At 70.1% G+C, this 45,867-nt stretch carries 46 protein-coding genes (1 of these 46 cut by a window edge); 27 read left to right on the top strand and 19 right to left on the bottom strand.

Annotation, left to right across the window (positions count from 1 at the left end; all coding sequences use genetic code 11):
• Window positions 1-54 precede the first annotated feature (54 nt).
• Window positions 55-588: an ROK family protein gene (locus tag ACT4N7_RS13520; RefSeq protein WP_444829041.1), complete on the top strand. Its 534-nt coding sequence runs from the start codon at window positions 55-57 to the stop codon at window positions 586-588.
• Window positions 589-804: 216 nt separating this feature from the next.
• Here ACT4N7_RS13520 and ACT4N7_RS13515 read toward each other — a convergent pair whose 3' ends face one another.
• Entirely contained in the window at window positions 805-1,383 is a 579-nt protein-coding gene (locus ACT4N7_RS13515) for a peroxidase-related enzyme (RefSeq protein WP_444829040.1), read from the bottom strand.
• 283 nt (window positions 1,384-1,666) lie between these two features.
• Here ACT4N7_RS13515 and ACT4N7_RS13510 point away from each other — a divergent pair, with 283 nt between their 5' ends.
• Window positions 1,667-1,987: a hypothetical protein gene (locus ACT4N7_RS13510; protein WP_444829039.1), complete on the top strand. Its 321-nt coding sequence runs from the start codon at window positions 1,667-1,669 to the stop codon at window positions 1,985-1,987.
• Window positions 1,988-2,026: 39 nt separating this feature from the next.
• Here ACT4N7_RS13510 and mctP read toward each other — a convergent pair whose 3' ends face one another.
• From mctP to ACT4N7_RS13470, 8 genes are all read right to left on the bottom strand, one after another.
• Window positions 2,027-3,670, bottom strand: a complete 1,644-nt coding sequence (gene mctP, locus ACT4N7_RS13505; RefSeq protein WP_444829038.1) for a monocarboxylate uptake permease MctP — start codon at window positions 3,668-3,670, stop codon at window positions 2,027-2,029.
• Window positions 3,667-3,915 (bottom strand): DUF3311 domain-containing protein, encoded by a 249-nt coding sequence (locus tag ACT4N7_RS13500; RefSeq protein ID WP_444829037.1) that lies wholly within the window; start codon window positions 3,913-3,915, stop codon window positions 3,667-3,669. The genes mctP and ACT4N7_RS13500 overlap by 4 nt, the downstream gene beginning before the upstream one ends.
• 220 nt (window positions 3,916-4,135) lie before the next feature.
• Window positions 4,136-4,354, bottom strand: a complete 219-nt coding sequence (locus ACT4N7_RS13495; protein WP_444829036.1) for a hypothetical protein — start codon at window positions 4,352-4,354, stop codon at window positions 4,136-4,138.
• Window positions 4,355-4,451: 97 nt separating this feature from the next.
• The gene (locus ACT4N7_RS13490) at window positions 4,452-6,275 is read right to left on the bottom strand and encodes a phosphoenolpyruvate carboxykinase (GTP) (RefSeq protein WP_444829035.1); all 1,824 of its coding nucleotides are present in this window, start codon (window positions 6,273-6,275) and stop codon (window positions 4,452-4,454) included.
• 365 nt (window positions 6,276-6,640) lie between these two features.
• Window positions 6,641-7,390, bottom strand: a complete 750-nt coding sequence (locus ACT4N7_RS13485) for a hypothetical protein (protein WP_444829034.1) — start codon at window positions 7,388-7,390, stop codon at window positions 6,641-6,643.
• A 115-nt stretch (window positions 7,391-7,505) separates the two neighbouring features.
• The gene (locus ACT4N7_RS13480) at window positions 7,506-9,335 is read right to left on the bottom strand and encodes a dynamin family protein (protein WP_444829033.1); all 1,830 of its coding nucleotides are present in this window, start codon (window positions 9,333-9,335) and stop codon (window positions 7,506-7,508) included.
• Window positions 9,332-9,823: a nucleotide exchange factor GrpE gene (gene grpE / locus ACT4N7_RS13475; protein ID WP_444829032.1), complete on the bottom strand. Its 492-nt coding sequence runs from the start codon at window positions 9,821-9,823 to the stop codon at window positions 9,332-9,334. The genes ACT4N7_RS13480 and grpE overlap by 4 nt, the downstream gene beginning before the upstream one ends.
• Window positions 9,824-9,868: 45 nt before the next feature.
• A complete protein-coding gene (locus tag ACT4N7_RS13470; RefSeq protein WP_444829030.1) occupies window positions 9,869-11,437 on the bottom strand; it encodes a dynamin family protein in 1,569 nt (522 codons plus the stop codon).
• Between the two features lie 168 nt (window positions 11,438-11,605).
• Here ACT4N7_RS13470 and ACT4N7_RS13465 point away from each other — a divergent pair, with 168 nt between their 5' ends.
• Both ACT4N7_RS13465 and ACT4N7_RS13460 read left to right on the top strand, forming a co-directional pair.
• Window positions 11,606-12,751 carry a sensor histidine kinase gene (locus ACT4N7_RS13465; protein ID WP_444829048.1) on the top strand — a complete coding sequence of 382 codons (1,146 nt, stop codon included), beginning with the start codon at window positions 11,606-11,608 and terminating at the stop codon, window positions 12,749-12,751.
• 19 nt (window positions 12,752-12,770) lie between these two features.
• Window positions 12,771-13,427: a response regulator gene (locus tag ACT4N7_RS13460; RefSeq protein WP_444829029.1), complete on the top strand. Its 657-nt coding sequence runs from the start codon at window positions 12,771-12,773 to the stop codon at window positions 13,425-13,427.
• Here ACT4N7_RS13460 and ACT4N7_RS13455 read toward each other — a convergent pair.
• Window positions 13,391-13,696: a hypothetical protein gene (locus ACT4N7_RS13455; RefSeq protein WP_444829028.1), complete on the bottom strand. Its 306-nt coding sequence runs from the start codon at window positions 13,694-13,696 to the stop codon at window positions 13,391-13,393. The two genes, ACT4N7_RS13460 and ACT4N7_RS13455, sit on opposite strands and share 37 nt — an antisense overlap.
• Before the next feature lie 122 nt (window positions 13,697-13,818).
• Here ACT4N7_RS13455 and ACT4N7_RS13450 point away from each other — a divergent pair, with 122 nt between their 5' ends.
• The 3 genes from ACT4N7_RS13450 to ACT4N7_RS13440 all read left to right on the top strand — a co-directional run bounded on the left by ACT4N7_RS13450 (window position 13,819) and on the right by ACT4N7_RS13440 (window position 15,507).
• A complete protein-coding gene (locus ACT4N7_RS13450; protein WP_444829027.1) occupies window positions 13,819-14,676 on the top strand; it encodes a helix-turn-helix domain-containing protein in 858 nt (285 codons plus the stop codon).
• 12 nt (window positions 14,677-14,688) lie between these two features.
• Window positions 14,689-15,012 (top strand): DUF397 domain-containing protein, encoded by a 324-nt coding sequence (locus ACT4N7_RS13445; protein ID WP_444829026.1) that lies wholly within the window; start codon window positions 14,689-14,691, stop codon window positions 15,010-15,012.
• Between the two features lie 117 nt (window positions 15,013-15,129).
• A complete protein-coding gene (locus ACT4N7_RS13440; protein ID WP_444829025.1) occupies window positions 15,130-15,507 on the top strand; it encodes a hypothetical protein in 378 nt (125 codons plus the stop codon).
• Window positions 15,508-15,593: 86 nt separating this feature from the next.
• Here ACT4N7_RS13440 and ACT4N7_RS13435 read toward each other — a convergent pair whose 3' ends face one another.
• Both ACT4N7_RS13435 and ACT4N7_RS13430 read right to left on the bottom strand, forming a co-directional pair.
• Window positions 15,594-16,496, bottom strand: a complete 903-nt coding sequence (locus ACT4N7_RS13435) for an SDR family oxidoreductase (RefSeq protein WP_444829047.1) — start codon at window positions 16,494-16,496, stop codon at window positions 15,594-15,596.
• 13 nt (window positions 16,497-16,509) lie between these two features.
• Window positions 16,510-17,085, bottom strand: a complete 576-nt coding sequence (locus tag ACT4N7_RS13430; protein WP_444829024.1) for a TetR/AcrR family transcriptional regulator — start codon at window positions 17,083-17,085, stop codon at window positions 16,510-16,512.
• A gap of 173 nt (window positions 17,086-17,258) precedes the next feature.
• Here ACT4N7_RS13430 and ACT4N7_RS13425 point away from each other — a divergent pair, with 173 nt between their 5' ends.
• From ACT4N7_RS13425 to ACT4N7_RS13395, 7 genes are all read left to right on the top strand, one after another.
• Window positions 17,259-18,200, top strand: a complete 942-nt coding sequence (locus ACT4N7_RS13425) for an ATP-binding cassette domain-containing protein (protein ID WP_444829023.1) — start codon at window positions 17,259-17,261, stop codon at window positions 18,198-18,200.
• A 4-nt stretch (window positions 18,201-18,204) separates the two neighbouring features.
• Entirely contained in the window at window positions 18,205-18,969 is a 765-nt protein-coding gene (locus ACT4N7_RS13420) for a hypothetical protein (protein WP_444829022.1), read from the top strand.
• The gene (locus ACT4N7_RS13415) at window positions 18,969-19,694 is read left to right on the top strand and encodes a hypothetical protein (protein ID WP_444829021.1); all 726 of its coding nucleotides are present in this window, start codon (window positions 18,969-18,971) and stop codon (window positions 19,692-19,694) included. Before ACT4N7_RS13420 ends, ACT4N7_RS13415 begins: the two co-directional genes overlap by 1 nt.
• 232 nt (window positions 19,695-19,926) lie before the next feature.
• Window positions 19,927-20,490: a hypothetical protein gene (locus ACT4N7_RS13410; RefSeq protein WP_444829020.1), complete on the top strand. Its 564-nt coding sequence runs from the start codon at window positions 19,927-19,929 to the stop codon at window positions 20,488-20,490.
• Window positions 20,491-20,573: 83 nt separating this feature from the next.
• Window positions 20,574-21,224: a tRNA (guanosine(46)-N7)-methyltransferase TrmB gene (trmB, locus tag ACT4N7_RS13405; protein WP_444829046.1), complete on the top strand. Its 651-nt coding sequence runs from the start codon at window positions 20,574-20,576 to the stop codon at window positions 21,222-21,224.
• A gap of 78 nt (window positions 21,225-21,302) precedes the next feature.
• The gene (locus tag ACT4N7_RS13400; protein WP_444829019.1) at window positions 21,303-22,349 is read left to right on the top strand and encodes a nitric oxide synthase oxygenase; all 1,047 of its coding nucleotides are present in this window, start codon (window positions 21,303-21,305) and stop codon (window positions 22,347-22,349) included.
• Between the two features lie 99 nt (window positions 22,350-22,448).
• Window positions 22,449-23,762 (top strand): amidohydrolase family protein, encoded by a 1,314-nt coding sequence (locus tag ACT4N7_RS13395; RefSeq protein WP_444829018.1) that lies wholly within the window; start codon window positions 22,449-22,451, stop codon window positions 23,760-23,762.
• Here the strand turns inward: ACT4N7_RS13395 and ACT4N7_RS13390 are convergent.
• The 4 genes from ACT4N7_RS13390 to ACT4N7_RS13375 form a co-directional block, all read right to left on the bottom strand.
• A complete protein-coding gene (locus ACT4N7_RS13390) occupies window positions 23,759-24,448 on the bottom strand; it encodes an SDR family oxidoreductase (protein ID WP_444829017.1) in 690 nt (229 codons plus the stop codon). The two genes, ACT4N7_RS13395 and ACT4N7_RS13390, sit on opposite strands and share 4 nt — an antisense overlap.
• A gap of 55 nt (window positions 24,449-24,503) precedes the next feature.
• Window positions 24,504-26,576 carry a PhoX family protein gene (locus ACT4N7_RS13385; RefSeq protein WP_444829016.1) on the bottom strand — a complete coding sequence of 691 codons (2,073 nt, stop codon included), beginning with the start codon at window positions 26,574-26,576 and terminating at the stop codon, window positions 24,504-24,506.
• Between the two features lie 203 nt (window positions 26,577-26,779).
• The gene (locus ACT4N7_RS13380; RefSeq protein ID WP_444829015.1) at window positions 26,780-27,871 is read right to left on the bottom strand and encodes an inositol-3-phosphate synthase; all 1,092 of its coding nucleotides are present in this window, start codon (window positions 27,869-27,871) and stop codon (window positions 26,780-26,782) included.
• Window positions 27,872-27,943: 72 nt separating this feature from the next.
• Entirely contained in the window at window positions 27,944-28,489 is a 546-nt protein-coding gene (locus ACT4N7_RS13375) for a PadR family transcriptional regulator (RefSeq protein ID WP_444829045.1), read from the bottom strand.
• Between the two features lie 275 nt (window positions 28,490-28,764).
• Here ACT4N7_RS13375 and ACT4N7_RS13370 point away from each other — a divergent pair, with 275 nt between their 5' ends.
• The 5 genes from ACT4N7_RS13370 (at window position 28,765) to ACT4N7_RS13350 (ending at window position 35,464) form a co-directional block, all read left to right on the top strand.
• Window positions 28,765-29,172 carry a DUF5318 domain-containing protein gene (locus ACT4N7_RS13370; protein WP_444829014.1) on the top strand — a complete coding sequence of 136 codons (408 nt, stop codon included), beginning with the start codon at window positions 28,765-28,767 and terminating at the stop codon, window positions 29,170-29,172.
• A gap of 688 nt (window positions 29,173-29,860) precedes the next feature.
• The gene (locus ACT4N7_RS13365) at window positions 29,861-32,275 is read left to right on the top strand and encodes a transglycosylase domain-containing protein (RefSeq protein WP_444829013.1); all 2,415 of its coding nucleotides are present in this window, start codon (window positions 29,861-29,863) and stop codon (window positions 32,273-32,275) included.
• A 142-nt stretch (window positions 32,276-32,417) separates the two neighbouring features.
• Complete coding sequence (locus tag ACT4N7_RS13360) at window positions 32,418-33,959, top strand: glycosyltransferase family 87 protein (protein ID WP_444829044.1); 1,542 nt, start codon at window positions 32,418-32,420, stop codon at window positions 33,957-33,959.
• A 72-nt stretch (window positions 33,960-34,031) separates the two neighbouring features.
• Window positions 34,032-34,949 (top strand): EamA family transporter RarD, encoded by a 918-nt coding sequence (gene rarD, locus ACT4N7_RS13355; RefSeq protein ID WP_444829012.1) that lies wholly within the window; start codon window positions 34,032-34,034, stop codon window positions 34,947-34,949.
• A gap of 11 nt (window positions 34,950-34,960) precedes the next feature.
• Window positions 34,961-35,464 carry a GNAT family N-acetyltransferase gene (locus ACT4N7_RS13350; RefSeq protein ID WP_444829011.1) on the top strand — a complete coding sequence of 168 codons (504 nt, stop codon included), beginning with the start codon at window positions 34,961-34,963 and terminating at the stop codon, window positions 35,462-35,464.
• A gap of 23 nt (window positions 35,465-35,487) precedes the next feature.
• Here the strand turns inward: ACT4N7_RS13350 and ACT4N7_RS13345 are convergent, their stop codons facing one another.
• Together ACT4N7_RS13345 and ACT4N7_RS13340 are read right to left on the bottom strand one after the other, a co-directional pair.
• Window positions 35,488-36,936: a glycosyltransferase family 87 protein gene (locus tag ACT4N7_RS13345; RefSeq protein ID WP_444829010.1), complete on the bottom strand. Its 1,449-nt coding sequence runs from the start codon at window positions 36,934-36,936 to the stop codon at window positions 35,488-35,490.
• Window positions 36,933-37,703, bottom strand: coding sequence for a deoxyribonuclease IV (locus tag ACT4N7_RS13340; RefSeq protein ID WP_444829009.1), 771 nt, complete (start codon window positions 37,701-37,703; stop codon window positions 36,933-36,935). The genes ACT4N7_RS13345 and ACT4N7_RS13340 overlap by 4 nt, the downstream gene beginning before the upstream one ends.
• Window positions 37,704-37,946: 243 nt before the next feature.
• Here ACT4N7_RS13340 and ACT4N7_RS13335 point away from each other — a divergent pair, with 243 nt between their 5' ends.
• The 7 genes from ACT4N7_RS13335 (at window position 37,947) to dnaB (ending at window position 44,129) form a co-directional block, all read left to right on the top strand.
• Entirely contained in the window at window positions 37,947-38,906 is a 960-nt protein-coding gene (locus ACT4N7_RS13335) for a hypothetical protein (RefSeq protein WP_444829008.1), read from the top strand.
• Window positions 38,907-38,969: 63 nt separating this feature from the next.
• On the top strand, window positions 38,970-39,827 hold the full coding sequence (locus ACT4N7_RS13330) for a hypothetical protein (RefSeq protein ID WP_444829007.1): 858 nt from the start codon (window positions 38,970-38,972) through the stop codon (window positions 39,825-39,827).
• Between the two features lie 85 nt (window positions 39,828-39,912).
• Window positions 39,913-40,203, top strand: coding sequence for a 30S ribosomal protein S6 (rpsF, locus tag ACT4N7_RS13325; protein ID WP_444829043.1), 291 nt, complete (start codon window positions 39,913-39,915; stop codon window positions 40,201-40,203).
• Between the two features lie 16 nt (window positions 40,204-40,219).
• A complete protein-coding gene (locus ACT4N7_RS13320) occupies window positions 40,220-40,723 on the top strand; it encodes a single-stranded DNA-binding protein (protein ID WP_444829006.1) in 504 nt (167 codons plus the stop codon).
• A gap of 59 nt (window positions 40,724-40,782) precedes the next feature.
• Window positions 40,783-41,031, top strand: coding sequence for a 30S ribosomal protein S18 (rpsR, locus tag ACT4N7_RS13315; RefSeq protein ID WP_054053205.1), 249 nt, complete (start codon window positions 40,783-40,785; stop codon window positions 41,029-41,031).
• A 17-nt stretch (window positions 41,032-41,048) separates the two neighbouring features.
• Window positions 41,049-41,504, top strand: a complete 456-nt coding sequence (gene rplI / locus ACT4N7_RS13310) for a 50S ribosomal protein L9 (RefSeq protein ID WP_444829005.1) — start codon at window positions 41,049-41,051, stop codon at window positions 41,502-41,504.
• A 363-nt stretch (window positions 41,505-41,867) separates the two neighbouring features.
• The gene (gene dnaB / locus ACT4N7_RS13305; RefSeq protein ID WP_444829004.1) at window positions 41,868-44,129 is read left to right on the top strand and encodes a replicative DNA helicase; all 2,262 of its coding nucleotides are present in this window, start codon (window positions 41,868-41,870) and stop codon (window positions 44,127-44,129) included.
• A gap of 140 nt (window positions 44,130-44,269) precedes the next feature.
• Here dnaB and ACT4N7_RS13300 read toward each other — a convergent pair whose 3' ends face one another.
• Window positions 44,270-45,421 carry an FAD-dependent monooxygenase gene (locus ACT4N7_RS13300; protein WP_444829003.1) on the bottom strand — a complete coding sequence of 384 codons (1,152 nt, stop codon included), beginning with the start codon at window positions 45,419-45,421 and terminating at the stop codon, window positions 44,270-44,272.
• Between the two features lie 48 nt (window positions 45,422-45,469).
• Between ACT4N7_RS13300 and ACT4N7_RS13295 the strand changes: the two genes are divergently transcribed.
• Window positions 45,470-45,867, top strand: the 5' portion of a protein-coding gene (locus tag ACT4N7_RS13295; protein ID WP_444829002.1) for a TetR/AcrR family transcriptional regulator. 247 nt of this gene lie beyond the right edge of the window; 398 of the gene's 645 nt are visible here — the first part of the coding sequence; the start codon lies at window positions 45,470-45,472; its stop codon lies beyond the right edge, outside the window.

The raw sequence follows: 45,867 nt of genomic DNA, 5'->3' as shown, positions 1-45,867 counted from the left end.
GGGGGGCCTGCGGGGGGGGGCGGGGGCCCGGGGGCGTGGGCGCGGGGGGGGGGGGTGGGGCCTCCGGGCGGTGGGGGGGGGCTGGTGCTCGCCGGTCGGGGATATGGGGGGCGCACGGGCAACGCCGGGCATATCGGGCATGTGGTGGCCGACGCGGATGGGGATCCGTGCGTGTGTGGTGGGCGCGGGTGTGTGGAGACAGTGGCCAGTGGGCCGAACATGGTGCGGTGGGCCCGGTCGCGAGGGTGGCAGGCGCCGGAGCATGCGGACGCGGCGCAGCTCGCGGCAGCCGCGATGGCGGGCGACGAGATCGCCAAAGCCGCGTTCGAGCGGGGTGGGCGGGCGGTTGGGCGGGCCATTGTGGGGGTGGCCGCGGTGACCGATCTGGATCTGGCCGTGGTGGGCGGCGGGGTGGCGAACGCGGGTGAGCTGCTGTTCGCGCCGATCAGGGCGGCGGTCGCCGAGCATGCGCGGCTGTCGTACGTGGGCGATCTCCGGGTTGTACCTGCGGCGCTGGGCAAGGACGCGGGAGTGGTGGGAGCCGCGGCCCTGGTCGCCCGTCGAGACCACGGGGTGCGCACCGGATAGGTGCTCGCCTGCCATAGGTGCGCATTCGGACAGATCCTCGCGAACCCTCCAGACCACGACCCCAACCGCGCACCAACCAATCCCCGGGCGAACCCTCCAGACCACGACCCCAGCTGCGCATCAACCAATCCCCAGCCAACCCTCCAGGCCACGACCCCAGATCCACACCCGGGAAGGTCTCCGCCGCGAGGTCCACATCGGACAGGTCGCCGCAGGTCAGGGGCGGGGGGTGCGGCCCATCAGGTAGAACTCGTTGTTGGGGCGTAGGGACATCAGGTGGGCCAGGCGGTTGGACATGGCGAAGAACGCCGTGATCGCGCCGATGTCCCAAATCTCCTGGTCGGCCAAGCCGGCCTCGTGGGCCAGGGCTATGTCGTGGTCGCCGAAGGAGGCCGAGTCCACTGAGAGTGCGAGGGCCAGATCGACTATGGCGCGCTGGCGGTCGGTGAGGGGCGCGGACCACGGGTTCGCGGCGACGTGGTCGGCGATGTGCGGGTCCTTGGTGCGGATGCGCAGGATCGCGCCGTGGGCCACCACGCAGTAGGTGCAGTGGTTGGCGCCCGAGGTGGCGACGACGACCAGTTCGCGTTCGGCCTTGCTCAGTCCGTCGTCCGAATCCATGAGGGCGTCGTGGTAGTCGAGGAAGGCGCGCAGCTCGGCCGGGCGGTGGCCAAGGCCGAGGAACACGTTGGGCACGAAGCCGGACTTCTCGGCTATCGCACCGATCCGCGCGCGCAGGTCTTCGGGCAGGTCGGGCAACTCGACGGTGCCGAAGCGGCTCACAGTGTCGGTCATGTCGGTGAAACTAGTCGCGGCTGGAGGGGCTGACCCTGCGGAGTCAACAGGATCGGCGTTACTCCACCCGTTCAGCGCAATGATCGGCAGATGGCGGCGGTGGTAGCCCATCCGATGTAGCGGCCAGTCGTCGATTCACCCGATAGGTGAGGCACATCACAGTCCACCGCTCATCGCTGAACACGCTCCGCTCATCGTCTACTTCTGAGTAGCAACAAGATCGAACCGGGGCGAGGAGGACACTTCAGGGTGAACAAGAGATCTCAAAAGGAGCTCGAAAACCTTGACCGTGACAGGACCGGAGTCCACCCGAACGGACGACCGCCGCACCCTGCACCTGACCTTCGGACCCGACCGCCGCCCGGCGCGCGCGTCGAGTCCCGCCGCCGGGTCTGACCGACAGTCGCGCCGGACGACCGGTGACCGGCTCATGCTCGCCGCCGAACGCGCGTTCGGCGGCTGGGCGCCGACGCTGCGCCTCGCCCTGCTGATGGTGTCGCTCATCGTCGCCGGGCTGGCGGTGACCGTGGTACTCGCGGGCGTCGTCCCGGCGGTGATCAGCGCACTCGTGCTGGTCGCGATACGCGCGACGCGCAGCAGATAGCGGGTGCAGGCCCCGGGGTCCGGGGCCTGCACCGCTCACTCAGTGGGCGCCCACCTTGCGCAACCGCTTGCTGTCCTCGTCGACGTGGTAGTCCTCGGGGTTGGTCTGGTCGGTGCCGTTGAACTTGTGCATCCGCCGGGCGATGACCGTCACCACCACGGCGACCAGCAGGTTCGCCGCGAGCGCCAGGATGCCCACGTAGATCTGCACGGTCGAGCCCGCGAACGGGTGCCAGCCGAACACGTCCAGCTCGCCCAGCTTGAGCGCGGACCCGCCGAAGTGCGCGCGCTTCCCGTCGGCGCTGGGGATGTTGTAGAGCTGCACCATGCCCCAGGTCATGCCGACGACCCAACCCGCGACCAGGCCCCACACGTGGAACCAGCGGGTGTAGAGCGCGATGGCGACCGCGGGCAGCGTCTGCAAGATCATCACACCGCCGATGAGCTGCAGGTCGATGGAGAACTGCGGGTCGATGAACAGGATGAACGCGACCGCGCCGAACTTCACCACCAGCGAGGCGTACTTGGCCTGCTGCGCCTCCTGCTTCGGGTTGGCGTCCTTGCGGATGTACTCCTTGTAGACGTTGCGCGTCCACAGGTTCGCGGCGGCGATCGACATGATCGCGGCGGGCACGAGCGCGCCGATCCCGATGGCGGCGAACGCGATGCCCGCGAACCACGACGGGAACTGCTGCTCGAACAGGTTCGGCACGATCGTGTTCGTGTCCGGGTTGCCCGTCGCCTGGTTGACCAGCGGTTTCGTGCCCGCGGCGATGGCCATGAAGCCGAGCAGCGCGAGCAGGCCGAGCAGCAGTGAATACGCGGGCAGCGCGGACATGTTGCGCTTGATCACCGTACGCCCGCGCGAGGCGAGCACCCCGGTGATCGAGTGCGGGTAGAGGAACAGCGCGAGCGCCGAGCCGAGCGCGAGGGTGGCGTACTGGAGCTGGTTGTTGCCGTTGAGCAGGATGCCGTCGCCGGGGGCGGGCGACGCGGCGAACTTCTCGTTCGCCGAGCCGAATATCTCGGCCCAGCCGCCCAGTTTGATCGGCAGGTAGATCACCGCGACGATGATGACCACGTAGATCAGGATGTCCTTGACGAACGCGATCAGCGCGGGCGCGCGCAGCCCCGACTTGTAGGTGTAGACCGCGAGGATGATGAACGCGATCAGCAGCGGCAGGTGCCCGACGATGCCCGAGCCGTTGAAGCCCAGCGTGCGCAGCACCGCCTCCAGGCCGACGAGCTGCAACGCGATGTAGGGCATGGTGGCCACGATCCCGGTGATCGCGACGAGCAGCGCCAGCACGGGCGAGCCGTAGCGGCCGCGAACGAAGTCGGCCGGGGTGACGTAGCCGTGCACGCGCGACACCGACCACATGCGCAGCAGCGGCATGAAGACGATCGGGTACACGATCACGGTGTAGGGCAGCGCGAAGAAGCCCGCCGCGCCCGCGCTGAACATCAGCGCCGGGACCGCGACAAAGGTGTACGCGGTGTAGAGGTCGCCGCCGATGAGGAACCAGGTGATCCAGGAGCCGAACTTGCGCCCGCCCAGACCCCACTCGTCGAGGTGGTCGAGGGTGTCGCCCGCCTGCCATTTCGCCGCGACGAACCCCATGATCGTCACCACGCCGAACAGCACGGTGAAGATGATCAGCTCGGGCCACTGCAGGTCGCTCATCGCGCCACCCCCTCGTCGTCGCCGGGCTCGGCGGGCACGTCTCTGGTCTTGACGAACACGATCGACGTGCAGGTGACGCCGACCAGGATGCCGAGGAACTGGAACCAGTAGAAGAACGGCATCCCGAACAGCTCGGGGCCGGTGCGGTTGAACAGGGGGGTGATCAGCCAGATCATCGGAACCAGCAGCAGCAGGTTCCAGGGGCTCCAGCGCAGACCGGAACCCGCCTTTCCGGGCGGTGCCATGGCTACCTCGCTCACGTCGGTGTGTGCCGGGCAACACTAGAGCCCCGGCGAAGGCACGTCACTGATTCACCACACCAGAATCGCCGCCGGGATTCGTCCACTCTTTCCTCCCTCTTTCCACAGGCTGTGCACAAGTGTGTCCACAGCCTGTGGACAACTTGGCCCGCAGCCCACAGCGACACCGGGGACGTTCGGCGCCGATCTACCCACAGCGCCATCCTCAGCTGAGGCAGCCGTACCGGTCGGCCAGGAGGTCACCGATGATGAGCAGACACGGCAGGCAGCGGACGCCCTGGTGCGTGCGGGTGATCTGGCCGAACGGCACGGTGTGCGCGCACGCGGCGTGCACGAAGCTCGCGGGCCGCTCGTCACCGGGGAAGGCGTGCACCCGGTCGTCGGCGCCCGACAGCCGCCACTGCCACCTCGCCGCCTCGCGCACTCGACCTCCGCATGTCTCGTCAGGCACCCCTGATTGTCCAGACGCCGAGAAGGCCACCGCGCGCGCGGTGGCCTTCTCGGTGACTCTCGGTCGGTGCTCAGCCCAGGCGCTGCCGCAGCGAGTCCAGCTCGTCGCGCAGGGAGGTGGGCAGCTTGTCGCCGATCTTGGTGAACCACTCCTCGATCAGCGGCAGCTCGGCGCGCCACTCGTCGGCGTCGACCTTGAGGGATGCCTCGATGTCGGCGCGGTCGTCGTCCAGGCCGGTGAGGTCCAGGTCGTCGGCGGTGGGCACCCAGCCGATCGGGGTCTCGGCGGCCACGGCCTTGCCCTCGATGCGCTCGATGGCCCACTTCAGCACGCGCGAGTTCTCGCCGAACCCGGGCCACAGGAAGCGCTTGTCGTCGCCGCGACGGAACCAGTTGACGTAGAAGATCTTCGGCAGCTTGGTCGCGTCGGCGCTCTTGCCGGTGTCGATCCAGTGCTGGAAGTAGTCGCCCGCGTGGTAGCCGATGAACGGCAGCATCGCCATCGGGTCGCGCCGCACGACGCCGACCTTGCCGACGGCGGCGGCGGTGGTCTCACTCGACAGCGTGGCGCCCATGAAGGTGCCGTGCTGCCAGTCGCGCGACTCGGTGATCAGCGGGATCGTGGTGGCGCGGCGGCCGCCGAAGAAGATCGCCGAGATCGGCACGCCGTTCGGGTCGTCCCACTCGGCGGCCTTGGTGTCGCACTGGTCGATCGGCGTGCAGTAGCGCGAGTTCGGGTGCGCGCTCTTCTCCTCCGACGCCGGGGTCCAGTCCTGCTTCTTCCACGAGGTGAGGTGCGCGGGCGGCTCGCCCATGCCCTCCCACCAGATGTCGCCCTCGTCGGTCAGCGCCACGTTGGTGAACAGCGAGTTGCCCTTGGCGATGGTGCGCATCGCGTTCGGGTTGGTGTGGAAGTCGGTGCCGGGGGCGACGCCGAAGAAGCCGTTCTCCGGGTTGACCGCGTAGATGCGGCCGTCCGCGCCGAAACGCATCCAGGCGATGTCGTCGCCGATGGTCTCGACCTTCCAGCCCGGGATGGTCGGCTCCAGCATCGCCAGGTTGGTCTTGCCGCACGCGCTCGGGAACGCCGCCGCGATGAAGTAGACCTTCTTCTCGGGCGAGGTGAGCTTGAGGATCAGCATGTGCTCGGCGAGCCAGCCCTCGTCGTGGCCGATCACCGAGGCGATGCGCAGCGAGTAGCACTTCTTGCCGAGCAGGGCGTTGCCGCCGTAGCCGGAGCCGTAGCTCCAGATCAGCCGCTCCTCCGGGAAGTGCACGATGTACTTGGTGTCGCTGCACGGCCACGCGACGTCGGCCTGGCCGGGCTCCAGCGGCGCGCCGATCGAGTGCAGCGCGGGCACGAAGTCGCGCTCGGCGCCGTGCTCGTCGACGAACTTCGCCAGCGCCTTGGTGCCCATCCGGGTCATGATCTTCATCGAGACCACGACGTACTCGGAGTCGGTGATCTCCACGCCGAGCATCGGGCTGTCGGCCTCCAGCGGGCCCATGCAGAACGGGATCACGTACATGGTGCGACCACGCATGCAGCCCCGGTACAGCTCGGTCATGATGGCCTTCATCTCGGCCGGGTCCATCCAGTTGTTGGTGGGACCAGACTGCGCCGCGTCGTGCGAGCAGATGAAGGTGCGCTCCTCGACGCGCGCCACGTCGTTGGGGTCCGACGCCGCGTGGAACGAGTTCGGCTTCTTCTTCAAGCGGGTGAACGTGCCCGCGTCGACCAGCTTGTCGGTGAGTCGGGTCCACTCCTCGTCGGAGCCGTCGACCCAGACCACCTCGTCGGGGGCGGTCAGCTCGGCCACCTCGCGTACCCATGCCAGGAGTCGCTTGTGTGTCGTCGGTGCCTGGTCAACGCCAGGGATTGTCACTGCCGTCATCTCGCCTCGTCTCCTGACTGAACGCCGAAATGCCGATCAGGACGCCGCTGTCCCGACCGGGACCTCGGCGTCCTCATCGAATGGCGGAGCCCCCGCCCGTGGTGGGAGCGGGTGGCGTGCCATGAAGGAATACATCGAGGTTAGCGAAGTGACGGGCAGGTAACCGATACCTGTCCTGTCGGTTCTCTCACAAGAACGATAAGGGAATCGATTCAGTACACGGATGCGGTCTCGTTGGGGTGTCCGGTTACCGAACGGTCACCACGGAGAGTGAGTCTGCCCACGTCACACGCCCTATCCGAGGAAAGATCCCGGCACGCGGAGCGCGTGCCGGGACCGGGTTTTCCGCCTCGATCGGCGTCGGTTCAGCCCTGCCAGGCGGAGTCGGCGGCGGTGGTGGCGTTCGCGCCCTCGGACTCGTAGGTGCCGTCGGCGTTGATGTGGCCGGTCTCGACGGTGGTCCACTCGTCCTCGCCGGAGTGCTGCGCCACGGTCACGTCGCCATCGGCCTCGATGACGATCGCCTCGTCGGCCTCGCCGTCGCCGTCCGAGTCGGTGAAGGCGTAGGTGTTGCCCTGCTCGTCGGTGACCACGGCGGTGTCGTTGGTGCCGTCGCCATCGGCGTCGTACTCGGCCGGACCGGCCTCGACGTCACCCTGCTTGGTGTCGACGGTGATCGACTCGCCGCCGGTGGCGTCCTTCGGCTCGCCCGCGTCGTCCGAGCCGGTGGCCACGGGGACGCTGTCGCTGCCACCGGAGTCCGAAGAGGAACCCCGGCCGTCCGCGCCGTCGCCGGAGGGGGCCGCCACGGTGTCGGCGTCGGCCTCGGTCCACTCGCCGGAGGACTCGTCGTACTCGGCGGCGGCGGTCACGTTGCCGTCCTCGTCGAGCTCGACCATGGTGTCGGCGGTGCCGTCGCCGTCGGTGTCGTGGAAGGCCATGTAGCCGTCCTCGGTCTGCACGACGGCGGTGTCGTTGGCACCGTCCTTGTCGTAGTCGTAGTTCTCCTCGACCTCGTACTCCTCGCCGCCGACCTCGACGGTGAGTTCGTCCTGGGCGGCGTCGTCCGCCGTGGCGTCGGTGGTGTCGTCGGCGCCGGTCTCGTCCACGTACACGGGTGCCCCCTAACTGGTCCCTTGCGGGATTTTCTCGTCCTGGTTGCGGGTATGACTTACCTGTCGCCGAGCCGGTTCCAGGCGTTGCCGATGTTCTTCGTCGGCGCCGATCAGGTCAGGATTTGTCGCGCACGGAGCGGATGCTCGCCAGCAGCTTCTCCGCGCGGTCGCGCCCGGCAACCACGTCGGTCAGCCGCTTGTTTACCACGGTCACCAGCTTCTGGCGCTCGCTCACGTCAAGTCGTAATGCCTTGTCGACCTCGCGGAGCTGTTCCTCGATGCCCACGATGCGCTTGCCCAGCGCCTCGTCCAGCGCGAGGGACAGTTGCGACTCGGCGTCGATGAGCTGCTCGGAGACCAGTTGATCCAATGTGGACCGTGAGTCGGCGATCGATTCGTTGAGCCACAGCTTCATGTGCTGCTTGTCGGCGGTGTGCTTGCGGGTGCGGGCGATCCACCAGCCCGCGCCGAGGCCGATGATGATCGTGGGCACCAGCAGGATCGGCGCGGCGATGGCACCCGCGAGCGGGATGACGGCCATCTTGCCCGCGCCGATGCCGCCGGAGACGCCCATGAACACCAGCAGTTTGTCCTCGGCCGTCGGCATCCGCTTGTCCGCGGCGCGCAGGATCACCTGGGACTGGCCGGAGCGGGCGAACTGGGCGCGGATGACGGCGAGTTCGTCGGCGCTGAACAGTTCGGACAGGACGGTGTCGGCGACCTGGTTGAGCCGCACGCTCACCGAGTGGCTGATCCGGCCGGACACCATCTGCATGGCGGCGTCTACCTGGCCGGGCAGATCCTTGAGCCGGTCGCGGTCGGCCGCATCGATGGCCTGGCGGAACCACGATTGCAGGTCGCGCATCTGGCGGCTGACCTCGTGCGCGTTCTCCAGCCGGGCGCGCTGGATCTCGCTGCGCAGCCGGACCTGCCAGCCGCGCGTGGACGAGCGGCGCTCGGCGGTCAGTTCGTCCTTGCGCCCGCGCAGCGCCTCGGCCTCGGCCTCGCCGGTGGTGAGCGCGCGGCGTTCGTTGTCCAGCTTGACGTTCAGCTCACCGAGCGCGGATGACAAGGCACGCAACGTGTTCGCCTCGGACAGCATCGCCGAGCGGCCGACGAGCAGCGACTCCAGCGCGGCCTGGAGCTCGGTGACGCCCGAGCGCTCCCTGAGCATGCCCGCCGCGTCCGGGTTCGGCGCCTTGCCCGCCAGTTCGAACATGCGCGCCGACACCGGGTGGAAGGTGGCCCCGGCGAAGCGCGGCGCGTACTCGGCGAGCAGCGCCTGGTTTGCCGCGAGCACCTCCCGCCAACCCCGGTATTGGTCCACTTTGGACAGTGCGAAGACCACCGTCTCGACCCGTTCGCCCACGCCGGCGAGGAAGTTCAGCTCGCCCAGGGTGAACGGCGCGGACGCGTCGACAACGAACAGCAGCGCGGTGGCCGACGCGGCGGCCTCCACGGCCAGCTCGCCGTGCACCGAGTCGAGGCCGCCGACGCCGGGGGTGTCCACGATGACCAGCTTCTCCAGCAGCGGCACCGGGCCGTCGACCTCGACGTAGCGCGGCGGCAGTTCGCCGTCGGGCAGCTCGTGGGAGGCCGACACCCAGTTGATCAGTTTGCCGAGGTCGACCGGGACCGGCGCGAGCTGGCCGGGGTAGCAGGCGCGCGCCTCCCAATTCGGCGCGTGGCCGAACACCAGGTAGGTCGCCGTCGCCACGTCGGCGTCCACAGGGGACAGTCCCGGCGTCTCGATCAAGGCGTTGACCAGCGAACTCTTGCCCCGGTTCGTCTCGCCGACCACGACGACCGAGGGCTTCTTCTTCCGCCGCGACCGGATCTCCTCGACCCACTGCGCCGCCGCGGGCTCGGCCTCCTTGAGCAGCGCGAGCAGCTTCTCCCTGGCCTGCGCGACCTGCTTGGGCAGCGACAGCGGCGGCTGGGTCATCCGGTGGTCGCCCTGCTGGTGTAGACGGTGACGATCGGCGGCCGCAGCACCTGCCCGCGATCGCTGAAGCCGACGACCTCGGTCTCGGCGACCCGGCCGTCGAGCGCGTCGTCGGCGGTGTCGGCGGTGCCGCCCGCCTCGTGGAACGCCGGGTCGAAGCGGTCGCCGTCCGGCCGCAGCGCGGTGACCCCGACCGCGGCGAGCCCCTCCTCGATCCGCTCGGCGACCCCGGAGCTGCGGGCCCGGTCGTGCGCGTAGAGGCACAGCGTCACCAGCGACCGGCGTTCGTCGAGCGCCTGGTCGTAGAGCTCCGGCGCGATGCTCACCAGCGCGGGCTCCACCCGGAAGTCGTCCACCAGCTCGATCTCGTCGGCTCGCTGCTCGGGTTCGCCCGCACGGACGGCGTCCGCGATCACCTGCGCCCGCACCTCGATGGTGGAGTCCTCGACCTCGTCGTCCTTGCGCTTGGCCTTGAACCAGGAAGCCACTTGGTGATCACCCAGCCTGTTCGCGGAGTTGCCGATCCTCGACGGTCATGACGACCCGTCGCTGCGGAGTTGTTGCCAGATAAGGAAATACGAGCGGTGCACGACGTGCGCGACCCGGCTCTGCGCCGGGGTGGCGCCGAAGGAGGCGAACGACCGCCACCAGCCGGCGCGCTCCAGCGCGTAGGCCGACAACTCCTTGTGCGGTCGGCCTTTCATGCCCAACTGCGTGCCGATGTCGGCGCTGCCGCCGACCCGCAGTACCTCCTCGGCGAGGTCTTCTGGCATGTTGACCGCGCCGGAGGTGACCAGGGTCAGCGCCTCCAGCAGGCGCAGTTGGTGCGCCTCGGGCTTGGCCAGCAGCACCTCGATCGCGTCGTGCACGCGCTGGCGCTCACCCGGATCGCCCGACGCGTGCGCCAGCGCGGTGATCGAGGCCAGCGCGGCGGCGGCCTTGATGCCGTCGGCCCGCACCCGGAACACCGCGTCGAGCCTGCCGCGCACGCCGGCGAGCCCGGAGGCGTCGAGCAGCCTGCGGCGCAGCGCGCCCGCGGTCAGGTCGGGGTCGGCCTTGAGCGCGTCGACCGCGACGCGGATGCCGTAGAGGTCGAGCGTCGCCAGCAGCCGGGCGCGGGTGCCCGCGGGAACCTCGCAGTCCCAGGTGGTGAAGATGTCGGCCGAGAGCAGCATGGTGTCCCAGGTGCCATCGTCCAAGTGGGACAGTGCGCGCAGCGCGTCGGCGTCGGCGGAGGTGAAGCCGCCGGACTCGGCCGACTCGGCGAGCAGCCCGATCACCGGGATCACGTCGGCCACCCGCGGCTTGAGCGTCGCGGCCTGCTTCTTGGCGAGCAGACACGCGGCCTTCCACACGTCGCCGTCGCTGCCGGTGACCGACTCCGGGGTGATCGTGTCGGCCTTGTTCAGCACGGCGAACGCGTTGACCGGGCCCGCCTCGCGGCTCGCGGTGGCGGCGGTGAACGCGGCCAGCGCCTGCTGGTCGTCGGCCCGGACGCCCTGGGTGACGACGTAGAGCACGGCCTCCGCGCCCGCGACCGCGTTGCGGGAGGTGTCGTCCAGCTCGTCGGACTCCGCCGCGTCCTCCTCGGTGCGGTGCTTGGCCGCGCCGAGGAGCTGTTCGGTGCGCTTGACCGAGGCGGCGTCGAGCGAGCCGAGGCCGGGGGTGTCGATGACGGTCAGGTCGCGCAGGACGGCGTTGGTCAGGTACGCCTCAAGGTGGGAGACCTGGTCGAAGTCGACTTCGAGGTCCTTGGGGATCATGCCGCCGACGTCGAAGGGCAGCACCTGCTTGCGGCCGTCGAAGAAGACCAGCTCCACCCGGTCGACGGTGCCGTACTGGAAGCGGGTGACCAGCCGGGTGCACTCGCCGACGTCGGTGGGCGCCACCCGCCGCCCGATGAGCGCGTTGACCAGGGTGGACTTGCCCGACTTGATCCGCCCGGCCACCGCGACCTGCAACGGCGCGGAGAGCCTGCGCAGCACCTCGCGGAACCCGGCGGCGGTGCGCGCGGACACCTGCGGCTGCAGGCGCTCGCACAGATTGGCGACGGCGGCGGACAGCGGCCCGGCGAGATGCTGCTGTTCGGTGGCGGTGGTCAAGCCGATCCTCCTCGGTCCGACCCGAATCGTGCCATGACCGGCCCGTCCCGGTGTCGACTCCCGCCCGGTCGCTCAACCTTGGGGCGGATCGTCAAGTGCGACGGTGGGTGGACGCGCGCGGAGCGGGTGACTGCCTACGCTCATGCGGTGCGGCGGTTGAGCTTGTGGATGAAGGCGCATCCGATGGCCGGGGACTCGGCCATCGCGGCGCTGCTTGCCGCCGTGGAGCTGCTGGCGTTGCTCGCGATGCCCGCGGGCGTGCATCCCGTGGCGTACTGGCTCGTGGACGCCGTGCTGCTGGTGCCGCTGGTGGTGCGCAGGCACAGTCCGCTGCTCTGCGCGTACCTCATCCTGGCGGGCGGGTTCGGCCAGCTCTTCACCCACACCGGCGCCTCGATCCTCAAGCTGGCCGACGTCGCGCTGGGCATCGCGCTCTACACGCTGGTCACCTACGTGGGCAGGCGGCAGGCCGCGCTGTACGCGGTGTGGCTGGCGGTCGGCACGACCGCGTGGGCGCTGTGGCGGGTCGGGATGGCCGATGCGATCCTGATCTCGCTGGTCATCGTGGTGGTCTTCGCGTTCTGCTGGGTGCTGGGCGAGTTCTCCGGCGCCCGCCGGGCCTACCACGGCGAGGTCGAGCGGCGGCTCGCGCTGCTGGAGACCGAGCGCGACCAGCAGGCCAGGATCGCCGTGGGCGAGGAGCGGGCGCGGATCGCGCGCGAGCTGCACGACGTGGTGGCGCACGCGGTGAGCGTGATCGTGGTGCAGGCGGACGGCGCGGCGTACGCGGTGCGGTCGCAGCCGGAGCTGGCCGAACGCGCGATCAACACCATCTCCGCCACCGGCCGCGAGGCGCTGACCGAGCTGCGGCGACTGCTGGGCGTGCTGCGCAGTGACAACGTCGAGTCCGACCGCACGCCGCAGCCGGGCGCGCAGTCGATCTCCGACCTGGCCGAGCGGGTGCGCGCGATCGGGGTGCCGGTGCGCCTGGACCTCGCGGGCGAGCTGGACGACCTGCCTGCGGGCGTCGGGCTGGGCATCTACCGGATCGTGCAGGAAGCGCTCACCAACACCATCAAGCACGCCGGGCCGGGCGCGCACGCGGCCGTGCAGGTCAAGCGGGTCGGGGACCGGGTGGAGCTGGACATTTCCGACAACGGGCCGGGCACGTCACGGGGGCTGTCGACGGTGGGCGGCAACGGGCTGATCGGCATGCGCGAGCGGGCGAACGTGTTCGGCGGGACGCTCCAGGCGGGCCCGAACATCGGCGGCGGCTGGCTGGTCCGGGCCGTACTGCCGGTGACCACCGCGTAGAGGGGCTACCTTGGGCCGCGTGATCAGGATTGTGCTGGTGGACGACCAGGAACTGATGCGCGTCGGGTTCCGCATGGTGCTCGGCGCGCAGGAGGACATGGAGGTCGTCGGCGAGGCGGGCGACGGGCGCGCGGCCATCGAGCTGGCCGAGCGGCTGCGCCCGGACGTGGTGCTGATGGACGTGCGCATGCCGGTGCTCGACGGCGTCGAGGCGACCAAGGTGATCACCGAGAACGGCACGTCGAAGGTGCTCGTGATGACCACCTTCGACCTGGACGAATACGCGTTGTCGGCCCTGCGCTGCGGGGCGAGCGGCTTCCTGCTCAAGGACACCCCGCCGAGTCACCTGGTGTCCGCGTTGCGCTCGGTGGCCAGCGGCGACGCCGTGGTCTCACCGAGCGTGACGCGGCGGCTGCTCGACCGGTTCCTCGGCCCGGGCGGCGGCGAACTGCGCGACGCGGCCGTGCTCGACGTGCTGACCGAGCGCGAGCGGGAGGTGCTCGTGCTGATGGCGCAGGGGCTGTCGAACACCGAGGTCGCGCGCAAGCTGTTCCTGTCCGAGGCCACGGTGAAGACCCATGTCGGGCGGGTGCTGTCCAAGTTGGAGCTGCGGGACCGGGTGCAGGCCGTCGTGCTCGCCTACGAGACCGGGCTCGTCCGGCCGGGCGACGTCTGATCGCGGGGGAGCAGGCGCGGCCTGCGGGTCCGCAGGTCGTGTTCGGCCACCTCGATCGCCGCGTCCAGGGCCGCCCGGAACAGTGCGATGTCGTCCATCTCCAGGGTGAACAGCACTTCGTTGTCGGGGCCCGCGATCAGCACCGTGCCGTCGTTCACCGCCACCTCGCACACCCCGAGGTCCCGGTCGCTGTCCGTGCAGTGCAGCAGCCAGGACCGCCGCGGGTTGGGCAGGGCGATGATCGGCGCGTAGCCGTTGTTGCTCTCCATGCTTAAAGTATCGGGACGTTGCAATTCGCTGTAAAGTCATCTGATCGGGTGAATCCTAGTGTGCACTCGACCCGGGACACCATACGGTTGGAGCAACCAATCCGCCCGAAACGGAGTACACCATGCCACGACGTGCCGGCCTGTCGGTCCGGTCCCGCCGAATCGCCTTCGAGTTGCGCAAGCTGCGCGTGGCGAGCGGCATGAGCTGCGCCGAGCTGGCCAAGTCGGTCGACATGTCCGGCAGCAAGGTCAGCCGGTTCGAGACCTGCGAGAGCGGGATCTACTTCGACGACGTGGAGAAGCTGCTCGACTTCTTCGACGTCGGCGCGGAACGCCGGGCGTTCCTGCTGGACCTGGCCCGCCACGCCGCGCAGCGCGGCTGGCTGCGCGTACACGGCGCCCAACTCCCGGACGACTGGCAGACCTGGATCGACCTGGAGGCCGAGGCCAGCGCCCTGTTCAGCTATCAACCCCTGATGATCCCGGGTCTGCTGCAAAGCACCGAGTACGCGCGGGCGATCATCCGCGCCACCGGGCCTGCCCTGTCCGACGACCAGGTGGATCTGCTGATCTCCAGTCGGATGTCCCGCCAGGGTCTGCTGTCCCGATCCCGGCCGCTGCGGCTCGACGCGATCATCGAGGAAGGCGTGCTCACCCGCCCGATCGGCGACGCCGAGGCGCTGGCCCGGCAACTGCGGAACCTGGCCGACTCGGCGGCCCGGCCGAATGTGACCGTTCGGGTGCTGCCGACTGCCGCCGGGCTGCATTCCGGCCTGTACGGCCCGTTCGTGATCATGGACTACGACGACGAGGCCAGCCTGGTGCTGCTGGAGAACAAGGTTTCCAATCTGCTCCTGGACGAGCAAGAGCACATCGACGCCTACAGCCGATCATGGGACGGCCTCGCCAAGCTGGCACTGGACGAGGACGAGTCGATCGAGGTGATCCGCTCGGCCGCGCGCACGGTGTCGGCGCTGTGACACGATCTCCGCATGACCCCGTTGGACCCCACCCAACTGTCCTGGCGCAAGAGCAGCCGCAGCGGCGCAACCTCCGACTGTGTCGAGATCGCCCACGTCGACCTCGCCTGGCGCAAGAGCACCCGCAGCACCGCGAACTCCAACTGTGTCGAGATCGCCCACGCGGATCACCTCGCCTGGCGCAAGAGCAGCCGCAGCACCGCGAACTCCGACTGCGTCGAGATCGCCCACGCGGAGCCACTGGTCGCCGCCCGCGACTCCAAGAACCCGACCGGCCCCCTGCTCGCCTTCCCCCGATCCGACTTCGCCGCCTTCCTCACCACCTTGCACGCCTGACCAGCGCAAACGTCGTCGCGGTGGTTGTCGGTGCGCACATAGGCGCGAATCACCCGATGCGGGAAAGACGTGTCCGCGGGCTCGTGATCACGGGTCTGTGACGCGTACGCTCCCGGCATGGCTTCGCCGGAGATCCAGCGCAAGATCGACCGCCACGGCGCGGATATCGATGCGCTCTACGACTTGCTCGACGCGACGAACACCAAGCTGGGGACGGTCGCGGACGTACAGCAACAACACGGAATCCGTCTGGACGAGATCCAGCAAACCCTCAACCACCACGAAGTCCGCTTCGACCAGATAGACACCCGCTTCGACGGCATCGACGCCCGCTTCGGCGGCTTGGAAGGCCGCATCGGCGGCTTGGAAGGCCGCTTCGACGGCTTGGAAGGCCGCTTCGGCGGTATGGAAGGCCGCTTCGGCGGTATGGAAGAGACCCAACGCGAGATCCTGGAACTTCTGCGCGCGGGCCAGGTCGGTCCCACCCCCAAGTGACCTGCCACCCGCACGCTCACGAACACCCGGTGAGCGTGCGGGTAGGTCGGCTCGTGCGCCAAGCGCACAGCGCACAGCAACCCGATTCAGCGGTAGGCCGAAGCGTCCACAGTGGACCGGTCGATCCCAGGTAGCACTACCTCGGCGTACCAGCGGCCCCAGTCCGGGCGGGTGCCGTCGAGGTCGGTGAAGCCGTATTCGCGCATGAGGGTCCAGCTCGCCAGGGTTTGGCCCGCGAACCGGGACACCTGCGGGTCGGCGGCCAGCGCGGCGACGGCGCGGCCGGTGTAGCGCGGCGTCTCGGCCAGCACGTAGTCCGGGTGGTTCGCGATGGCATCGCGCCACGTCGCCTCGGTGACGCCGAAGGTCTCCAACATCATCTCCGAGCGCAGGTAGCCGGGGGTCACCGCGAGGCCGGTGACCCCGTGCGCCGCGAGGTCCTTGCCGAGCACGCGCCCGAGCGCGCGGATGCCGGACTTGACCAAGTAGTACGGGATTCCGGTGCCCGGGTAGTCGTCGTCATCGCCGTCGGTGATCTCGATGACCAGTCCGCCGGGCTGCTCGACCACGAGCGGCAGCAGCTTGTGCAGCGCGATCAGATGAGTGTCGATCCCGTTGCGCACCACGCCAAGCGCTCTGTCCAAATCGGACTCCCAGTACGGGGTGCCGAACTGCACGAACGGGTCGCCGCCCCAGACGTCGTCCACCAGGATGTCCACGCTGCCGTGGTCGGCCTCGATCCGGGCGCGCAGTGTGTCCACATCGGACACCACGGTGAAATCGCAGCGCACCGCGATGCCCGTGCCGCCTGCCTTGTCGACCAGTTCCGCCGTCTCTTCGATGGTCTCCGGGCGGTTCATCGGCGACGTGGACTCGCGTGTCGTACGTCCGGTGACGTACACCGTCGCCCCGGCCGCGCCGAGTTCGATCGCGATGCCGCGCCCGCAGCCCCGGGTCGCGCCCGTGACCACCGCGACTTTGCCTTCCAACATGACGGTTCTCCTATCCCCGGTGCCATGCCGCCAGCACCGCGTCGACGTCTTCGGTCAGCCGGTCGGCCAGCCGCCCGTGCGGCCGGATCGACCAGTCCATCGACACTCCGTTCACGACCGCGAGCAGCACGCGGGCCGCGCGCGGGGCGGGCGGCGCGCCGGGCAGGTCGGGCGCCGCCGCCCGCAGCGCCCGGCGCAGCTCGGCCTCCATCGCCGCGTAGTGCAGCCCGAGCAGGGCGCGCAGGTCGGGGTCGAGCAGATCGACACCGAGCTGGCCCAGGTTGTTGGCGGCGCTTTCGGCGTCGCCGAGGCCGACATAGGTCGCCGCCGCCGCGCGGACACCGTCCACAGGGGTCGGTGCCGCCTCGGCGGCGGCGCGCATGCCCGCCGTGACTTGGGCCGTGGTCGCCACGGTCAACGCGCGCAGCAGGCCGCCCTTCGAGCCGAACCGCTGCGCCACCGTGCCGACCGACACCCCGGCGCCCGCCGCGACGTGCGCCAGGGTGAACCCTGGGCCGTTGCGGGCGATGGCCGCGGCAGTTGCGTCCAGTAACCGCTGGTCGGTGATGGTTTTCGGCCGGGGCACCCAGTTATTGAACCACTGTTCACTAACCTCTGCCACCCTTTGGGGTGGTGGGAACTACCTCTGGAAGTTGACCCGCGCCTGCGACCACAGGACGACGCGCGTGCCCCCGCCGTGGGCACATGCTCAGTGGCAACGGACAGGAACGCGGACATTCACCGCACAAGGGAGAGACCATGATCGAGGCGATCGGCCTCAGCAAGCGGTACGGGAAAACGCTTGCCGTCGACAATCTGTCGTTCACCGTCCCAACCGGACGGGTCACCGGCTTCCTCGGTCCCAACGGCGCCGGGAAGTCGACAACCATGCGGATGGTCCTCGGCCTGGACACACCGACCGCCGGGTCCGCGCTGATCGACGGCAAGCGCTACCAGGAGCTGCGCCACCCGCTGCGTACCGTCGGCGCGCTGTTGGACGCCAAGTGGGTGCACCCGAACCGCTCGGCCCGCGCCCACCTGCTGTGGATGGCGAAGTCCAACAAGATTTCCACCAAGCGGGTCGACGAGGTGCTGGGGATCGTCGGCCTGACCAACGTGGCGACCAAGCGCGCGGGCGGGTTCTCCCTGGGCATGTCGCAGCGCCTCGGCATCGCCGCCGCGCTGCTCGGCGACCCGCACGTGCTGCTGTTCGACGAGCCGGTCAACGGCCTCGACCCCGAGGGCATCCTCTGGATCCGCAACTTCATGCACAAGCTCGCCGACGAGGGCCGCACGGTGTTCGTCTCCAGCCACCTGCTGTCCGAGATGGCGCTGACCGCGCAGGGACTGGTGGTCATCGGCCGCGGCAAGCTGATCTCCGAGAGCAGCACCGAGGAGTTCGTCGCGCAGGCGACCGAGAACACGGTTCGCGTGCGCAGCCCCCGGATCGCCGACCTGCGCACCGCGCTCGGCCGCACCGGAGTGTCCATCCGGGACGAGGGCGACAGCCTCATCGTGTCCGGGATGGACAGTGCGGCGATCGGTGAGCTGGCCGCGCGGACCGGGACCGTGCTGCACGAGTTGAGCCCGCAGCGCGGTTCGCTGGAAGAGGCGTTCATGCAGCTCACCGGGGACGCCGTGGAGTACCAGGCCGTCGCGGAAGGCCAGGCCGCCGCCGATCTCGCGCCCGCCGGGAAGTGACGACATGACCCTGCTCGCAGTCGAACGCATCAAGCTGTTCACCACCCGCTCGCCGTGGTGGTGCACCGCCGCCGCGCTGGCGATCACCATCGGATTCGCCGCGCTCATCGCGGGCACCGCCAGCGACCTGTCGACGGTGAACGTCGCCTCGACCCAGTTCGGATACGGCTCCGGCCAGGTCGTGGTCATGGTGATGGCCGCACTCGCGATCACCACCGAATACCGGTTCTCCACCATCCGGGCCACCTTCCAGGCGATCCCGAACCGGACCGCCGCCCTGCTCGCCAAGGCCACCGTCGTGACGCTGCTGGCGGCCGTGATCGGCGCGGCGGCGTCGTTCGGGTCGTGGGGCATCTCGAAGCTGATCAAGCCGCAGGCCGACCTGGCCATCTCCACCGCCTACGAGTGGCGCGCGGTCGGCGGTGTCGCCCTGGTGTTCGCCATCACCGCCGTCATCGCGGTGTCGGTGGGCATCCTGGTGCGGCACTCGGCCGGTGCGATCTCGCTGGTGCTGATCTACAGCCAGTTGGTCGAGGGCCTGGTCACGCTCATCCCGAACGTCGGCGCGAAGATCCACAAGTGGCTGCCGTTCAACATGGCGGACCGGTTCCTGACCGGAAACCCCGATCCGACCTCGCGGCCGCTGGAGTTCGGCCCGGAGCCGTCGGACGTGACACTCAGCCCGTGGGCCGCGCTGGCCTACTTCGCCGGATTCGCGCTGGTGCTGTTGATCACCGCGCTGGTCGTAGCCAACAAGAGGGACGCCTGATGACCCTGCTCGCCACCGAACGGATCAAGCTGTTCACCACCCGCTCGCCGTGGTGGTGCACGCTGACCGCGCTAGCGGTGACCATCGGACTCACCACCCTGATCGTCGCCACGACGAGCGACACGCTGCTCGTGTCCGTGGAGACCACCCAGTTCGGCTACGTGTTCGGCCTCATGGTGGTCATGGTGATGGCCGCGCTCGCGATCACCACCGAATACCGGTTCTCCACCATCCGGGCCACCTTCCAGGCGATCCCGAACCGGACCGCCGCCCTGCTCGCCAAGACCACCGTGGTCGCCCTGCTGGCCGGGGTGATCGGGGAGATCGCGGCCTTCGGCTCGTGGGGCATCGCGAACGTCCTCAAGCCCAACGCCGACCTCGCCCTGAACAGCGCGGCCGACTGGCGCCTGGTGGCGGGTACCGGCGTGATCTACGCCGTCTCCGCGGTGATCGCCGTGGCGGTCGGCGTGCTGGTCCGCCAGTCGGCGGGCGCGATCTCGATCGTGCTCATCTGGTCGCTGCTGGTGGAGAACCTCATCGCACTGATCCCGCGAGTCGGCGACGACATCCAGCGCTGGCTGCCGTTCAACGTCTCGCGCAGCTTCCTCGGTGTGCCCGGGCCGGACCCGGCGCTGAGCGCGTGGTGGTCGCTGGCCTACTTCGCGGGCATCGCCGCCGTGCTGCTGATCATCGCGCTGGCGACGGCGGCCAAGCGGGACGCCTGACAGCCCGTCCCGGCTTGGCCGGGACCCAATCCGGGGGACGTGGGCCCGGGTCACTCTCGGGGGGTGACCCGGGCTCCCGTATGTCCTGGGCTCGCGGCCGGGTTTCTACACCGGGCTCGGCGATTAAGACCACGTTAAGAGGCTGTGAGGGCTACCACAGGTTCGGGACAACGGGCTAACCTGCAAGGTCATATGGGTGTGTAACCGTCTCGGATGCCCTGGGAGGTGGACCTTGACGGTCGTTGATCCCAGCGCCCCGACCGCGCCACGCAGTCGCAACCACGGCCTGCACGTCGAGCCCCTGATCGGGCTGGAGTGGGCCGACGCCCTCGAACAGCCCGTGGCCGCGGCCGCCGCGCGGCCCGCGGAGGCCCGCAAGTCCTGGGTGCACCGCGCGCACGAGGCCCAGGTGCTCGCCCTCTACCTGGCCGCGAAGGCCGCCGAGCCCGACGTGCCCGCGCCGTGGTGGCTGCGGGCGGTCGCCGCGGGTGCGCTGCCGTCGCGCCGCGAGGGGTTCCTGGTCGAGGACCGGGTCACCAAGCTGCTCGACGCGCGGCCCGGCTGGGTGTTCGTGCCGTGGGGCGTCGACGGCGACACCGGGTACTGGGAGTACATGCCCTCGGAGCGCAGGCTCAGCGAGCCGGGCATGCCGACCACGCTCGCGCACACCGACCGGCACCCGGGCTGGATCGACGTGGTGGCCGTGCACGCGGGCCCGCCGCCCGCGCCGATCGCCGTCGCGGGCATGGCCGACCTTCGCTCGAACCTGGCCCGGCTGGAATCCCTGACCCCCTGACCGGCAGGCTTAGTCGCGTGACACCGACCGAGCAGCAGCCGCGCGCCCGCAGCGTGGTGAGTTTCGTGCACCGGGGCGGGCGGATGACCGTCGGCCAGACCAGGGCGTGGGAGCGCCGCTGGGACGAACTGGGCAAGCAGGTGCCGCAGCTCCCGCCCGGCCCGCTCGACCTGGACTCCTGGTTCGGTCGGCGCGCGCCGATACTGCTGGAGATCGGCTCCGGCATGGGCGAGACCACCTCCCAGCTCGCCAAGGTCGCGCCGGAGCTGAACTACCTGGCCGTCGAGGTGTACCAGCCGGGGCTCGCGCAACTGCTGCTGCGGGCCGAGGCACTGGAGCTGACCAACCTGCGGCTGCTGCGCGGCGACGCGGTGGTGCTGTTCACCGAACACCTCCCGGCCGGATCGCTCGCGGGCGTGCGGATCTTCTTCCCCGACCCGTGGCCGAAGAAGAAGCACCACAAGCGGCGGCTGGTGCAGCCGGAGTTCGTCGCGCTGGTCGCGAGCAGGCTGGCCCCCGGCGCGACCCTGCACCTGGCGACCGACTGGGCGAACTACGCCGAGCAGATGCTGGCTGTGCTGTCCGCCGAGCCCCTTTTGCGCAACCGGCACGCCGACGAGCCCGGTGGGTGGGCCCCGCGCCCCGAGTGGCGGCCGGTGACGAAGTTCGAGTCCCGAGCCCGTGCCGAGGGGCGGATCAACCGAGACCTCATCTTCGAACGAGTGAATGGCTGACGTTCCGTAACACAACGGGACGGAAATCCACCCAACCGAGTAGTCGAGCCCACGCCCTGACGTGCCGATATCTCTGGTGTGACCGCTCTGCGCGACGACCTCCGCTCGCTCCCGGCCGGGAGCGAGCGTTCAGTGCGCAACACGCTGCACCACGCCGCGGCGGACTTCCTCGCCATGTTCCACGCCGCGCGCCCGAAGGCGGGCGAGCTGGCTGTCCGGCTGGCCAAGGTGCGCGCCGAGATCGCCGCCACCGGCACCTACCGGCACACCCCGGCCGAGCTGGCGTTCGGCGCGCGGGTGGCGCTGCGCGAGAGCGGCTGGTGTCCCGAAGCCGTGCCGTGGCGGGGAATCCTGGTGCGCGACCTGCGCGAGGTCCGCGACGCGGCGAAGGTGGCCGCCGAGTGCGCCCACCACCTGCGCACGGCGACCGCAGACGGCGCGGTCCGCCCGATGGTCAGCGTGTTCGCCCCCGACACGCCGTGGCGCCCCGGGCCGCGCATCCGCAACGACCAACTCGTGCGCTACGCGGGCTATCGCGAGCCCGGTAGGCGCGGCAGCCTGCTGGGCGACCGGCGCTACCTCGACTTCACCATCGGAGTGTGCAGGCTGGGCTGGCGTCCGCCGACGAACCGCAGCGGCTTCGACCACCTGCCGCTGGTGATCGAGACCGGCCACGAGGGCGTACAGCTTCACTCGATCCCGCGCGACGCGGTGCTGGAGGTGTCGCTGGCGCACCCCGATCTGTCGTGGTTCGCCAACCTCGGCCTGCGCTGGCACGCGGTACCGGTGATCAGCAACCAGTGCCTGCGGATCGGCGGCATCGACTACCCGGCGGCGCCGTTCAACGGCGTCTACATCTGCCGCGCGATCGGCGAGGACGTGCTCGCCGAGGAGGCCGCGTACGGCTTGGCCGGGCTCATCGCGGACCGGCTCGGCCTGGACACCGCCACCGACCGCACGCTCTGGCGCGACCGGGTCGCGGTGGAACTCAACCGCGCGGTGCTGCACTCGTTCGACGCGGCGGGGGTCGCCGTCGAGCACTCCGCCGAGGTCTACCTGCCCGCCACCGAGACCGCGGGCCGCCCCGCGTTCGTGCGGCATCTCCCCCCGGCGCAGGTTCGCTGAACCTCCGGGGTGGGAGGATCAGGCCATGAGCGAGCCTGCGAGCGAATCATTGTCACAGGGCGTCCGCGAGCGGCATCACCGAGCCTGCGAGGGGATGGCATGAGCCTGCGTCTGCGTGCCCCCGTGGTGCTGCCCTGCGACCCAGCCTGCTCGGTGCTGCGCGACGCCGTCGTGGACATCGATGCCGCGGGCCGCATCGTCCACTGTGGACCGGCCGCGACCGCTCCCACGGCCACCGGGCCGGTCCGCGAGCTGACCGGAATCCTGTTGCCCGGCCTGGTGAACGCGCACGCGCACAGCCCGATGACCGTGCTGCGCGGCATGGGCGGCGACCTGCCGCTGATGCGCTGGCTTACCGAGGTGATCTGGCCCGCCGAGGCCCGGCTGCGGCCGGAGGACGTGCACGCGGGCATGGTGCTGGGTTCGGTGGAGATGCTGCGCGCCGGGGTGACCACGAGCGCGGAGATGTACTTCCACGGCGACGAGGTGGTCCGCGCGGTGCTCGACACGGGGGCGCGGGTGGTAATCGCGCCCGCGATCATCGACGCGCCCGGCTGGGACTGGCGGACGATGCTCGCCGAGACCAGCGCGTGGATCGACGCCGACGGCCTGCGGTTCGGCCCGGGCGGGCGGATCGAGATCGGCTACGGCCCGCACTCGGCCTACACGCTGGCGCCGGAAGCGCTGACCGAGGTCGGCGCCGCCGCCCGCGAGCGCGGCGCGCTGGTGCACATCCACGTGGCCGAGTCGCTGCCGGAGGACGTCGCGCAGCGCGAGCGGTACGGGTCGGTGCCCGCGCTGCTGCACCAGGCGGGCCTGTTCGGCGGACGCGTGCTGGCCGCGCACGCCGTGCACCTGTCGGACGCCGACATCGCGCTGCTCGCCGCGAACCGGGTCAGCGTGGCGCACTGTCCGGGCTCGAACACCAAACTCGCCTCGGGCATCGCCCGGCTGCGCGACCTGCGGGCCGCGGGGATCGCGGTCGGCCTGGGCACCGACGGCCCCGCGAGCAACGACGACCTCGACCTGTGGGAGGACGTGCGGCTGGCGGCGATGCTCGCCCGAGTGTCCACTATGGATTCCATGGTGGTGGGCGCGGCGGACGTGCTGCTGCTGGCCACCCGCGGCGGAGCGGACGCCCTGCACCGCGACGACATCGGCGCGGTGGAACCGGGCCGCTGGGCCGACCTGGTGCACGTGTCCGTCGACGACCCTGCGTTCGCGGCCGGCCTGGACGTGCCGGACCAGCAGCTCATCGCGAACCTGGTGTGGGCGGCAGGCTCCCGCACCGTGGGCGACGTGTGGGTGGCGGGCGACCAGGTCCTCGCCGACCGCGAGCCGACCCGCGTCGACCGGGGTGAGGCGCAGGCCAGGGCGGGCAAGGTCACCGCCCGCCTGCTCGCGCCCGCCTAACGCGCCCGGGGGCGGATCACCAGGTCGGTGACGTGCGCGTCGTCCGTGGCGGTGACCGCGGTGCGGACGGCGGCGGCGACCGACTCGGGACGCAGGTACCGCTCGCTCTCGTAGTCGCCGCCCTCGTCGGTGCGGACGGCGCGCTGCATCGCGGTGTCCGTGCGGCCGGGGTAGACCGAGGTGACGCGGAGTCCCCCGGCATCCTCCTCACCCCGCAGGACGTCGGCGTACGCGCGGAGGGCGAACTTGCTGGCCGCGTACGGCCCCCAGCCAGGGTGCGCCGTGCGGCCCGCGCCAGAGTTGATCAAGACCACGTGGCCGCGAGCGAGTCGCAGCGCGGGCAGCAGCAACCGGGTCAGTTCGGCGACCGCAACGACGTTGACCTCGTAGGTCGACCGCCACAGCTCCGCCGTGGCCTCGGTCAGCGGGCCGACCCGTGCGACGCCCGCCGAGTGCACCAGCAGGTCGAGGCTGCGCAGGCCGGACGTCGCCGCGGCCAGCGCCGCCGGGTCGGTCAGCTCGACCGGCCACGGCCGCGCGTCGGGCAACTCGTCCGCGACCGCCTGCAACGCGGCCAGATCCCGGCCGCCGAGCAGCAGCGTGTGCGTGTCCGCCAACGCGCGGGCGATAGCCGCGCCGATGCCGCGGGACGCGCCCGTGACCAAGGCCAGAGGCCGCTTATCCATGGGGCCAACCTAGCGGCGTACCCGCCGTCGAGCCGACGACGGGTACGCCGCGCGATCACTCGCCGACGTCGCAGCCGGGCTTCCAGATCACCGCGACCGCGGACCGCGGCTGGCTGGCGCCACCGTCGGGCCAGTGCGCCAGCGGGTTGTCGGCGCTGGCGCCGTCCAGCTCACCGGGGTGCTGCACGGACACCAGGACGAACTTCTCCTCGACCACCGGCCCACACGTCTCCGCGCCGACCGGCACGGTGAGGAACTGCCTGAGGTGACCGCGTTCGCGGCCCTCGGTGGTCATCGCGAACAGGCCGTCGTTGGCGCCCAGCGCGTTGCCGTCAGTGGAGATCCACAGGTTGCCGTGCCGGTCGAACGCCAGGTTGTCCGGGCACGAGATCGGGCTGACCTGGGTCTTGTCGTAGCCGCCGAAGTAGGTGTCCGGCGCGGTCGGGTCGCCGCAGACCAGCAGCAGCTTCCAGGAGAAGGTGAGCGCGGTGTTGTCGCCGCGGTGCTCCTCCCACTCCAGCACGTGGCCGTGCTTGTTCCCGTTGCGCGGGTTGATCTCCGTGGGGCCTTCCTTGCCCGGCTTGCCGCGGTCGGTGTTGTTGGTCAGCGCGGCGTAGACGCGCCCGGTGCGCGGGTTGGGCTCCACGTCCTCCGGCCGGTCCATCTTGGTCGCGCCCACCTTGTCGGCGGCGAGCCGGGTGAAGACGTAGACCTCCTCGGCGGTGAAACCCTCCACAAAGGACCGGTCGCCCGCGGCCAGCGGAATCCACTTGCCCACGCCGTCGAACTCGCCGTCGCTGGGCAGCTTGCCGGTGCCGTCGAACTCGGCCGCCGGGCTGTCGCCGGTGAACTGCGCGACGTAGAGCGTGCCCTCGGTGAGCAGCTTCTTGTTGTGCCTGCGTGCCCAACTGCTCTGGCCGGGGCGCATGCGCTCCTTGGAGACGAACTTGTAGACGTAGTCGAAGCGCTCGTCGTCGCCCATGTACGCGACCACGCGGCCGTCGCGGGCCACGTGGATGTTGGCGCCCTCGTGCTTGAACCGACCCAGCGCGGTGTGCTTCACCGGGTTGGCGTCGGGCTCGTGCGGGTCGATCTCGACGATCCAGCCGAACCGGTTGGCCTCGTTGGGCTCCTTGAGCACGTCGAACCGATCGTCGAAGCGCTCCCACTTGCGGGTGGTGGCCGCGCCCGCGAGGCCGTAGCGCGCGAGCCGGGCCTTGGCGACCGGGTCGGTGACCGCGCCCGCGTTGGCGAAGTACTGGTTGAAGTTCTCCTCGCCGGACAGGATCGTGCCCCACGGGGTGACACCGCCCGCGCAGTTGTTCATCGTGCCGAACGCCGTGCGGCCCGTGGGGTCGGCCTTGGTCTTGAGATGGGCACTGCCCGCGGCGGGACCGTCGATGTCGAAGGCCGAGTTCACCGTGATGCGGCGGTTGTAGCGCCGGTCGAGCCTGGGCAGCAGCTTCCCACTGCGCCGGTCGCGCTCCACGACGACGACCGACAGGCCGTGCGCCGCCCAACCGATCTTGACCTGCTCCTCGGTCGGGTTGGCCGCGTCGAAGCCCTTGAACATGAAGGATTCGCTGGTGTACTCGTGGTTCGACACCATCAGGTACCGGTCGCGCGAGAGCGGAACCAGGCCGCAGAAGTCGTTGTTGAAACCGAACTGCTTGGCCTGCGCCGCGGCGGACTGGTTGTCGAAGTCGAACGCGGGCGCGCCCGGCAGCACCGGGTCGCCCCAGCGGATCACCACGGCCGAGAGGTACCCGGCGGGCGCGGTGATCTGGTCGGCCCGGTTCGGCGCGACCGGCTCGAAGTCCAGCCCCCGAACCCGGCCAGGACGGTGGCGCCGCTCGGCGTCCTCCTGGTCGACGGGCGCCGCCCCGACGACACCGCCGCCAACGGCAACGCCCGCACCGGCGACGGCCAGCACCGCCCCCGCCTTGAGCATGCCGCGGCGGCTGACGATCGAGCGGACGACGTCGCCGAAGTACGCGTTGTCCGAGGTGTTCGGCGCCTCGTGCGAACAGGCGTTGCCGCAGCGGTACTCACAGGTGACCGCGGCTCGGCCGAGTGGGTGGTCCGGCGGCAGCAGCGGCAGGTTGATCCGGCCGTCAGCAGGTGACACAGGGTCCTCCTCCGGTCTGTCCGTCGCTGCGGACAGCCAATGGTCAGTCAGGTGGGAACGGCGTGACCGTAGGAGTCGCAAGATAGGGGCAGCGGACATCGGGGTAAACAGGGGGCGAACAGATTCGCGTCACCGCAGCTAGCCGGTGGGCAGACGACGAGAGCCACCGTCGGGACTCCCCGACGGTGGCTCTCGGCTGCCGGTCAGCGCTCGATGTCGCCCCGGATGAAGGCTTCGACGGCCGCGAACGCGGCGTCGTCGGAGTACTGCTCCGGGGGGGACTTCATGAAGTAGGACGACGCCGACAGGATCGGGCCACCGATGCCGCGGTCGAGGGCGATCTTCGCGGCGCGGACCGCGTCGATGATCACGCCCGCGGAGTTGGGGGAGTCCCAGACCTCCAGCTTGTACTCCAGGTTCAGCGGCGTGTCGCCGAAGGAGCGGCCCTCCAGGCGCACATAGGCCCACTTGCGGTCGTCGAGCCACGGCACGTGGTCCGACGGGCCGATGTGCACGTCGGCCTTGGCCATCTCGTGCGGGATCTGCGAGGTCACCGACTGGGTCTTGGATATCTTCTTCGACTGCAGGCGCTTGCGCTCCAGCATGTTCATGAAGTCCATGTTGCCGCCGAAGTTGAGCTGGTAGGTGCGCTGCAACTCGACGCCGCGGTCCTCGAACAGCTTGGCCATGACCCGGTGTGTAATGGTGGCGCCGACCTGGGACTTGATGTCGTCGCCGATGATCGGGATGCCCGCCTCGGTGAACTTGGCGGCCCACGCCGGGTCGGAGGCGATGAACACCGGCAGCGCGTTGACGAAAGCGACACCCGCGTCGATGGCGCACTGCGCGTAGAACCGGTCGGCGTCCTCGGAACCCACCGGCAGGTACGACACCAGCACGTCGACCTCGGCCTCGCGCAGCGCGGCGACCACGTCGACCGGGTCCTCGTCCGATTCGCTGATGATCTCCCGGTAGTACTCGCCGAGGCCGTCCATGGTGTGGCCCCGCGCGACCGTGACACCCATCGGCGGCACGTCGCAGATCTTGATCGTGTTGTTCTCGCTGGCGACGATGGCCTCGGAGAGGTCGCGGCCGACCTTCTTGGCGTCGACGTCGAACGCGGCGACGAACTCGATGTCGCGCACGTGGTACTCGCCGAACTGGACATGCATCAGACCTGGTACGCGGGAGGCGGGGTCGGCGTCGCGGTAATAGTGCACTCCCTGCACCAGCGACGCCGCGCAGTTGCCGACGCCGACGATGGCCACCCGCACGCTCTGGCGGTTCTCGCCCATGCCGGTTCTCCTTCTCGTTTGCAGCCGCGCCGGGGCACGGGTCTCGTCACAGGCCGGTCGCCTGTCTGGCGTTCAGTCGGTCGTGCCGCGCTGTTCCCGCTGCTCGTGCGCGATCAGCTCGTTCAGCCAGCGCACTTCGCGCTCGCTGGTCTCCAGTCCCAGCCGGTGCAGCTCCCGGGTGTACCGATCGATCTGCTCGCCCGCCCGGGCCATCGAGCTGCGCAGACCTTCCCTGCGCTCCTCGACGCGGCGCCGCCTGCCTTCCAGGATGCGCATCCTGACCTCGGCCGGTGTCCGCGAGAAGAACGCCATGTGGACGCCGAAACCCTCGTCGTCCCAGGTTTGCGGTCCGGCGTCGCCGAGCAGCTCGCCGAAGCGCTCCTTGCCCTCGGCGGTGAGCTTGTACACCCGCTTGGCCCGCCTGCCCCACGACCGCGCGTCGGCGTCGGGCGTCTCCTCCGCGATCCATCCGGCCCGCAGCAGCCGCCGCAGGGTCGGGTAGAGCGAGCCGTAGGAGAACGCCCGGAGCGTGCCGAGCAGGTCGTGCAGCCGCTTGCGCAACTCGTAGCCGTGCATCGGGGCCTCGTGGAGCAGCCCGAGAATCGCGAATTCGAGCACGGGCACCTCCCACGGCCGAGCTACTGAGTTCACGAACCAGACCTTCATGAACCAGACCTACTGAACCACTATATCGTGCCGATACATCAGGCGCCGGTACAGCCGTGGTGCCTGTGGTCCTCGACACGTGAACGCCGCAGGTCGCGGGCCGGATCGTGGCCTGGCAACAGCACCGCCGGTCACCGCGTTCTCAGGTAACGAATGTGACGCACGGTGCAGGTCGGCTGCACCGATCGGCGCATCGCCGTGGTAACGGGCCCGCGTACGCTGTCAACGTGCGAACGCAGCGGCAGATGGTCGACTACGCGTTGCAGCGCAAGTCGCTGCTCGCGGAGGTCTACTCGGGCCGTGTCGGCACCACCGAGGTGTGCGACGCGAACCCGTACCTGCTGCGCGCCGCCAAGTTCCATGGTCAGCCAACCGAGGTGACCTGCCCGGTCTGCCGCAAGGAGCAGCTCACCCAGGTGAGCTGGGTCTACGGCGACGAACTCAAGCATGCGTCCGGTTCGGCGCGCGCTCCCGAGGAGCTCGCCAGGATGGCCGCGATGTTCGAGGAGTTCACCGTCTACGCGGTCGAAGTTTGCCGCACCTGTTCGTGGAACCACCTGGTGCAGTCATACGTCCTGGGAACGGGGGGCGTTCGCGCGCCCAAAACCCGTGGCAGGAGGACGGCGGCCGAGTGAGGAGCTTGCACACGTGCCCATCGCGTCGCAGGCTGCTCGACATGCTCGCCGCGGATGACCACCGAACGCCGCCCCAGGTCGGGGTGCCGGTCTGGGAGGCCCTTTCGTGAACGACCACAGAGACCAACGGCGATCCGGCGAGCCCGAGTGGCCCACCGGCGACGACCCGGACGCGGCCAAGGCCGCGCGGGCCGAACAGCCCGCGGAGCGCACCGGGTTCTGGAGCCCGCTGTGGGAGGACGACGACGACCCGGCGGCAGGCCGCGGTCGCCCGGACGCGGGTGGCGCGCGTGCCGACCGATCCGGCGGCAGTCACAGCGTCACCGGACAGGGCCCGGACGGACAAGGCGGATTCGGTGGAAACAGCCTGGCCCCGGGGGCCTTCGGCGGTTCCCGGGCGAACGGGCCGGGCGGACCCGGACCCGGTCGCGGTCCCGGCGCACCCGGCTCCGGCCGTCCCGGCGGGCCCGGTCCCGGCGGGCCGAGCGGGAACGGTCCCGGCATGAGCGGGCCAGTCGCGAACGGTCCTGGTGTGAACGGCCCGGGCGGATTCGGTGCGAACGGTCCCGGCGGGCCTGGCCGTGGCGCGAATGGTCCCGGCGGGCCGAACGGAAACGGTCCCGGCGGGCCTGGCGAGCGCGGACCGGCGACACCGCCGCCGGGGTTCCGTCAGCCCGGTGGACCCGGCATGCCCCGACCCGGCGTCCCCGGCATGGGCGCGGCGGGCATGGGCGCGGCCGGTGCGGCAGGCATGGCGATGGGCGCGCCCGGTGCGTTCCCGCCCGGCGGACGACCGGGTATGCCACCCCAAGGCGGCGGTAGGCCGATCCCGCCGCGGAACCCGGTCGAGGACCCGACGGTCTTCATGAACCGGATGCCCGGTCAGGCGCGGTCCGAGCCCGAGCTGCTCACCCACCGCGAACCGGACGACGACTACTACGACGCCGATTTCGACGGGCCGGACGCCGACGAGGACGGCCCGCTGACCGACGAGCAGCGAAAGATGCGCCGCAAGAAGATCTGGCGCCGGGTCCGGCGCACCATGTACGTGGGCACCGCCCTCATGATCATTCTGCCGGTGCTGGCGTTCTTCATCACCTACCAGATGGTCGAGGTCGACAACCCGGCCGACGTCGCGCGGGCCCAGGACAAGGTCGTCACGCTCTACTACGGCGACGAGACGACCGAGATGGTCAAGATCGCCGAGTCCGGCGCGAACCGCATCCTGCTCAACCACAACCAGATCCCGGAGCAGGTGCTGCACGCGGTCTACGCCGCGGAGGACGCCTCGTTCGAGACCAACTCCGGGTTCGACCTGACCGGCATCCTGCGCGCGGGCTGGAACCAGGTGACCGGCGGCGGGGGCGGCGGCTCGACCATCTCCCAGCAGTACATCAAGAAGGCCAGCGGCGACGAGGACAAGACGCTGACCCGCAAGTGGGTCGAGATCGTCAAGGCGTACAAGATGAACGAGACCTACTCCAAGCCCGACATCATCACCGCGTACCTGAACACGATCTACTTCGGTCGTGGCGCGTACGGGGTGGCCGCCGCGGCGAAGGCGTACTACAACCTCGACGACATCAGCCAGATCACCAAATCCCAGGCGGCGCTGCTGGCAGGCATGATCCAGACGCCCGCGCGGTCCAAGGACACCCAGTACCAGCTCGACCGCTGGACCTACGTGACCGGCCGGATGATCGCGAACAACTGGATGACCGAGACCGAGCGCCAGGCGCAGCCGTTCCCGCCGCCCGTGCCGGTGGCCGACACCAAGGGCGCGGCGCTGCCCGCGCCGCGCCGGGGCATCCCGGACCTCGCGATCAAGGAGCTCGAAGATCGCGGGATCATGACCGAGGACACCATCAAGCGCAACGGGTACAAGATCATCACCACCATCGACCTGCGCACCCAGGAGCTGGCCGAGCAGGCGGTCGCCGAGGTCATGGAGGGCCAGCCGGTGAACCTGCACGCCGGGCTGGTGGCGATCGACCCGAAGTCCGGCCAGGTCAAGGCGTACTACCCGGGCTCGGACGGCACGGGCACGGACTGGGCGGCGACCCGGCAGGAGCCCGGGTCCTCGTTCAAGCCGTTCGACCTGGTCGGGCTGCTGAAGAAGGGCAAGGGGCTGGGCGAGATCTACGACAGCACGCCCAAGGCGTTCGGCAACCCGAACGGCAAGAAGGTCCGCAACGCCTCGAACCCGTCCTGCGGCACCCAGTGCACCGTCGCGCAGGCGATGAAGGAGTCGCTGAACGTGGTGTTCAGCGACATGGTGTTCAACGACGTCAAACCGCCGGGTGTGGTCGAGGCCGCGAAGCAGTCCGGTGTGCTCTCGCCGCTGGACAAGGCCGCGGGCGACATCAACATCGCCATCGGCGGCGGCAACACCCAGGTGAGCACCACCGACATGGCCTCGGCCTACGCCACGTTCGCCGCGGGCGGCAACTACCGCATGCCGCGGCTGGTGTCGAAGGTGCTCAAGGCCAACGGCGACGTCGTCTGGGACTCGGCGGTGTACCCGGACTACCAGGAGAAGCAGGCGTTCGACGAGAACCAGGACACCAACCAGAAGATCGCGCGCAACGTCACGGAGTCGCTGCTGCCGGTGCCGAAGTACTCGAACATCGACTGCGCGGGCGGGCGCCAGTGCGCGGGCAAGACCGGCACCCACCAGTACCTCGACACCAAGGACAACGCGAAGGCGTGGATGGTGGGCTACACCCCGCAGATGTCCGCGGCGGTGTCCATGAGCGGCGACAAGGACAAGCTGATCCTGCGCGACGCGAAGGACGGGATCATCTTCGGCAGCGGCCTGCCGGGCAAGATCTGGAAGAAGTTCATGGACAGCTACCACCAGGAGTTCAAGCTGCCCAAGGAGGGCTTCGGCAAGTACGTGCCGATCGGCAAGGCCGAGCAGTCGGCGCCGCCGAGCGTGCCGAAGCCGCCGTCGTCGGAGAACCAGCCGCCCAGCGGCGGCCCGACGACCACGGAGACCAAGCCCGCCGAGTCGACCAAACCCGACCCGACGACGACCACGCGCACCCGGCCGACCAGGCCATCGGAGTCCGGTCTGCCGCTGCCCGGCGACGGCGGCGGCTGACCCCGGCCCGTCCGGGCGAAATCTCCACCGCTGACCCTGGCCGCACACCTCAGGCCGTAGCATCGCGCGCGTGCCAGGCGATCCAGGTCGGACCGACGAGGTCGAGTCACCGTCGGGCGCCCGCGCGCCCAGCACCGGCGGGGTGCCCGACACCGCGTCGCTGGCGCCCGGCGACCGGGTCCGGCCGACGTGGTCGGAGTCGCTCGCGCGCAACGCCAGCGGCCCGGTCGGCGGGGTGCTGGGCAAGCACGCGGTCGTCGGCAGACACTGGTTCTGGACGCCGCTGCGGGTCGCGCTGCTCATCGCGGTGGCGGCGCTGACGCTGAGCTGGTTCGGCAAGGCGGCCTGCGCGCAGCAGTACGACGCGGGCAACGGCACGCTGGAGCTCGACTGGCGCTCGAACCGCCAGTTCGTCGCGATGTGCTACTCCGACATCGTGCCGCTGTACTCGGCGGAGCGGCTCGATCGGGGCGGCTTCCCGTACCTGACCATGTGGTACGACGACGAGGGCAAGCCCACCCAGCACGAGCGGTACATGGAGTACCCGGTGATCACCGGGATGTTCCAGTGGGTCAACGCGAAGCTGGCGCAGGGCTGGGTGTCGCTGGCGTCCTCCGGGTGGCTGCCGACGGGGCTGCCGGTGGTCGTCTACTTCGACATCAGCGCCTTCTGGCTGGCGCTGGCCTGGCTGGTCACGATCTGGGCGGTGGCCAGGACCGCGCGGCGCAGACCGTGGGACGCGGCGTTCATCGCGCTGTCCCCGCTGGTCCTGGTGCACGCGTTCACCAACTTCGACACCCTCGCCACGGCGTGCGCGGCGGGCGGGCTGCTCGCGTGGGCCCGCAAGCGGCCGGTGCTCGCCGGGATACTGCTCGGCCTGGGCGGCGCGGCGAAGCTGTACCCGCTGTTCCTGCTCGGCCCGCTGCTGGTGCTGTGCGTGCGGTCCGGCAAGGTCCAGGAGTGGTGGAAGGCCGCGGGCGCGGCGGTGGTCACCTGGGCGGCGGTCAACGCGCCGATCTTCCTGCCCGAGGCGCTGCGGCCCGGCTGGTTCGAGTTCTTCCGGCGCAACTCCGAGCGCGGCGCCGACCCGGACTCGATCTACAACGTGATCATGCACTGGACCGGGTGGACCGGGTTCGACGGTCCGCTGCCCTTCGGCGAGTCGCCGTTCTGGCTGAACCTGGTCACCGCCGTGCTGTTCCTGCTGTGCTGCGCCGGGGTCGCGTTCGTCGCCTGGCACGCGCCGATGCGGCCGCGGGTGGCGCAGCTCGGCTTCCTGGTGGTGGCGGCGTTCCTGCTGACCAACAAGGTGTGGAGTCCGCAGTACTCGCTGTGGCTGGTGCCGCTGGCCGTGCTGGCGCTGCCGCGGTGGAAACTGCTGCTGGCCTGGATGACGATCGACGCCCTGGTGTGGGCGCCGCGGATGATGTACTACCTCGGCGAGTCCAACAAGGGTCTGCCGGAGGACTGGTTCCTCGGTTTCGTCGTGGCCCGCGACCTGGCCGTCATCGGGCTGTGCGTGCTGATCATCTACGAGATCTACCGCCCCGAGCGCGACGTGATCCGCCAGGGCGGCGAGGACGACCCGGCGGGCGGTGTCCTCGACGGCGCGCCCGATGTGTTCGTGCTGCGGCCCGGCGAGCCCGCCGCGGCCCCGGATCGGGAGCCCGCGCGGGCGGGTTAGCGAAACAGGTTGGTTGAACGCTGCACGAGGTGACAGACTGACCGCACTAGTGGTGGGATGATCGGAGGAAGCGTGCGCCAACGGCATGGCTTCTGGCTCGGCTTCACCGCCTACCTCATCTGGGGCTTCTTCCCGCTCTACTGGCCGCTGCTGCGCCCGGCGGGCCCCGTCGAGATCCTCGCCCACCGCATCGTCTGGTCGCTGGTCGCGGTGATCGCGCTGATCGCGGTGGCCCGCCGCTGGTCACACCTGCGCGCGGTGCTCGCCGACCGGCGCAAGCTCGGCTACATCGCCGTGGGCGCGGTCACGATCGGCATGAACTGGGGCATGTACATCTACGGCGTCAACAGCGGCCAGGTCGTGGAGACCTCGCTCGGGTACTTCATCAACCCGCTGGTCACCATCCTGCTCGGGGTGGTGCTGCTCGGCGAGCGGCTGCGGCCCGTGCAGTGGCTCGGCCTCGCGATCGCGTTCGCCGCCGTGGTGGAGCTGACCTACGACTACGGCAGGCTGCCGTGGATCGCGCTCACCCTGGCGTTCTCGTTCGGCACCTACGGGCTGATGAAGAAGAAGGCCGACGTCGGCTCATCGGAGGGCCTGGCGCTGGAGACCATCCTGCTGGCACCGATCGCCATGGTGTTTCTCCTCGTCACGCACGTGAGCGGGGGCGGGACGTTCGGCCACGCCGGGTGGCTCAACATGGTGCTGCTGGTGGGCACCGGGCTGATCACCGCCGTGCCGCTGCTGCTGTTCGGCGCGGCGGCCACCCGGGTGCCGATGACCATGCTCGGGCTGTTGCAGTACTTCGTGCCGATCATCCAGTTCGCGATCGGCCTGCTGGTCTTCCACGAGCAGATGACCACCGCGCGCTGGGTAGGGTTCGGTCTGGTGTGGACGGCGCTGGTGCTCATCACGGTGGAGTCGCTGGTCTTCCGCCGCCGCGCGGCCATCGCGGCAAAGCCTGCAGACCGGCAGCCGGAACTGGTGTAGACACCTCGGTCATGGACTTGATCGGCGACACCGTCCGCCTGCGCCTCGCGACCAATCGCGACACCGACCGCTTCCTCGTCATCGTCACCGCGCCCGGCGTGGTCGAGTGGTGGCGGGGCTACGACCGGGCGCGGGTGCTGGCCGAGCTGACGAACCGGCTGCCGGACGTCATGGTGTACGCCGTCGAGGTCGACGGCACGGTGATCGGACTGGTGCAGACCGACGAGGAGGACCACCCGGAGTACCGGCACGCGGGCATCGACCTCGCCCTGCACCCCGACTGGCACGGCCGCGGCCTGGGCGCGGACACGGTGCGCACGCTGGCCAGACACCTGTTCACCCGCGGCCACCACCGCATCGTGATCGACCCGGCGGCGGACAACGTCAAGGCCATCCAGGCCTACTCGGCGGTCGGCTTCCGTCCGGTCGGCGTCATGCGCCAGTACGAACGCGGCCCCGACGACACCTGGCACGACGGCCTGCTGATGGACCTGCTGCGCGACGAACTCGTCTAGCGGCTTGCCCGAAATACCCGCGGTCACGCCCGGGACAGTACGGCCTCGGTCTCGGCGTCCACGTCGTCCACAGTGGATCTCGCGCCGAGGAACGCGACGAACAGCCCGGCCAGCAGCGCGGCCCGGCCCCACACGCCGATCATCACCGCCTGCGCGGCGAAGCCCTCGTAGATGCCCGATGGCTGCTTCGCCGCGATCTGCGCGAACCACAGGAAGATGCCGACACCCATGGCGAGGTCGGCGACGAAGTAGCTCGCCACCCAGCCCCAGCGGATCTTCATCAGCACGAACATCGGCACCAGCCACAGCGTGTACTGCGGCGAGTGGACCTTGTGCAGCAACAGGAATCCGCACAGCATCGCCGCCGACACGGCCACCCACGGGTAGGTGCCCTCGCGCTGGAACCGGACCCAGCCGACCACGCAGGCCGCCGCGAACGCGCTGAACACCAGCACCGGCGAGGCGATGTCGATGAGCTGGTGCACGGCCTCGTTCTGCGGGTCGGAATCGGGCCGGAACCCCCAGAACCAGATCGAGTTGGCGGTGATGTCGGCCTTGCGCTGCCCCTGGAAGACGAACGACGCGAGCCACCCGTCGAACCCGGCGACGGCGAACGGCACGTTGACCGCGATCGCGGTGCCGATCGACACCACCGCCACCCGGATCATCCCGGCGACATCGCGCGCTTTGCCCGCCGCCAGCTCCTTGCCGCCGCGACCGCCGGTCAGCACGTAGAGCATCAGCGGCAGCACGAAGATCGCCGGGTAGATCTTGAACGCGAACCCGAGGCCGAGCAGCACCGCGGCCATCGAGGCCCGCTGCCGCAGCGGCCGGTCGATCCCGCGCGCGCCCCAGCCGCGGTGCACCACGTACACCGCGGCCACCGCGCACGCCACGACCGGCAGTTCCCAGTTGTGGAACGCGTAGAGCACCAGCGGCGGGGACAGTGCCCAGATGAGCGCCCGCCAGCGCGACAGCCTGCCCAGCAGCCACGCCGTCGCCAGCCCGAAGGGCGCCATCAGCAGCGCGGACGCGAGCAGGAACCCGGCGTCGGTGTCGACCAGCAGCGCGCCCGCCCAGATCATCAGGCCGGTGAGCACCGGGTACTCGACGGTGCCGCCGCTCAGCTCGCCGTTCTCGTCGATCTTGCCGTCGACATACGGGAAGACGTGCCGGTCGATGTCGCGGCCGATCCAGAGGAACTGGATGTCGGAGTAGCAGACCTCGGCGTACTTGCGCTCGGCGAAGTCGGGCCCGCTGCGCCCCCACGTGTCGAACTCGGGGCCTGCGCACCGGTTCTTGTTGGCGAACCCGAGCAGCAGCGTGATCCCGCACAGCAGCACCATCAGCGCCAGCGCCGAGCGGCCCAGGCCGACGGCGACGGCGACGGCCAGCCGAGTGCGTTGCGGAGCCTCGGACACCCCGTTGTCCGCCTTCCCTGACGCCGTGACATGTGCGGGCACGGTGCTCACCGCCCGAGCGCCTCACGCAGGAACGCGATGTCCTCCGCCTGGCCCTCGCTCGGGGTTTCCACGACCACGGGCGCGCCCGCCGCCGCGACGACCGCGACAAGTTGATCCGCATCGATCGTGCCAGTGGCGATGTTGTCGTGCCGGTCGCGCGCGGAGCCGAACTCGTCGCGCGAGCTGTTGAGGTGCACGAGGTCGATCCGGCCGGTGATGGCCATCACCCGATCGACGATCCCGACCAGGTCCTCGCCCGCGGCGAACGCGTGGCAGGTGTCGAGGCAGAACCCCGCGCCGAACTCGGCGACCTGGTCCCAGAGCCGGGCGAGCATGTCGAACCGGCGGGCCATGGCGTTGTCGCCGCCCGCGGTGTTCTCGATCAGGATCGGCACCGCGAAACCGCCATCGGCGTGCTGGCGCTCGAAGAACTTGCGCCAGTTGGCCAGGCCCTGCTCGGGGTCCTCGCCCTCGTTGAGGTGGCCGCCGTGCACGACAAGGCCGAGCGCGCCGACCGTCGCCGCGGCGGTCGCGTGCTGGTTGACCAGCTTGCGCGACGGGATGCGGATCCGGTTGTTGGTCGAGGCCAGGTTTACCCGGTAGGGCGAGTGCACGAACACGGTCAGGTCGGACTCGCGCAGCTCGTCGGCCTGCGGGTGCGGTGTCGGCGCCTTGAAGCTCTGCGGGTCGGCAAGGAAGAACTGCACGACGTCCGCACCGCGCTCGCGGGCCGCGGCGAGCGGGTCGTCGTCGCGGACATGGGCGCCGATGCTCATGGTCCGCGAGCGTAGTCGCCGCGCCGACAGCACAGCTTCGGCGGTGCTGTCTCGCCCGGCGGGGTGGCCCATTCGTGCCATCCGGGTGCCTTCAAGGGAACAGACACTGGGTGGGCGTCACAAGAACGGGTTATCGTCGTTCTAACAAGTGACGCTACCGGCCGGTACCCGAGGGGATCCACTATGCGACGGCGCATCAAGACCTCCGCGGCCGGCCTTGCGCTTGCCTTCAGCGTGGCCTCGGTGGCTCTGATCGCAGGCTCGGGCACGGCCAACGCCGCCCCGCCGATCGTCGTCGGGAGCTGCGCGGCGAGCATCCAGGGCGAATCGGGCACGCCGTTGTCGCTGAGCCCGACCGCCGTCCTCGACCCGGTACTGCGCATCGTGCGCGCGGTGCCGCTGCTCGGCCCCACCCTCGCGGGCGGCGTCGGCAACGCGCTCTCCACCATGGGCAACATCCCGCTGGGCGTGATCCCCGAGGCCGACACGACCATCTCCGGCGGCACCATCTCGGCAGCGGCGCTGCCCAGGATCCGAAGCGCACTCGCGGGCATCCCGCTGATCGGCCCGGTGCTCGGCGGCGTCATCTCCGGCGTGCAGGGCGCGCTGACCAGCGGCTGCGGGATTGTCGTCACCGTGGTGAACACCGTCGCCGCGCCGATCCAGGAGGGCGCGGGCGCCGTCGCGGACGTAGTGGAGCAGGGCTCCGCCGCGCTGCCGATCCCCGGCGCAGTGCCGAACAACCCCGGCGCCCCCGGCCAACCGGGTACGGGCCCCGGCGGCGGCGCGGGCAGCCCGGGCAGCGGCGGCGGAGCCGTGCAGACACCACCGCTGCCCGAGACCAACCAGAACGTGATCGGCGGCGTGCCCCCGAGCGGTCTGCCGCTCTACGACTCGTCGTTCAACTTCGGCCGGTCGCCGATGTCCGACTTCTACTCGGCCCTGCCCTTCGCCAAGGCGGGCTTCTTCTCGCCGTCGCCCGGTGTCCGCTACGGCGGCGCGGTCCCCGGCTACACCCCGCAGTTCGGCATCCTCGGCCTCGACACCAGCACCGACGGCGTCCAGTCGGCCGGTCGGGTCGACGCGCTCGGCCCGGTCGGCGGCAACCAGATCGCGGTGTCGGTGCTGCTCGCCGTGCTCGCGCTGTCCGGCGTGACGGCGGCCCTGGTGCGCACCTGGGTGTTGCGACGCACGACCGCGTGACCTGGACCCGGGGTCTATCGTTCACCCGATAGTGCGATAACGGGTCGACGAAGGGTGTCCAGCGTGCGGCGTCTGCTGTGTACCGCTCTGGCGGTCCTGGCGGCGGGTGCCGTCGCGGCTCTCGGTCCGACTCCGGTGTCCGCGGCACCATTGCCGTACCTGGCGGTCGACTGCGGCCAAGACGTCCGCGCCCTGCGCGGGCAGCCGGTCGTCCTGGCGCGTATCGCGGTCGTCGGGCTGGTGACCAAGGCCGTGCGGGAGACGCCCGGCCTGGGGTTGCTGCGGGCCACCGCGCTCGGCGTGGCCTTCCCGCTCGGCCTGCCCATCCCGGTCGGCGAGGTGCCGGACGGCACGGTCGAGGTCACCGGCACGCAGATAGCCGACGCCGTCGCCGCGGCCGTCCGGCCGCTGCCGGAGATCGCGCCCGCCGCGGACGCCGTCGCGGCCCGCGTGCACGAGCTGGTCGCCGCGGACTGCGGCATGACCCTGCGCGCGATCAACCCGAGCAAGCCCGGCACCGGCAAACCCGCCCCCGCGCCGAACCCGGGAGCGGGCGGCAACCCGGCGATCTCGCCCAACGCCCAGCCGGTCGGCGGCTACACCTCGCCCGACCAACTCGCCCTCTACGACGGCGCGGCGCTCGCGGGCACCCGCGCGCCGCGCGACTACGGCTCCATCCCGTTCGCCAGGGCGGGCCTGTTCGTGCCCTCGCCGGACGCGCGCTACGGCAGCGTGCCGGGCTACGCACCGGAGTTCGGCATCCTCGGCGCCGACGGCGCGGACGTCCGCGCGGCAGGCGGCGCCCAGGCGCTCCCGGCGAACGGGTCCGCGCAGGTCGCGCTGCCGATCATGCTGGCCGTACTCGCACTGTCGGTGGTCACTGGTGCACTGGTGCGCACCTGGGTGCTGCGCGAAGCCTGACAGCGCGACTGTTACGCTGCGCCCGCAGACCCTCCTGCCACGGAAAGTCCGTGGCCGCCGAGTCCACAGGAGGTGAGTGGTCTTCATGCGTCATTACGAGGTAATGGTCATCCTCGACCCCACGCTCGACGAGCGCACCGTCGCTCCGTCGCTCGACACGTTCCTCAACGTGATCCGCACTTCGGGCGGGAACGTCGAGAAGGTCGACATCTGGGGCAAGCGCCGGCTCTCGTTCGAGATCAAGAAGCACAGCGAGGGCATCTACGCGGTGCTCGACGTGAACGCCGAGCCGGACGCGGTGAAGGAGCTGGACCGTCAGCTTTCGCTGCAGGAATCTGTGCTGCGCACCAAGGTCATGCGGCGCGAGACGGCCTGAGGGCCGGGAGGCAACGATGGCTGGCGACACGATAATCACGGTGGTCGGGAACCTGACCGCCGATCCAGAACTGCGCTTCACCCCGTCGGGTGCCGCCGTGGCCAGCTTCACGGTCGCGTCCACCCCCCGCACGTTCGACAAGCAGTCGGGCGAGTGGAAGGACGGCGAGGCGCTGTTCTTGCGGTGCAACATCTGGCGCCAGGCCGCGGAGAACGTGGCCGAATCGCTCACCAGGGGCGCCCGCGTGATCGTGAGCGGGCGGCTCAAGCAGCGGTCCTTCGAGACCCGAGAGGGCGAGAAGCGCACCGTCATGGAGCTTGAGGTCGACGAGGTCGGCCCGTCCCTGCGCTACGCGACCGCCAAGGTCAACAAGGTCAGCCGCGGCACCGGTGGTGGCGGCGGAGGCGGTTTCGGCGGCGGGTCGGGCCCGTCCGCGCCGCCCGCCGACGACCCGTGGGGCTCCGCACCGCCCGCCAGTGGCGGCGGTGGCGGCGGCTTCAACGACGAGCCACCGTTCTAGGCACCGCGCACCGCACCCCGTATCCAGACTTTCACTAGATCGCACTCAGGAGTACCACCGTGGCCAAGCCACCGATTCGCAAGCCGAAGAAGAAGGTCTGCGTGTTCTGCAAGGACGTGAAGAAGGACCGTCCGGTGAACATCGACTACAAGGACACCACCCTGCTGCGGAAGTACATCTCCGACCGCGGCAAGATCCGGGCCCGCCGGGTCACCGGCAACTGCAGTCAGCACCAGCGCGACGTGGCCATCGCGGTCAAGAACGCCCGCGAGGTCGCCCTGCTTCCCTACACCTCGACCGCTCGCTGACAAGGAGGAGACGAGTCATGAAGCTCATCCTCACCACCGATGTGAGCGGTCTGGGCAGCCCCGGCGACGCCGTCGAGGTCAAGGACGGCTACGGCCGCAACTACCTGCTGCCCCGCGGGTTCGCGATCCTGGCGACCAAGGGCGCCGAGAAGCAGGTCCAGGTCATCCGCCGGGCCCAGGAGGCCAGCCGGATCCGCGACCTCGACCACGCCAAGGAGGTTCGGGCCGCGCTCACCGCGCTGGGCACCGTGCCACTGACCGCCAAGGCCGCCTCGGGCTCGGGCAAGCTGTTCGGCTCCATCACCACCGCCGACATCGTCTCCGCCGTCAAGTCGGCGGGCGGTCCGGTGCTCGACAAGCGCGCCATCGAGGTGTCCGGCCACATCAAGACGGTCGGCAAGCACCCGGTGAACGTCCGGCTGCACCCGGACGTCTCGGCCGCGTTCACCGTGAACGTGACCCCCGCGGGCTGAGGCCCGTCAGACTCGGAACCGCCCCTCCCGAACGGTCTGGGAGGGGCGGTTTCGCGCTCTTCGGAGTTGTCCACAGGCCGGCGTCACCCCGCCGAGTGAACGGTCGCGCCGACACGCCGAAGCGGGTGTCGGGCGCGACACGCCGGGCGGAGTTCGTGAGTTTTCTCCACACCTTGTGCACAGCCTCTGACCTGCGGATTCACCAGTAACTCGACTAGTTGTCCCCAAGTTGTACACAGGTACCGGTGGACCTGTGCTCAGTTGTGGCAGACCATCCCCAAGTTGTCCACAGAAGCGTCCCCAGGGTCGTTTGCAAGCGGCCGTTCGGGGGTTCTAACGTCGCCCGGACGACACGCACCAGGGATGCTGATTCAGCCGAAATTGTCGGCCGGGGGACGTACTGTTCAACCGAACAGATGTACGAGGGAGGGGCCGCGCGTGGCGCTCACCGACGACCGTTCGATGCCGCCGATGCCGAGCGACCCCGACCACGGTCTCGACCGGCAGCCGCCGCAGGATCTGGCTGCCGAGCAGAGCGTGCTCGGCGGCATGATGCTCTCCAAGGACGCGATCGCCGACGTCATCGAGGCACTACGCCCGGGCGACTTCTACCGGCCCGCGCACCAGATGATCTACGACTGCGTGCTGGACCTCTACGGCCGCGGCGAGCCCGCCGACCCGATCATGGTCTCCGCCGAGCTCGAACGCCGCGGCGAGCTGCGCCGGGTCGGCGGCGCGCCCTACCTGCACACCCTGATCGCCAGCGTGCCGACGGCCGCGAACGCCGGGTACTACGCCGAGATCGTGGCCGAGAAGGCGATCCTGCGCAGGCTGGTGGAGGCGGGCACCCGCATCGTGCAGCTCGGCTACCAGGGCGCCGAGGGCGCGGACGTCACCGAGGTGGTCGACCGCGCCCAGTCAGCGATCTACGAGGTCACCGAGCGCAGCATGAGCGAGGACTACGTCGCCCTGGAGGAGCTGCTGCAGCCCACCATGGACGAGATCGACGCCATCGCCTCGCGCGGCGGCAACTCCCTCGGCATCCCGACCGGCTTCGCCGACCTGGACGAGGTCACCAACGGCCTGCACCCCGGCCAGATGATCATCGTCGCGGCCCGGCCGGGTGTCGGCAAGGCGCTGGCCCTGGACACCCCGCTGCCCACCCCGACCGGCTGGACGACGATGGGCGCGGTCCGCGTCGGCGACGCCCTGCTCGACGCCAACGGCCTGCCGACATCGGTGACAGCGGCGACCGAAGTCCTGCGCGGTCGGCCGTGCTTCGCGGTCGAGTTCGCCGACGGCACCGTGATCACCGCCGACGCGCACCACCAGTGGCGCACCGAAACCGGCGCGATCCGCACCACGGCGGAACTGGCGGCAGACCGGCACGCCGCGCATTCGGTGGCGAACACGCGCCCCCTGGTGCTGCCGGACGCCGACCTCCCGTCGCCGTACGCCCTGGGCGTGTGGCTGGGCGGCCCCACGGCCGACCCGGAGATCCTGGCGCACGTCGAGGCCGAGGGCGGGTCGTCCGACTTCGCCTGCCTCCCGCCCGCCTACCTCCGCGCCGCCGAGACACAGCGGCGCGCGCTGCTCGCCGGAATCCTGGACGCCGCGGGCGTGGTCACCGCGAGCGGCGCGATCGGGTTCAGCAGCGCCGACGGCCGGTTGGTGGCCGACGTGCGCGAGCTGATCGTGGGACTGGGCTACCGGTGCGACAGGTCCCGGCCGCACACGCTCCGGTTCACCGCCGAGGACCGGATCTTCCGGCTGGAGCGCAAACACCTGGCGCACAAGGACCGGATGGCGGGCACGGCCGCGCCCGCGCATCGGCGGATCGTCGCCGTGCGCCCGGTCGCGAGCGTGCCGGTGCGGTGCGTGCAGGTGGACAACGCGGATCACCTGTACCTGGCGAGCCGGTCCATGGTGCCCACGCACAATTCGACACTGGGGCTGGACTTCGCGCGGTCGTGCTCGATCAAGCACGGCATGGCGAGCGTCCTGTTCTCGCTGGAGATGAGCAAGACCGAGATCGTCATGCGCATGCTGTCCGCCGAGGCCCGCATCCGCCTCGGCGACATGCGCGGCGGCCGGATGAGCGACGACGACTGGACCCGCCTCGCCCGCCGGATGAGCGAGATCAGCGAAGCCCCGATGTTCATCGACGACTCGCCCAACATGACGATGATGGAGATCCGGGCGAAGGCGCGCAGGCTCAAGCAGCGGCACGACCTCAAGCTCGTGATCGTCGACTACCTCCAGCTCATGACCTCGGGCAAGCGCGTCGAATCGCGGCAACAGGAGGTCTCGGAGTTCTCCCGCCAGCTCAAGCTGCTGGCCAAGGAGATCGAGGTGCCGGTGGTCGCGATCAGCCAGCTCAACCGCGGCCCCGAACAACGCACCGACAAGCGCCCCATGCTCTCCGACCTGCGTGAGTCTGGATCGCTGGAACAGGACGCGGACATCGTTCTGCTGATCAACCGCCCGGACGCCTGGGAGCGCGACGACCCGCGAGCCGGTGAGGCCGACCTGATCCTGGCCAAGCACCGCGCGGGCCCCACAACGACCGTGGTCGTAGCCCACCAGCTGCACTACAGCCGCTTCGCCGACCTGGCCCAGAACTGACCGATCATTGCGATGAGATTCATTGCTACGACCGGCGGCGGGTCGCCGTGGGCTTGCGCCGACGTCACATGGGCATGCCGCTATTGACTCTGACCTGTGAACATTCCTGCGCAAGATGCTGGGCGTTAAACGTCCTGTCATTAGCGCGCAGGGCGGGGTGCTGGGGCCGGCACGCGTGGGAGCAAGCGGGTGGTGAGGTTGCGGGCGGTGAGGCCGGTGTGTGTCGCGGGCACAAGCAGTGCGGCGGCGAGGACATGGCCGCGCTGGCGTGGGTTGCTCGCCTTGCGGTGGCGGGTTTCGTAGGTGTGGAAGGCAGCAGCGTGATCATGGGGGGTGGCGGCCAGTGTCTCGGCGAGGGTGGTGGCGCCGATCATGGCCAGGCTGGATCCGTCTCCGAACAGGGACACACAGGAGGCGGCGTCGCCGAGCAGTGTCACCCGGCCGCGTGACCAGGCCGGCACCTGGACCTGGCTGATCGAGTCGAAGTACAGGTCGTCGGCGGCGCGTAGGCGGTCGAGTAACTCGGGGAGCACGGGCGGTTGCCAGCGGTCGCCGGCATAGGCGTCGAGAATGATCCGCTTGTGGGCCTCGACGTCACGGTGGTCGAGCTCGGGCAGGCTCGGGCCGCGGAAGATGAAGGCGGCCCCAGCATTGCCCCGGCCGGGGTGCACGGTCAGCGAACGACCCGGCGCGTTGTACATCAGGATGGTGGTCGGGTCGGCCGCGGGGCGACCGAGCGGGAGTGTGGCGATGTAGAGGCCGAGGTGGTGGACGAATCCCGTCTCGGGGCCGAACACCAGGGTGCGCACGGTCGAGTGCAGCCCGTCAGCGCCGACGACCAGGTCGAACCGGCGTGGGGCTGCGCGCTGGAAGGTGACGTCGACTCCGCCGGTGTCCTGGCGCAGCGCGGTGATCGAGTCGCCGAACAGGAACTCGGCGTTGTCGCGGGCAGCGTCACTGAGGATCGCCGCGAGATCGTCCCTGGGCACCTCGACCTCGTCGCCGCGTGGCCGGCCCAGCCGTAGCGGACCGATCCTGCGTCCAGAGGCCGTGACAAAGGCGAAGCCGGTCGCGTGGGTGGCGGCGTCGCGCAGGCGCGGCAGGATGCCCATCCGGCTGGCCACCTGAGCGGCGGCGCCGCGCACGTCGACGGGGTTGCCGCTGGAGCGCAGCCCCTGGGCGCGTTCGACGACCGTCGGGTGGAACCCATGTCGCGCCAGCCAGTACGCCAGGGTCGGGCCGGCGATACCGGCTCCGCAAATCAGCACTGTAGGGCGACGCATACCCGCCATCCTAGCCGCACTCAGTGCGAACTTGCAATGAGTGCGAGATGGCACTCATTGCGCTATGCTGACCGCATGTCGTCTCCGACCGGGGTGCCGCGCACTCTGCGCGACCGCAAACGGGACCGCACCCGCACGACGCTCGTTGACGCGGCCGTCGAACTGTTCGAGCGCAACGGGTACCACGGCACGACCATCGCCGATATCGCCGCAGCCGCCGATATCGGCACCCGGACGTTCTTCGGCTACTTCGCTGGCAAGGAGGAGCTGCTCTTCCCCGACACCGACGGGCGGGTGGACGCGGCCCTGGCGGCGATCGCCGACCTTGAACCCGGTGACCGGCCCGTAGACGTGCTGCTGCGGGCGCTGCGCGACGTCGCCGGTCCCGAGGGGCAGCCCGACGACATGGTCAACCGGCTCACCGCGCTGCGGCTGCGGTTGATCCGTACCGTCCC

It is taken from the genome of Actinokineospora sp. (assembly GCF_052390155.1).
Taxonomy (GTDB): domain Bacteria; phylum Actinomycetota; class Actinomycetes; order Mycobacteriales; family Pseudonocardiaceae; genus Actinokineospora.
Note: the sequence above shows the minus strand (reverse complement) of the source record. Positions and strands in the feature narration are given on the sequence as shown.

Bases quoted from the DNA above. Each gene is read 5' to 3' on its own strand.
- ACT4N7_RS13380 (WP_444829015.1), bottom strand. From the start codon at position 27,871: ATGGGCGAGAACCGCCAGAGCGTGCGGGTGGCCATCGTCGGCGTCGGC.
- ACT4N7_RS13320 (WP_444829006.1), top strand. From the start codon at position 40,220: ATGGCTGGCGACACGATAATCACGGTGGTCGGGAACCTGACCGCCGAT.
- ACT4N7_RS13350 (WP_444829011.1), top strand. From the start codon at position 34,961: ATGGACTTGATCGGCGACACCGTCCGCCTGCGCCTCGCGACCAATCGC.
- ACT4N7_RS13490 (WP_444829035.1), bottom strand. From the start codon at position 6,275: ATGACGGCAGTGACAATCCCTGGCGTTGACCAGGCACCGACGACACAC.
- mctP (WP_444829038.1), bottom strand. From the start codon at position 3,670: ATGAGCGACCTGCAGTGGCCCGAGCTGATCATCTTCACCGTGCTGTTC.
- ACT4N7_RS13440 (WP_444829025.1), top strand. From the start codon at position 15,130: ATGGCTTCGCCGGAGATCCAGCGCAAGATCGACCGCCACGGCGCGGAT.
- trmB (WP_444829046.1), top strand. From the start codon at position 20,574: ATGACCGTCGGCCAGACCAGGGCGTGGGAGCGCCGCTGGGACGAACTG.
- ACT4N7_RS13365 (WP_444829013.1), top strand. From the start codon at position 29,861: ATGCCCCGACCCGGCGTCCCCGGCATGGGCGCGGCGGGCATGGGCGCG.
- ACT4N7_RS13415 (WP_444829021.1), top strand. From the start codon at position 18,969: ATGACCCTGCTCGCCACCGAACGGATCAAGCTGTTCACCACCCGCTCG.
- ACT4N7_RS13340 (WP_444829009.1), bottom strand. From the start codon at position 37,703: ATGAGCATCGGCGCCCATGTCCGCGACGACGACCCGCTCGCCGCGGCC.
- rpsF (WP_444829043.1), top strand. From the start codon at position 39,913: ATGCGTCATTACGAGGTAATGGTCATCCTCGACCCCACGCTCGACGAG.
- ACT4N7_RS13425 (WP_444829023.1), top strand. From the start codon at position 17,259: ATGATCGAGGCGATCGGCCTCAGCAAGCGGTACGGGAAAACGCTTGCC.
- ACT4N7_RS13450 (WP_444829027.1), top strand. From the start codon at position 13,819: ATGCCACGACGTGCCGGCCTGTCGGTCCGGTCCCGCCGAATCGCCTTC.
- ACT4N7_RS13300 (WP_444829003.1), bottom strand. From the start codon at position 45,421: ATGGCGGGTATGCGTCGCCCTACAGTGCTGATTTGCGGAGCCGGTATC.
- ACT4N7_RS13500 (WP_444829037.1), bottom strand. From the start codon at position 3,915: ATGGCACCGCCCGGAAAGGCGGGTTCCGGTCTGCGCTGGAGCCCCTGG.
- ACT4N7_RS13465 (WP_444829048.1), top strand. From the start codon at position 11,606: ATGAAGGCGCATCCGATGGCCGGGGACTCGGCCATCGCGGCGCTGCTT.
- ACT4N7_RS13395 (WP_444829018.1), top strand. From the start codon at position 22,449: ATGAGCCTGCGTCTGCGTGCCCCCGTGGTGCTGCCCTGCGACCCAGCC.
- rplI (WP_444829005.1), top strand. From the start codon at position 41,049: ATGAAGCTCATCCTCACCACCGATGTGAGCGGTCTGGGCAGCCCCGGC.
- ACT4N7_RS13455 (WP_444829028.1), bottom strand. From the start codon at position 13,696: ATGGAGAGCAACAACGGCTACGCGCCGATCATCGCCCTGCCCAACCCG.
- ACT4N7_RS13515 (WP_444829040.1), bottom strand. From the start codon at position 1,383: ATGACCGACACTGTGAGCCGCTTCGGCACCGTCGAGTTGCCCGACCTG.
- ACT4N7_RS13390 (WP_444829017.1), bottom strand. From the start codon at position 24,448: ATGGATAAGCGGCCTCTGGCCTTGGTCACGGGCGCGTCCCGCGGCATC.
- dnaB (WP_444829004.1), top strand. From the start codon at position 41,868: ATGCTGATTCAGCCGAAATTGTCGGCCGGGGGACGTACTGTTCAACCG.
- ACT4N7_RS13445 (WP_444829026.1), top strand. From the start codon at position 14,689: ATGACCCCGTTGGACCCCACCCAACTGTCCTGGCGCAAGAGCAGCCGC.
- ACT4N7_RS13420 (WP_444829022.1), top strand. From the start codon at position 18,205: ATGACCCTGCTCGCAGTCGAACGCATCAAGCTGTTCACCACCCGCTCG.
- ACT4N7_RS13480 (WP_444829033.1), bottom strand. From the start codon at position 9,335: ATGACCCAGCCGCCGCTGTCGCTGCCCAAGCAGGTCGCGCAGGCCAGG.